54 protein-coding genes and 2 tRNA genes (2 of these 56 only partly in view) are annotated in these 56,017 nt (G+C 69.1%); 25 read left to right on the top strand and 31 right to left on the bottom strand.

The window, feature by feature from the left end:
* Nucleotides 1-346 carry the 5' portion of a glutamine cyclotransferase gene (locus AAIL17_RS08255; RefSeq protein WP_424682348.1) on the bottom strand. 302 nt of this gene lie to the left of the window's left edge, so only the first 346 of its 648 coding nucleotides appear in the window; the start codon lies at nt 344-346; its stop codon lies beyond the left edge, outside the window.
* A gap of 32 nt (nt 347-378) precedes the next feature.
* Complete coding sequence (locus AAIL17_RS08250; protein ID WP_424682347.1) at nt 379-1,596, bottom strand: helix-turn-helix domain-containing protein; 1,218 nt, start codon at nt 1,594-1,596, stop codon at nt 379-381.
* Nucleotides 1,597-1,702: 106 nt separating this feature from the next.
* On the opposite strand from AAIL17_RS08250, the gene AAIL17_RS08245 reads away from it, so the two are divergent.
* Nucleotides 1,703-2,467: a DUF899 domain-containing protein gene (locus AAIL17_RS08245; protein ID WP_424682346.1), complete on the top strand. Its 765-nt coding sequence runs from the start codon at nt 1,703-1,705 to the stop codon at nt 2,465-2,467.
* Nucleotides 2,468-2,470: 3 nt separating this feature from the next.
* Complete coding sequence (locus AAIL17_RS08240) at nt 2,471-3,301, top strand: DUF2182 domain-containing protein (protein ID WP_424682345.1); 831 nt, start codon at nt 2,471-2,473, stop codon at nt 3,299-3,301.
* A gap of 20 nt (nt 3,302-3,321) precedes the next feature.
* Here the strand turns inward: AAIL17_RS08240 and AAIL17_RS08235 are convergent, their stop codons facing one another.
* The 3 genes from AAIL17_RS08235 to AAIL17_RS08225 all read right to left on the bottom strand — a co-directional run bounded on the left by AAIL17_RS08235 (nt 3,322) and on the right by AAIL17_RS08225 (nt 9,228).
* The gene (locus AAIL17_RS08235; RefSeq protein WP_424682344.1) at nt 3,322-4,902 is read right to left on the bottom strand and encodes a tetratricopeptide repeat-containing sulfotransferase family protein; all 1,581 of its coding nucleotides are present in this window, start codon (nt 4,900-4,902) and stop codon (nt 3,322-3,324) included.
* A 110-nt stretch (nt 4,903-5,012) separates the two neighbouring features.
* Nucleotides 5,013-8,132 (bottom strand): TonB-dependent receptor, encoded by a 3,120-nt coding sequence (locus AAIL17_RS08230; RefSeq protein ID WP_424682343.1) that lies wholly within the window; start codon nt 8,130-8,132, stop codon nt 5,013-5,015.
* 625 nt (nt 8,133-8,757) lie between these two features.
* Nucleotides 8,758-9,228 (bottom strand): Lrp/AsnC family transcriptional regulator, encoded by a 471-nt coding sequence (locus tag AAIL17_RS08225; RefSeq protein WP_424682342.1) that lies wholly within the window; start codon nt 9,226-9,228, stop codon nt 8,758-8,760.
* 93 nt (nt 9,229-9,321) lie between these two features.
* Here AAIL17_RS08225 and AAIL17_RS08220 point away from each other — a divergent pair, with 93 nt between their 5' ends.
* The 3 genes from AAIL17_RS08220 to AAIL17_RS08210 all read left to right on the top strand — a co-directional run bounded on the left by AAIL17_RS08220 (nt 9,322) and on the right by AAIL17_RS08210 (nt 12,764).
* Complete coding sequence (locus AAIL17_RS08220) at nt 9,322-10,260, top strand: EamA family transporter (protein WP_424682341.1); 939 nt, start codon at nt 9,322-9,324, stop codon at nt 10,258-10,260.
* Nucleotides 10,227-11,228: an aldo/keto reductase gene (locus tag AAIL17_RS08215; protein ID WP_424682340.1), complete on the top strand. Its 1,002-nt coding sequence runs from the start codon at nt 10,227-10,229 to the stop codon at nt 11,226-11,228. The genes AAIL17_RS08220 and AAIL17_RS08215 overlap by 34 nt, the downstream gene beginning before the upstream one ends.
* Nucleotides 11,229-11,465: 237 nt before the next feature.
* Nucleotides 11,466-12,764 carry a PQQ-dependent sugar dehydrogenase gene (locus AAIL17_RS08210; RefSeq protein WP_424682339.1) on the top strand — a complete coding sequence of 433 codons (1,299 nt, stop codon included), beginning with the start codon at nt 11,466-11,468 and terminating at the stop codon, nt 12,762-12,764.
* A 94-nt stretch (nt 12,765-12,858) separates the two neighbouring features.
* Here the strand turns inward: AAIL17_RS08210 and AAIL17_RS08205 are convergent, their stop codons facing one another.
* The 9 genes from AAIL17_RS08205 to dtd form a co-directional block, all read right to left on the bottom strand.
* Nucleotides 12,859-13,776 (bottom strand): NADP-dependent oxidoreductase, encoded by a 918-nt coding sequence (locus AAIL17_RS08205; protein WP_424682338.1) that lies wholly within the window; start codon nt 13,774-13,776, stop codon nt 12,859-12,861.
* A gap of 74 nt (nt 13,777-13,850) precedes the next feature.
* Entirely contained in the window at nt 13,851-14,339 is a 489-nt protein-coding gene (locus AAIL17_RS08200) for a DUF3788 domain-containing protein (RefSeq protein WP_424682337.1), read from the bottom strand.
* Nucleotides 14,340-14,398: 59 nt separating this feature from the next.
* Entirely contained in the window at nt 14,399-15,091 is a 693-nt protein-coding gene (locus AAIL17_RS08195; RefSeq protein ID WP_424682336.1) for an FMN-dependent NADH-azoreductase, read from the bottom strand.
* Between the two features lie 40 nt (nt 15,092-15,131).
* A complete protein-coding gene (locus AAIL17_RS08190) occupies nt 15,132-15,581 on the bottom strand; it encodes a carboxymuconolactone decarboxylase family protein (RefSeq protein WP_424682335.1) in 450 nt (149 codons plus the stop codon).
* Between the two features lie 138 nt (nt 15,582-15,719).
* On the bottom strand, nt 15,720-16,466 hold the full coding sequence (locus AAIL17_RS08185) for a nitroreductase family protein (RefSeq protein WP_424682334.1): 747 nt from the start codon (nt 16,464-16,466) through the stop codon (nt 15,720-15,722).
* A 179-nt stretch (nt 16,467-16,645) separates the two neighbouring features.
* Nucleotides 16,646-17,602, bottom strand: a complete 957-nt coding sequence (locus tag AAIL17_RS08180; RefSeq protein ID WP_424682333.1) for a cupin domain-containing protein — start codon at nt 17,600-17,602, stop codon at nt 16,646-16,648.
* A 168-nt stretch (nt 17,603-17,770) separates the two neighbouring features.
* Nucleotides 17,771-17,846: transfer RNA gene (locus tag AAIL17_RS08175), tRNA-Ile, on the bottom strand.
* A 148-nt stretch (nt 17,847-17,994) separates the two neighbouring features.
* Nucleotides 17,995-19,860 (bottom strand): RNA polymerase sigma factor RpoD, encoded by a 1,866-nt coding sequence (rpoD, locus tag AAIL17_RS08170; RefSeq protein ID WP_424682332.1) that lies wholly within the window; start codon nt 19,858-19,860, stop codon nt 17,995-17,997.
* A 164-nt stretch (nt 19,861-20,024) separates the two neighbouring features.
* Nucleotides 20,025-20,468, bottom strand: a complete 444-nt coding sequence (gene dtd, locus AAIL17_RS08165) for a D-aminoacyl-tRNA deacylase (RefSeq protein WP_424682331.1) — start codon at nt 20,466-20,468, stop codon at nt 20,025-20,027.
* Nucleotides 20,469-20,585: 117 nt separating this feature from the next.
* Here dtd and AAIL17_RS08160 point away from each other — a divergent pair, with 117 nt between their 5' ends.
* Nucleotides 20,586-21,476: a lipid A biosynthesis acyltransferase gene (locus AAIL17_RS08160; protein ID WP_424682330.1), complete on the top strand. Its 891-nt coding sequence runs from the start codon at nt 20,586-20,588 to the stop codon at nt 21,474-21,476.
* 56 nt (nt 21,477-21,532) lie between these two features.
* Here AAIL17_RS08160 and AAIL17_RS08155 read toward each other — a convergent pair whose 3' ends face one another.
* The 3 genes from AAIL17_RS08155 to AAIL17_RS08145 all read right to left on the bottom strand — a co-directional run bounded on the left by AAIL17_RS08155 (nt 21,533) and on the right by AAIL17_RS08145 (nt 24,682).
* Nucleotides 21,533-21,862, bottom strand: coding sequence for a tetratricopeptide repeat protein (locus AAIL17_RS08155; protein WP_424682329.1), 330 nt, complete (start codon nt 21,860-21,862; stop codon nt 21,533-21,535).
* Complete coding sequence (locus AAIL17_RS08150; protein WP_424682328.1) at nt 21,859-23,565, bottom strand: ArnT family glycosyltransferase; 1,707 nt, start codon at nt 23,563-23,565, stop codon at nt 21,859-21,861. Before AAIL17_RS08150 ends, AAIL17_RS08155 begins: the two co-directional genes overlap by 4 nt.
* Before the next feature lie 73 nt (nt 23,566-23,638).
* On the bottom strand, nt 23,639-24,682 hold the full coding sequence (locus AAIL17_RS08145; protein ID WP_424682327.1) for a CDP-glycerol glycerophosphotransferase family protein: 1,044 nt from the start codon (nt 24,680-24,682) through the stop codon (nt 23,639-23,641).
* A gap of 64 nt (nt 24,683-24,746) precedes the next feature.
* On the opposite strand from AAIL17_RS08145, the gene AAIL17_RS08140 reads away from it, so the two are divergent.
* Entirely contained in the window at nt 24,747-25,514 is a 768-nt protein-coding gene (locus AAIL17_RS08140; protein WP_424682326.1) for a glycosyltransferase family 2 protein, read from the top strand.
* On the opposite strand, the gene AAIL17_RS08135 is transcribed toward AAIL17_RS08140, so the two are convergent.
* The 5 genes from AAIL17_RS08135 to def all read right to left on the bottom strand — a co-directional run bounded on the left by AAIL17_RS08135 (nt 25,477) and on the right by def (nt 31,516).
* On the bottom strand, nt 25,477-26,784 hold the full coding sequence (locus tag AAIL17_RS08135) for an O-antigen ligase family protein (RefSeq protein WP_424682325.1): 1,308 nt from the start codon (nt 26,782-26,784) through the stop codon (nt 25,477-25,479). The genes AAIL17_RS08140 and AAIL17_RS08135 overlap by 38 nt on opposite strands.
* Nucleotides 26,781-28,505 carry an ArnT family glycosyltransferase gene (locus AAIL17_RS08130; RefSeq protein ID WP_424682324.1) on the bottom strand — a complete coding sequence of 575 codons (1,725 nt, stop codon included), beginning with the start codon at nt 28,503-28,505 and terminating at the stop codon, nt 26,781-26,783. Before AAIL17_RS08130 ends, AAIL17_RS08135 begins: the two co-directional genes overlap by 4 nt.
* A 62-nt stretch (nt 28,506-28,567) precedes the next feature.
* A complete protein-coding gene (gene rsmB / locus AAIL17_RS08125) occupies nt 28,568-29,863 on the bottom strand; it encodes a 16S rRNA (cytosine(967)-C(5))-methyltransferase RsmB (protein ID WP_424682323.1) in 1,296 nt (431 codons plus the stop codon).
* Between the two features lie 217 nt (nt 29,864-30,080).
* Nucleotides 30,081-31,010, bottom strand: a complete 930-nt coding sequence (gene fmt / locus AAIL17_RS08120; RefSeq protein ID WP_424682322.1) for a methionyl-tRNA formyltransferase — start codon at nt 31,008-31,010, stop codon at nt 30,081-30,083.
* Entirely contained in the window at nt 31,007-31,516 is a 510-nt protein-coding gene (def, locus tag AAIL17_RS08115; protein WP_424682321.1) for a peptide deformylase, read from the bottom strand. Before def ends, fmt begins: the two co-directional genes overlap by 4 nt.
* 192 nt (nt 31,517-31,708) lie before the next feature.
* Here def and AAIL17_RS08110 point away from each other — a divergent pair, with 192 nt between their 5' ends.
* From AAIL17_RS08110 to AAIL17_RS08080, 7 genes are all read left to right on the top strand, one after another.
* Entirely contained in the window at nt 31,709-32,836 is a 1,128-nt protein-coding gene (locus tag AAIL17_RS08110; RefSeq protein WP_424682320.1) for a LysM peptidoglycan-binding domain-containing protein, read from the top strand.
* A gap of 81 nt (nt 32,837-32,917) precedes the next feature.
* Nucleotides 32,918-34,048, top strand: a complete 1,131-nt coding sequence (dprA, locus tag AAIL17_RS08105) for a DNA-processing protein DprA (protein WP_424682319.1) — start codon at nt 32,918-32,920, stop codon at nt 34,046-34,048.
* A 222-nt stretch (nt 34,049-34,270) separates the two neighbouring features.
* Nucleotides 34,271-36,766, top strand: a complete 2,496-nt coding sequence (locus tag AAIL17_RS08100) for a DNA topoisomerase I (RefSeq protein ID WP_424682318.1) — start codon at nt 34,271-34,273, stop codon at nt 36,764-36,766.
* Nucleotides 36,763-37,335, top strand: a complete 573-nt coding sequence (locus tag AAIL17_RS08095) for an L-threonylcarbamoyladenylate synthase (protein ID WP_424682317.1) — start codon at nt 36,763-36,765, stop codon at nt 37,333-37,335. The genes AAIL17_RS08100 and AAIL17_RS08095 overlap by 4 nt, the downstream gene beginning before the upstream one ends.
* 135 nt (nt 37,336-37,470) lie before the next feature.
* Entirely contained in the window at nt 37,471-38,853 is a 1,383-nt protein-coding gene (locus AAIL17_RS08090) for an AMP-binding protein (protein ID WP_424682316.1), read from the top strand.
* Between the two features lie 151 nt (nt 38,854-39,004).
* Nucleotides 39,005-40,291 (top strand): phosphoribosylamine--glycine ligase, encoded by a 1,287-nt coding sequence (gene purD, locus AAIL17_RS08085; RefSeq protein ID WP_424682315.1) that lies wholly within the window; start codon nt 39,005-39,007, stop codon nt 40,289-40,291.
* A 5-nt stretch (nt 40,292-40,296) separates the two neighbouring features.
* On the top strand, nt 40,297-41,970 hold the full coding sequence (locus AAIL17_RS08080) for a hypothetical protein (RefSeq protein WP_424682314.1): 1,674 nt from the start codon (nt 40,297-40,299) through the stop codon (nt 41,968-41,970).
* Between the two features lie 38 nt (nt 41,971-42,008).
* Here AAIL17_RS08080 and AAIL17_RS08075 read toward each other — a convergent pair whose 3' ends face one another.
* Nucleotides 42,009-42,422, bottom strand: a complete 414-nt coding sequence (locus AAIL17_RS08075; protein ID WP_424682313.1) for a TonB-dependent receptor — start codon at nt 42,420-42,422, stop codon at nt 42,009-42,011.
* Nucleotides 42,423-42,627: 205 nt separating this feature from the next.
* On the opposite strand from AAIL17_RS08075, the gene AAIL17_RS08070 reads away from it, so the two are divergent.
* Nucleotides 42,628-44,502, top strand: a complete 1,875-nt coding sequence (locus AAIL17_RS08070) for an MFS transporter (protein WP_424682312.1) — start codon at nt 42,628-42,630, stop codon at nt 44,500-44,502.
* A gap of 75 nt (nt 44,503-44,577) precedes the next feature.
* Here the strand turns inward: AAIL17_RS08070 and AAIL17_RS08065 are convergent, their stop codons facing one another.
* The 8 genes from AAIL17_RS08065 to AAIL17_RS08030 all read right to left on the bottom strand — a co-directional run bounded on the left by AAIL17_RS08065 (nt 44,578) and on the right by AAIL17_RS08030 (nt 49,627).
* A complete protein-coding gene (locus AAIL17_RS08065; protein WP_424682311.1) occupies nt 44,578-45,447 on the bottom strand; it encodes a beta-lactamase induction protein in 870 nt (289 codons plus the stop codon).
* A 107-nt stretch (nt 45,448-45,554) separates the two neighbouring features.
* Nucleotides 45,555-46,505, bottom strand: a complete 951-nt coding sequence (gene nudC, locus AAIL17_RS08060; protein ID WP_424682310.1) for an NAD(+) diphosphatase — start codon at nt 46,503-46,505, stop codon at nt 45,555-45,557.
* Between the two features lie 7 nt (nt 46,506-46,512).
* On the bottom strand, nt 46,513-46,881 hold the full coding sequence (erpA, locus tag AAIL17_RS08055) for an iron-sulfur cluster insertion protein ErpA (protein WP_424682309.1): 369 nt from the start codon (nt 46,879-46,881) through the stop codon (nt 46,513-46,515).
* Between the two features lie 52 nt (nt 46,882-46,933).
* Nucleotides 46,934-47,365: a bactofilin family protein gene (locus AAIL17_RS08050; RefSeq protein WP_424682308.1), complete on the bottom strand. Its 432-nt coding sequence runs from the start codon at nt 47,363-47,365 to the stop codon at nt 46,934-46,936.
* Between the two features lie 2 nt (nt 47,366-47,367).
* Complete coding sequence (locus tag AAIL17_RS08045; protein ID WP_424682307.1) at nt 47,368-48,108, bottom strand: DUF6776 family protein; 741 nt, start codon at nt 48,106-48,108, stop codon at nt 47,368-47,370.
* A 151-nt stretch (nt 48,109-48,259) separates the two neighbouring features.
* Nucleotides 48,260-48,730, bottom strand: a complete 471-nt coding sequence (gene bfr, locus AAIL17_RS08040; protein ID WP_424682306.1) for a bacterioferritin — start codon at nt 48,728-48,730, stop codon at nt 48,260-48,262.
* A 98-nt stretch (nt 48,731-48,828) separates the two neighbouring features.
* Nucleotides 48,829-49,035, bottom strand: a complete 207-nt coding sequence (locus AAIL17_RS08035; protein ID WP_424682305.1) for a (2Fe-2S)-binding protein — start codon at nt 49,033-49,035, stop codon at nt 48,829-48,831.
* 46 nt (nt 49,036-49,081) lie between these two features.
* Complete coding sequence (locus AAIL17_RS08030; protein ID WP_424682304.1) at nt 49,082-49,627, bottom strand: RNA pyrophosphohydrolase; 546 nt, start codon at nt 49,625-49,627, stop codon at nt 49,082-49,084.
* 154 nt (nt 49,628-49,781) lie between these two features.
* Between AAIL17_RS08030 and AAIL17_RS08025 the strand changes: the two genes are divergently transcribed.
* From AAIL17_RS08025 to atpG, 10 genes are all read left to right on the top strand, one after another.
* Nucleotides 49,782-49,858 (top strand) — tRNA-Met (locus AAIL17_RS08025).
* 83 nt (nt 49,859-49,941) lie between these two features.
* On the top strand, nt 49,942-50,304 hold the full coding sequence (gene queD, locus AAIL17_RS08020) for a 6-carboxytetrahydropterin synthase QueD (RefSeq protein ID WP_424682303.1): 363 nt from the start codon (nt 49,942-49,944) through the stop codon (nt 50,302-50,304).
* Nucleotides 50,305-50,421: 117 nt separating this feature from the next.
* A complete protein-coding gene (locus AAIL17_RS08015; RefSeq protein WP_424682302.1) occupies nt 50,422-50,802 on the top strand; it encodes a phasin family protein in 381 nt (126 codons plus the stop codon).
* A gap of 257 nt (nt 50,803-51,059) precedes the next feature.
* The gene (locus AAIL17_RS08010) at nt 51,060-51,425 is read left to right on the top strand and encodes a hypothetical protein (protein WP_424682301.1); all 366 of its coding nucleotides are present in this window, start codon (nt 51,060-51,062) and stop codon (nt 51,423-51,425) included.
* Nucleotides 51,426-51,428: 3 nt separating this feature from the next.
* Nucleotides 51,429-52,235, top strand: a complete 807-nt coding sequence (gene atpB / locus AAIL17_RS08005) for a F0F1 ATP synthase subunit A (protein WP_424682300.1) — start codon at nt 51,429-51,431, stop codon at nt 52,233-52,235.
* A gap of 54 nt (nt 52,236-52,289) precedes the next feature.
* Nucleotides 52,290-52,568: a F0F1 ATP synthase subunit C gene (gene atpE / locus AAIL17_RS08000; RefSeq protein WP_291196641.1), complete on the top strand. Its 279-nt coding sequence runs from the start codon at nt 52,290-52,292 to the stop codon at nt 52,566-52,568.
* Nucleotides 52,569-52,661: 93 nt separating this feature from the next.
* Nucleotides 52,662-53,132: a F0F1 ATP synthase subunit B gene (locus tag AAIL17_RS07995; protein WP_291196643.1), complete on the top strand. Its 471-nt coding sequence runs from the start codon at nt 52,662-52,664 to the stop codon at nt 53,130-53,132.
* A 2-nt stretch (nt 53,133-53,134) separates the two neighbouring features.
* Nucleotides 53,135-53,668 (top strand): F0F1 ATP synthase subunit delta, encoded by a 534-nt coding sequence (locus AAIL17_RS07990; protein WP_424682299.1) that lies wholly within the window; start codon nt 53,135-53,137, stop codon nt 53,666-53,668.
* Between the two features lie 122 nt (nt 53,669-53,790).
* Nucleotides 53,791-55,341 carry a F0F1 ATP synthase subunit alpha gene (gene atpA, locus AAIL17_RS07985; RefSeq protein ID WP_424682298.1) on the top strand — a complete coding sequence of 517 codons (1,551 nt, stop codon included), beginning with the start codon at nt 53,791-53,793 and terminating at the stop codon, nt 55,339-55,341.
* Between the two features lie 88 nt (nt 55,342-55,429).
* Nucleotides 55,430-56,017, top strand: partial view of a F0F1 ATP synthase subunit gamma gene (gene atpG / locus AAIL17_RS07980; RefSeq protein WP_424682297.1) — the 5' portion only. It continues 330 nt past the right edge of the window; only the first 588 of its 918 coding nucleotides appear in the window; it begins with the start codon at nt 55,430-55,432; its stop codon lies off the right edge, out of view.

The following is a 56,017-nucleotide window of genomic DNA, read 5'->3' as shown; positions in this document are numbered from 1 at the left end:
GCTCGCGGTACTGCCCCACCCACAGCGAGCCCTCGGCCCAGGCCAGCCCGGAATCGCCGCCGTGGCCGGGCGCCGGGATGTCGGCCAGCACGCGGCCGGTCGCGGGGTCGAGCTTGTGGATGCGGTCGCCGGCGATCTGGTAGAGGTGCCGGCCGTCGAACGCCGTACCGGCGTCCGCGGTGGCTTCGATCGCCTGTTGCACCGCGCCGCTGTCCGGGTCGAGCGTATGCAGGCGGTCGCCGGCGGCGAACCAGACGCGCTCGCCGTCCCAGGCCAGGCCGTGCACGGCGTCGACGCCGGGGAAGGGACCGTGCTCGTGGAGAATCTCGGCGGTGGCTCGTTTCATCGGTTCGCTCCGTGGGGTTGTCGCACGCCACCCTAGTCGGACGGCCACGCGGCTGGGAGTAACAAGGTGGTCGTGATTTGCGGCAGCGGGGTCATCCAGCGCCGCGCGCGCCCGCGCCCGACCGGTTGTACCTTGCCGGCCGCCGCCAGCGCGTCGAGTGCGCGCTGCACGTTGCGCTGGCTGGACCCGAGCGCCAGCGCCAGCGCCGAGCTGGACCACGACTCGCCATCGGCGAGCAGCGCCAGCACCGTCGCGTGCTGCTCCTCGGTCGGCCACGCGAGTACCACGACCTCGCCGGCACGCCGCGGCGCCAGTGCGAAGCCGCGCCGCGTCGCATTGACGTCGGCCAGCGGCCGCAGCAGCCGGCGCAGCCGCCCGATCTCGACGCGCAACCGCGCGCGATGCGTCTCGTCGGCGTAGCGCGTGTGGAACGCGCGTTCGATCAGCACGTCGCGCGGCACGTCGCCCGGCCAGGCCTCGCCCAGCGCGCGCGCCAGCGCGAACAGCACCGGCCGGCCGGCGAGCCTTACCAGGCTGCCCGCCTCCGTCACCGCATAGCGGCAGGCGTCGACGACCAGCGTTTCCGACGCCAGCAGTGTTTCCACCTCGTCTGCGCGCAGGAGCCGCTCGCCGTCGCGCGCGATCCGGCGCGCGGCGGGCGCATCGAGCAGGCACGCGGCGCCGTCCACTTCGGCCAGCAGCGCCACGATGCCCGCCCGCTGTGCGGCATCCCGGGCGCGCACGAGCGCCGACGCTGCCGCCTGCGTGTGCAGGCGGCGCAGCGCGATGCCCGCCACCACCAGTTCGTGCGCCGCCCGCAGCGCCGGCGGCAGCGGCGCGGGATCGAGCTGGCCGAGCGCGCGCTCGGCCTCGTCCAGACGGCCGAGCAGCAGCAGCCGGCGCACGTCCAGGTAGCGCGCATGCGCGGCGTTCGCCCGGTCGCCGTGCGCTTCGAGCATCGCGCGTGCCTCGTCCAGCCGTTTGGCGGGCCAGCCGAGTTCGCGCGAGGCGAGCGCGATCTCCGCTTCGGCCACCACGCAGCGCGCGCGGGCCAGGGCCTCGCGCGGGCCGAACGCGTGCGCGGCGCGGCGCAGCAGCGCACGGGCGCGGACGAAGTCGCCCAGTTGCGCCATCGCGGTGCCGCGCAGCGCCAGCGCCGGCGCGTCGTTGCGCAGCGCGACCCGATTCAGCGCGCCCAGCGGATCGCCGGCCGCCAGCGCACGCGCCGCGGCGTTGATCAGCGAGTCCATCGGGGCCAGCCGCTCAATCGCGCCACACTTGTCACTCCCCGCCGTTGCCGGTCCGCGACTAGCGTAGCCCACGGACACTCCACCCGACCTCGCATGGGAGACGGCAATGAACGCACCGAACATCGGCACACGGGAAGACTGGCTGGCAGCGCGCGTGGCGCTGCTGGCGGCGGAAAAGGAACTCACCCGCCGCGGCGACGAACTGGCCCGCCAGCGTCAGGCGCTGCCCTGGGTCAGGATCGACAAGGCCTACCGCTTCGACACCGACGAGGGCGAGGCCAGCCTGGCCGACCTCTTCCAGGGGCGCTCGCAACTGCTCGTCTACCACTTCATGTTCGGCGTCGACTACAGCGCCGGCTGCCCGTCCTGCTCGGCGATCGCCGATGGCTTCAACGGCATCGCCACGCATCTGGCCAACCACGACGTGATGCTGACGGCGGTCTCGCGCGCGCCGCTGGCCAAGCTGCAGGCGTACAAGCGGCGGATGGGCTGGAGTTTCCCCTGGGCCTCCTCCCACGGCAGCGACTTCAACGCCGACTTCAACGTGTGGTTCAGCGAGGAACAGCAGCGCGCCGGCGACATCGAGTACAACTACCGGCGCGGCGGCCACGCCATGGACGAAACCACCGTGCTGCCGGAACCCGTGGTCCGCCAGGCCGCCGCCTGCGGCACCGACGCCGCGACCTACACGCGCGACCGTCCGGGCCTGAGCGCCTTCGTGCGCGAAGACGGCGTCGTCTATCACACCTACTCCGCCTATGCCCGCGGCCTCGACGGCCTGTGGGGCATGTACCAGTGGCTCGACCGCGCGCCGCGGGGGCGCAACGAGGCGGGCGTGTGGTGGCGCCGCCACGACGAGTACGGGCGCTGAGCCATGCGCGCGGCGACCGCAGGCACGGCCGGGCGCTGCGACGGGCATCGCAGCGCGCAGTCCGAACGTCGTACGCGGCGAGTCTTCGTGGGCGCCGGACTGGCGCTGTTCGCCGCCAGCGCGGCGGTGACGGTCCTGCGCTGCACGTCCATGCCGGCGATGGAAGGCATGCCGATGCCCGGCGGCGAAACGATGTCCATGGCATGGATGCGCATGCCCGGACAGAGCTGGCCGGCGGCCGCGGCCTCCTTCCTCGGCATGTGGCTGCCGATGATGGTCGCGATGATGCTGCCGTCGGTGCTTCCGGCGTTGTGGCGCTACCACCAGGCGATGCTGCAGACCGATGCGCCCCATCCGGCCCGGCTGGCCATGCTGGCGGGCCTGGCGTACTTTGCGGTGTGGATGCTGGTCGGCCTGGCCGTGTATCCGCTGGGCGCATCGCTCGCGGCGCTCGGAATGCGATGGCCGCTGCCGCCGCGCACCCTGCCGCTTGCGACCGGCGCCGTCGTGCTGCTCGCCGGCCTGCTGCAGTTCACCGCGTGGAAGGCGCGCCTGCTCGCCTGCTGCCGCGCGGTGCCCGGCCACCCCATGCCCGCGTCCGGCGACGCAGCCGGCGCGTTGCGGCACGGCCTGCGGCTCGGCCTCCATTGCAGCGGCTGCTGCGTGGGCGCCACCGCGGCCCTGCTCGCCATCGGATCGATGGACCTGCGCGCGATGGTCCTGGTGACGGCCGCCATCACGGCCGAGCGTCTGGTTCCCGCCGGCACGGCCGTCATGCGGGCCATCGGTGTGGTGGCCACCGTCGCGGGGATGATCCTGATGATGCGCGCCTGACCCTGCGCACGCGGGACCGCTTACTCCACCGCCACGCCGGCATCGCGCAGGCGCTGGCGCAGGCGATCGAGCTTGTCGCCGTAGCGCGCGCTGCGCGCGGTGTCGCGGCGCAGCGGCTGGCGCACCTGCGCCGCGCTGGGCGTGCTCAACACCGTGCGCGAGGTTTTGTGAAAGTCGAGGCAGGCGGGATCGAACGGCAGCTCGCAGAAATCCAGCAGGCGGCGTATCTGCGTTTCCGGCTCGGCCACCAGCGACTCGTACGGCAGGTCGAGCACGCGGTCGGGATGTTTCGCCAGCCAGAAGCGGGTCAGCCGCAGGAAGTCGATGCAGTAGTCGGCCATCTCGTCGAGATCGCAGGTGAAGCCGCTCTGTTCGGTGAACAACTGCCGGTAGCACGCCAGGCAGGTTTCCACCGGATCGCGCCGCACCACCACCACGCGCGCGGCCGGCAGCATCGCCAGCGCCGCGCCCACCAGATACCAGGTCACTAGGCTCTTGTCGGTGAAGCGCGGTTTGGCACGGCGCCAGCGCGCGGTGCGCGCGAGATACTCCTGGCCCAGGCGCTGCCAATCCTGCGCGGTCGCATCGGGCACCCACAGCGGGAACGCCGAGGCGCGGCGGCGCGTTTCTGCGTCGATCACCTGCGGCAGGTCCTTGATCTCGTTGGCGCCCTCGACCTGCGGATGCGAGGCGAGGATCTGCTCGACCAGCGTCGAGCCGGAGCGTGGAATGCTGACGATGAAGATCGCCTCGCGGCCGACCGACGGATCGGGCGGCGCCGGCGTCGCGTCGGCGAACACGCGCAGGATCGCGTCCACGCGGCGGCGTTCGCCCGCCGCATCCCAGCGCACCCGCTTGCGGCGGGAGGCATTGGCGAGGCGGAACATCTCGAACGCCTGCGCGTAGTCGCCCTGGTCCTCCAGCGCCTTGGCCAGGGTGAAGCCGAGCAGTTCCTGGTCGCGCGGCGGCAATCCCGCGCGCGCCAGTGCACCCTGCAGGCGCGCGACTTCCGCAGCGTCGAAGCGCACCGTGTTGAGATTGGACAGCCCGAACCACCCCTCGGCGTTGCCGGGATCCAGGCGCAGTATCTCGCGGTAGCCCGCCACGGCGGCGTCGACCTGGCCCAGCGTCGCCTGGGCGCGCGCCAGCGACAGCCGCGCCGGGACGTGTGCGGGCTCGAGCGCAATCGCCCGCTGCAACGCCGTCACGGCTTCCTCCGCGTGGTTCTGCCGCCACAGCGCCTCGCCCAGGTTGAACCAGGCCGAGGCGGCGGCCGGCGCCAGCTCGCAGGCGCGGCGCAGGTGCGCCAGGGCCTCGTCGATGCGTCCGCGCTCGTGCAGCGCGATGCCGAGGCCCACACGCAGGTCGGCGTCTTCGGGCCAGGTGGCGAGCACCCGTTCGAAGCAGTCGGCGGCGGTGGCCTGGTCGCCACGGTGCTGCGAGGCGACCCCGAGCATGCGCAGGGCATCGGGATCGTCCGGCGCCAGGGCGAGCACGCTGGTGATGGTCCGTTCGGCGGCGTCGAACTGCCGGCGCTTCCATTCCTCGCGCGCCTTCGCCAGCAGGCGGGCCGCCATCGGCGAGGAGCTTGTCTGGGTCATGTCGTCACGGGCCTGCGGCGTCGGAACCGCAGGCTACACAGGCGACGCGCAGGCCGCAAAAAAAGCGCCGGGCCCATGGCCCGGCGAGGGGGAGTACCCGAGCGTTCCGGTCAGAAATCGTAGGCCACCGCGAGCCTGGTGCTGCGCGGCGAGCGGGTGTCCTGCACCCGGCCGTAGTCGGGGTTGGGGCTGCCGGTCGTGCCGAAGAAGTCGTTGTAGAACACCGGTGTCTGTTCGTTGAGCACGTTGAACACGGCGAGGTTGAAGTCGAGCTTGTGATGCGCCCACGCCGGCCGGTAGTCCAGGTTGACGCCCAGGTCGTGCACCCAGGGCGTCGTGCCGAGCGAGCCGGGCGGCACCGGCTTGCCGGCGCACCAGTAGTAGGTGTGCGAGCCGTGCAGCGCCACCTCGTCCGGCCCGTAGCCGCCACGGCACAGCCGCGGCGTGCCCGAGGTCAGGTACAGGTTGGCGCCGACCGTCCATTCCGGCGTGATCGCATAGGCGCCGAAGATCTTGAACTGGTGCTTGCGGCTGTTGGGCAGAACGCCGCTGGACCATTCCATGCGCTCGGGGAAATCCCACGCGGTGGTGAGCGACTCGTACGAGCCGCCCTGCTGCGAGTACGTGCTCACCGGGCCTTCGGTGTTGCCCCAGGTGCGCGAGAACACGTAGTCGAACTTGGCGAACCACTTCTCGTCCCAGGCATGCTCCAGCGACAGGTCGACCGAGTAGTAGCGGCGGATCGGCCCCTTGGTGAAGCCCTGGTCCTGCATGGTGAAGGTCACCGGCACCAGCGAGCCGTCCGGCGCCTTCATCAGCAGGTGGTTGGTCACGCCCGGATTGACCAGCACCAGGCTCTGCGCCCACTGGTCGCAGGTGTCCGGCGTCATCCAGTCGTAGCCCTGCGCGCGCCCGGCCGTGCATTCGTTCTGGATCGCGTCGTAGTCGTCGATGATGCGGTTCATCCGCTGGTAGGTGCCGGTGGCGCCGAACACCCACGGCGTGCCCATCATCTCAAACTGCTGCTGCATGCCCAGCACGTAGTTGTCGGAGAACTCGGCCTTGATGTTCTGCGAGGCCGACACGCGCGGATCCTTCGCCTGGCCGTACTCGCTGTCGATCGATACGCCGCTCGACGGACTCTGCGGCAGCGGCGTGAAGCCGATCGGCTCGCCGGTCGTCGGATCGATGCCGGTGTAGGTGCCATACACGCCGGCGTTCACCACCGGCGCGGCGATCGACAGCGCCACCTGCGAGGGCAACGCAAGGTAGTAGCGGCCGGCGTTGCCGAACACCTTGAAGCTGGAATCGCCGTGCACGTCCCAACTGAAGCCCAGGCGCGGCGCCCACTGCGGCGTGGTCAGCCGGATGTAGGGTTCGCCCGAAGCGTCGTAGTTGACGAACTGGTCGTTGCGCAGGCCCAGGTTCAACAGCAGGTTCGGCGTGACCTGCCAGTTGTCCTCGACGTACTGGGCGCGCTGGGTCACGCGCACCGAGGCGACGCTGAGATCGACGTGCTGTTGCACGTAGTAGCAGTGCCCGTCGTGGCACTGGGTCGACGGCGCCACGTAGGGCGGCACGTTCGGATCGGTGCCGAACACCGGTACGCCGGGCTCGCTCTCGCCGTAGATCCACTGGTAGCCCGGGCCGGTGTTCTGCGAGCCGTCCTTGATGTCGCGCGAATTGATGTTGTCGATGCCCGCCTGCAGGTCATGGTCGCCCAGCCGGTAGTCCAGGCTGAGGCGGTAGTTAGTCACCGACTCGCTGTGCTCGGGATCGGAAAAGGTCGAATTGCCTTGCGAGTTGCGGATGCCGCCCGGCGGCACGAAGGCCGGATCCTGCAGGGAGGCGCTGGCGATGTGCGGGAGCTCGGGGTCGAAGCCCGGATAGGCCGGCTGCTCGGAGTAGTAGTCGCCATGCATCTTGCCGATCGTCGCGTTGAGCGTCAGGTCGTCGGTGATGTAGTAGGTGTAGTTGGCAACCCACACGTTGAACGAGTTCTTGTTGATCTGCTGCAGGCCTTCGAAGCCGCCGCGCGCGAGGGTGTCGTAGTCGAAGTCGTAGAAGGAACCCGAGGTGCGGTGGGAGTTCTTCAGGCCGGTCAGCGTCAGCACGTTGCTGTCGTTGATGTTCCAGTTGAGCTTGGCGTAGATCTTCGGGTCGTGGACGGTGTAGGAGCTGCTGGTGACGCCCTCGCCGGCGAACTCGTCGGTGGTCTTGTAGCGGGTGTCGTCCTTCTCCGCGCCCAGGAAGAAGAACAGCCGGTCCTTGATCAGCGGGCCGCTGACGTAGGCGTCGTAGATCGTCTCGTTGTAGCTGTTGCCGCGCCGGTACACCGAGATGTCGCCGGGGCGGTTGCCCTCGTCGGTGGACAGCGGGTTGGCGAAGTAATAGTTGACCGGGTCGGCGCGCAGGCTGGCCGGCTGCCACAGCGCACGCGCACCGAAATGCCACTCGTTGGTGCCGCTCTTGCCGATCTGGTTGATCACGCCGCCGATCGAGCGGCCGTACTTGGCGCCGTAGCCGCTGATGAAGGTCTGCTGCTGCTCGATCGCACCGTAGGGCAGCGTGATGCCGCCCTGGTTGTTGAGCGCCTCGGTGACGTTCATGCCGTCGACGTAGTACGCGTTCTCGGCGGTCGAGGCGCCGCCGAACACGTTGATCGGCGTGCCGAGCGGGCCGCCGGTGAGCTCGGGCGAACCCATGTTCACGCCCGGCGCCAGCATGGCGATGTCCTCGGCGGTACGCGCCAGCGGCAACTGCTGCAACTGCCTGGAGGTGATCGTAGTGACCTGGTTGGTGGTGGTCACGTCGATCGGCGGGATGGTGTTGGCGGTGACGTCGACCGAGGAAAGGGTCACCGCGTTGGCCGCACCGGCGGAGGATGCGAAGTCGACCGCCACCGCACCGGCCGCCGCAGGGCTGACCTCGCTGCGGCTCTGCACGACCCTGCCGTCCTGCAACAGCGAGACCGTGTAGGTGCCGACCGGGACGGTGATCGAGTAGCGGCCGGAGGACGTCACCGGGATGGTGCGGTTGAAGCCCGCGCCGTTGTTGATCTGGATCGTTTCGTTGGGCGCCACCGGCACGGTGCCATAGATGGTGCCGTTGATCGCCTGCGCCCAGGCGGTGCCTGCCAGGCCCAGGGCGATCGAGCCGACTGCGAGGGGCAGCGCCTTGCGCCGCAGGATGTGCAGGGGGTGCAGCACGCGCGGGGAACGGCTCTTCATGGGATGTGCACTCCACTTGGTGAAACGCCCGATACAGCGTTTGCGGACGTGGAAGTCAGTCGCTTCGTCCCTGGCGGGCCATGCCCGGACCACTTCCAGCCGATGGATCATGCGGATGCGAAAGGCTCGCGGATCGAACACAGGCATGGCGTGGCGGCACGCGTTTCATCGCAGCACAACGAGCGCCGGCCACGGCGCGGCCGAGCGTAGTCGCGGGCAGGCAGGAGCAGCCAATGAAAAAAAATAGGCATCCCATAACCATCGATTATGGAAGTGTTGCGCGCTTGCCCGGGGTGCTGATGAGCCCGGTGAAGACGACGATGGGCTGACGCCTCGCAACACGTTACCGTGCCTGCATCCGGGCGCGATGGAGCCGCTTGCGGAAGGCGGGCCCGCGGCGCCCTGTTTCGCCGTTCCGGATTGGCACGTTCGCAAAAACTTTCGTCAAGCGGGCACCGCGGCGTTACGAGGAACCCCGTGAAAAGCCGACACCCGCGCGAGCATTTCCACCCGGACGCGTCGTATAGAAGGTGGGCATCGTCCTGCGCGGCAGCCGGGTACGCGACGGCTCGTGTCAGGCCGACTGGGGGCTAGCCCTGCCGCTGCGCCAGCCAACCGGCCTGCTTCAAATCCTGGACGCCGGAAGCGGCGGCGCACGCAGCGGCACCGGCGTGGACTGCACGATCGACGTAGTCGTCTGGCCGTACTGCAGGAACTGGTCGAGGATCAGGTCCAGGTGTTCGAGCGCGTCCAGGTGCACCTTGATGACGAAGCAATCCTCGCCGGTGACGCGGTGGCATTCGGCGACCTGCGGTATCGCGCGGGCGAGGTCGGCGATCTTGGACAACTGACCCGGAGCAGGGCGCACGCGCACGTAGGCGGTGATCGGCCAGCCGAGCGCCGCCGGGTCCAGTTCGAGCCGGCAACCGCGGATCACGCCGGCGTCCTCCAGCCGGTTGAGACGTTCCTTCACCGCCGGCGCCGACATCCCGACGGCCGCGGCCAGGCGCGTCACCGGCTGGCGAGGGTCTTCCAGCAAGGCCGCCAACAGCTCGACGTTGCGCGCATCCGCGAGCAGGTTTGAAATCTTAGGCATCGCGCTCACCTCGCATGGAAAACGGCAAAAATTGCCGGTGCACGCCTTCAGGACGCCATGGATGATGCGCCTGTGCTTTGCAAAAGTGGAGGCATGAAAAGCGCCTCGCACAAGCCCATCGCCAACGCGCTTCCCGCGCCTGCCTGGTTCGTGGTGAGCGCGCTCTTCCACTACCTCGGACCGGCCTTTGCCGTGCTGTTGTTCGCCCGCGTCGCACCGCTGGGCGTGGCCTGGTTGCGGATCGCGACGTCGGCCGTGCTGCTTGCCGCATGGCGTCGGCCATGGCGCCACCTGGCGCGGCAGGACGTGCACACGCGCCGCACGATCGCCGGGCTCGGCCTGGCGATCGGCGGCATGAACGCCTGCTTCTACCTCGCCATCGACCGGTTGCCGCTGGCTACCGTCGGTGCGATCGAGTTCATCGGGCCGATTTCGCTGGCGGCGGCCGGGTTACGCACGCCGCGCAACCGGGTCGCGCTGGCGCTGGCGGCGGCGGGCGTGGCTCTGCTGACGCGCGCCCACCTGGGCGGCTCGCCGCTGGGCCTGCTGTTCGCCTTCGCCAATGCGGCGATGTTCACGCTCTACATCGTGCTCGGGCATCGCCTGGCGGCCGCGACCCATGACGGCAGCGAACCGGTCGACCGGCTTGCTGCCGCGATGCTGGTGGCGCTGCTGCCGGCCGCGCTGCTTGGCCTGCTGCCTGCGCTGCCGGCGATGGCCAGCCCCCTGCTGCTCGCCGCCGGTGCCGGCGTCGGCGTCTGTTCCTCGGTGATTCCGTACGTGTGCGACCAGTTCGCGATGGCGCGCCTGCCGCGGGCGAGCTTCGCCCTGCTGCTGTCGCTGCTGCCGGCGATCGCCTGCCTGGTCGGCGCGCTGGTGCTGCACCAGTTTCCCGGCCCGCGCGAAACGCTCGGCATTGGGTTGGTGGCTGCCGCCGTCGCGCTGCATCGCCCGCGCGCGGCCGGATCCTCTCCACACCACTCGCGCGAGGTGTCCCCATGGAATACGTCCGACTCGGAGCCTCCGGCCTGAAGGTCTCCCGCATCTGCCTCGGCTGCATGAGCTACGAGGTCGCGCCAGGCGAGCGGCCCTGGCACCTGGACGAGGCGCACAGCCGCGGGTTCATCCGCCGTGCGCTGGAGCTCGGCATCAACTACTTCGACACCGCCAACATGTACTCGCAGGGCGCGAGCGAGGAAGTGCTCGGCCGCGCGCTGCGCGACCACGCTCGGCGCGAGGAGGTGGTGATCGCGACCAAGCTGTTCTATCCGATGCATGGAGGCGCCAACGCCCGCGGCCTTTCGCGCAAGGCGGTGATGGCCGAGATCGATGCCAGCCTGCGCCGGCTCGGCACCGACTACGTCGATCTCTACCAGATCCACCGCTGGGATCCGCACACGCCGATCGAGGAAACGCTCGAGGCGCTGCACGACGTGGTCAAGGCCGGCAAGGCGCGCTACCTCGGCGCCTCCACCATGATGGCCTGGCAGTTCGCCAAGGCAATGTTCACCGCCACGCTGCACGGCTGGACGCGCTTCGTGTCGATGCAGCCGCACTACAACCTGCTCTACCGCGAGGAGGAGCGCGAGATGCTCGATCTCTGCCGCGACCAGGGTGTCGGCGTGGTGCCATGGAGCCCGCTCGCCCGTGGCCGCCTCGCACGCGCCTGGGAAGAGGCGCCGAGCACCGTGCGCGGTGGCTCCGATCCCTGGGGCGACGGCCTCTACGCCGCCACGCGCGAAGCCGACCGGCAGGTCATCGACCGCGTCGGCGACGTGGCCACGCGGCTCGGCGCCACCCGCGCGCAGGTCGCGCTCGCCTGGCTGCTGCGGCAACCGGCGGTGACCGCGCCGATCGTGGGCGCCACCCGCATGCACCATCTGGAGGAGGCCGTCGGCGCGCTCGACCTGGCATTGCCCGCAACGGAAGTCCAGGCGCTGGAAGCGCCCTATCGCCCGAAGGCGGTGGCGGGCGTCGCCGTTCCCGGCGTGGATGACTGACCGGACGAGCCGTCGTGGGCGCACGGTACCCGGGTCTGGCTAAAGTGTTCGGGACGAGGCAGCACTTGACCCGCAGGCCATGCAGAATTCGTTGCGATTGCGGCGGGCGTGGCGAAGGCGCGCATATTGGTGCGGTCTTCCAGGCCATCGACGTGACCGGAGTGGAAGGAGCATCACACCGGTTCCGCATCCGGAGCGCCAGGATGCCAAGCTCACCCGACGCGAGGAGGCATGCAAATGATGAAGCTGGCAAGCGGGATCTTTCTTGCGGCCCTGCTGACAGGCGTCGCCCATGCGCAGACCAATGCGGGTGAACAGAAAACCGATCCCGATCTTCCCTTCACCATCACGAAGGTGGCGAGTTTCGACCTGCCCTGGCGTATCGCGTTCCTGCCGGACGGCCGCATGCTGGTGACCGAGAAGGTCGGCCGGGTCGATCTGGTCACCCCGCAGGGTGCCAAGACCGAAATCGGCGGCGTGCCGGCCAGCTATGTCGAGGGCCAGAACGGCATGCTGGGTGTCTTCCTGTCGCCCCATTACGCCGTTGACCATCAGGTGTATCTCACCTATGTCGCGCCGGGCGACTATGGCGGCGGCGTGGAGCTGGGCCGCGGGCGGCTCGCGCTCGATGGCAAGCAACCCCGGCTGGAAGACTTCCGGGTGTTGTGGCGCCAGATGCCCACGGGCAAGGGCGGCCAGCCCGGCGGCCAGATCGCCTTCTCGCCGGACGGCAAGTACCTCTTCCTCACCTTGGGCGACCGCCAGCGCTTCACTCCCGCGCAGGACCCCGACCAGCCCGCAGGCAAGATCCTGCGCCTGACGCTGGACGGCAAACCCGCGCCGGGCAATCCGTGGGCAGGAAAAGTCGGTTCCCACACCATCCCGCTGATCGATCCGCCTGCCGATACCGAAAAAGCCAAGACGGCGCCGGTGGTCAGCACCTATACCTTCCCCGGACCCAACCTGACGCCGGCCGAGACCTGGGCCACCGGCTTCCGCACACCCTATGGCCTCGCCTTCGGTCCCGACGGCCGATTGTGGGAACTCGAACATGGCCCGCGCGGCGGCGACGAACTGAACCTGATCCAGCGTGGCAGGAACTACGGCTGGCCGCTGGTCTCCTACGGCGTCAACTACGACGGCGTGCCGATTCCCGGTCCCGATACGCGTCCCGACCTCGCCAAGCCGGTGATCTATTGGGTGCCGGTGATCGCGCCAGGCAATCTCATGTTCTACAAGGGCAGCCTGTTTCCGCAATGGAAGGGCAGCGCCCTGATCAGCGGCCTGGTCAGCGAGGGAATCATCCGCGTCACGTTCGACGGCAAGGGCGGCGCCACCGCGGTCCAGCGCTGGACCCTCGGCAAGCGCATCCGCGATATCGAGGAGGCGCCGGACGGCTCGCTCTGGATCCTGGAGGACGCCGCACCCGGTGGCCTGTATCACCTCACGCCGTCGACAAAGCCGGCGCCTCGGGCACCTCAGGCTCGGGCGATGCTCCCGCGGCCTGTCGCCCCCCATCTGCGGGAACGTGACTGATCGCGCTGTGCGGATGGTCAACCAAATTCTCGGGTAGGCGCCTTCCCGCTTGCTGCGGTTTGCTGGACGGGTGACGACCCCCGCGTCGCACACCTCATGGGCGAACGCGGATGACCGTCTTTCCCGTGCGCCGCTCGGTCGAACGGAAGGTTGCGATGGCTTCGTCGAGCGAGGACACCTTGCCAATGTTCGTCCGCAGCCTTCCGTCCCGCACCCGCTGGACGATCTCCGACAGTTGGGCTCGATCGGACTCGACGACGAAATCGATGGTGCGGCCGTCGGCGGGGCGAACATCCGTCGGTCCGACGACGGTCACCAGCGTTCCCCCGGCCCGGACGAGCGCGGCGGACCGCTTCTGTATGTCGCCGCCGATGACGTCGAACACCAGGTCGACGCCGCCGACGTCCTCCAGCCGCTCGCTGCCGAGATCGATGAATTCGTGGGCGCCGAAGTCGAGGGCCTTCTGGCGGTCGGCGGCGCGCCCGGTGCCGATGACATACGCGCCGGCTTCCCGCGCAAGCTGCGTCACAATCGCACCGACGGCGCCGGCCGCGCCGTGCGCGAGGACGCTCTGGCCCGCCTGAAGGCGGCCGTGCTGGAACAGGCCCTGCCACGCGGTGAGGCCCGAGATCGGCAGGCTTGCACCCACCGTGAAGTCGACGTCGCCGGGAAGCGGTGCAAGGTTGCGCGCCTCCATGGCGATGTACTCGGCGAGCGTGCCGTCACGATGCCAGTCCGACAGGCCGACGACGCGCTGGCCAATGGAGAGCCCGGTGGTCCCGTAGCCGAGCGCCGCAACCACACCGGCGAGCTCGTGGCCGAGGATCGACGGTGTCCGCTCACGGAAGGCTCGGTCCGCCCAGGTCGAGGGCCACTCCAGTTCGGTGTTGACGAATCCTGCCGCGTGAATCTCGACGACGACATCGTTGATCGCCGCCTGCGGCTCAGGCCGATCCACCAGTTTCATTCCGGCCATCCCAGCCGCCGGATCGGTAACTACGATCGCTTTCATGGGACGTACTCCTCGATAGGGATGGGTTCTGCATGACTTGCGCGAGTGAAGGTCGCTTCGATTTCCCCGACGGGTCATCGGCCCGACGTTCTCCGCAGCGTCCCCGGCATCGGATGGCCGGACGACGGTGGCGGCCGCTTCATCGCCAGAAGCTCCATTGCCTCGTGCAGGTCGTCCGTCGATGCGATGGCCACCGTCAGCCACTTGCCGTCGATATACGCTTTGGCGTCGTCGTAAAGCTTCACCAATCGCGGGCGCCAGGCATAGCGCCGCTGCTCGAACTTCTCCCGCTCTGCGCGACCCAGGACCACGACCGCCGAAAGCCGCCCGTACTCCGGCACCAGGGTGCACAACGCCCTGGTCTTCTTGTAGCGCAGGGACCAGCCGCGGTTCTTGCCGCCGTAGAGCCAGTCCGGTTCGAAAACTCCCGGATAGGATTCGTCGATCCAGTCGCGCAACGCGGCCCAGTGAACGAACGCTCCGGGTCCGATCCATTGGCGGACGGCGCGGTCATCGGGTGGCGCGGATTTGTCGGTGATCCGGCTGCCGATCCGGGGGCGCATGGCGCCCTCGGTGGTTGTTGCTTGCGTGGCTGTGCGTGACATCGTCAAGAACCTCGCGTTCATGCTCCGGCCAAGGCCGGAAGATCGTGATGCCGACCCGCATAGGGCTTGCGCCGCGCCATCCGGTATTCCCCGATGCGACGCTCCCCTACGACCGTCAGGTCGATCGCCGCGAGTGCTTCCTCCCTCGCCGATGCCGCCTGCTCCTGGTCGAGGAAGGCCGTGGCCTGGAGGGGCAGGAACTGCAGCGTCTTCAGTCCGATGGAGTTGAGCGCCAACGACAGGTACGGCGTGAGGAAATCAGGCTGATTGGCCCGCTCGCCGGAAAACACGCCACCGGGAGCGACGCCGATGAACACCGGGCGATCACGCAGCATTCCCACCTTTCCGGCCGGCGTCGACTTCATCGTGCGCCCGACGCGCAGGACCTGATCGATCCACGCCTTGAGATTCGAGGGGATCGTGTGGTTGTGCATGGGCGTACCGATGACGATCACATCGGCCGATTCGATCTCCCGGACAAGCATCTCGGAGACGTCCAGCGATCCCTTCGGCGGGGCCGCCAGCGTGGCCGGCGTCGATAGCGCGACCGCATAGTCGGCGACCGCGTGCGGCAGCGGCTCGGCGCCCAGGTCACGCCGGTGGACGCTGGCGCCGGGGGCAAGCTCCAGAAGCCGTCCGACGATCGCGGCCGAGAGCCCACGGCTATGCGATTCCCGGCGCGGACTGCAGTCGATGTGGAGAATGTGCACGTGGCGATTCCCGTGGCTTCCGGAGGTTGCGGGGACCGGTTCAGATCGAGCCGGCCGGGGCTACTGGAGCAAAGTCCCGCTCAGGATCGAACACGTTGTTGAAGAAGTTCGTCAGCGAGTACATGGCGACCAGCGCGACGATCTCCATCACGTTCGCCTCCGTGTAGCCGGCATCGCGGACGGCTGCCACATCGGCGTCGCCGACCTTGCCGCGCATCTCGATGACCTTGCGCGCGAACTGGACGGCGGCGTCGCGTTTCGGATCGCTTGCGTGGCCTTTTCGGGCGAGGATGATCTCGTCCGTCGGCAGCCTGGCCATGTGTTCGGCGGTGAAACTGTGCACGGTGAGGCAGTAGTCGCAGCCGTTCACTTCGGAAACGGCCAGGCCGATGCTGTCACGTGTTTTCACGTCCAGCGCCTTGCCCAGCGAACCCAGCAGGGCGGCCCATGCGTTGAACGCGATCGGGCTTGCCGCGAAGGTCGCCATCATGTTCGGGGTGAAACCGATGTTCCTCGTGAAGGCCTCGAGGGTCGGTCGCGACGTGGCGGGGACCTGTTCCGGCGACAGGGCAGTAGCTCGTGACATGGTGTACTCCTTGGATAGGGGGTGTGGGGTTGATCGGGGGAATCAGGCGAAATCCAGTACGTCGGCCAACGGCATGCGCGGCTTCTGCGGCCAGTTGCCGGCGCGCTCCGGCCCGACGGTCAGCAGCATCACGGGGATCTCGTCGTCGGCCAGGCCGAACTCGCGATGCACGGCTTCGGCGTCGAAGCCGATCATCGGCGTCGAACCCAGGCCGAGTGAGCGGGCGGTATAGATGATTGCGGCGGCGCCGAAGGTGGCCGTGCGCACCGCCTCGTCGCGCTGCCGCTGGGGCTGGTCGTCATACAGGCCACGGGCGGGCGCTTCCCATTCCGGGACCACGTGCGCCGGCATGATCCCTGCCTCCACCACCGGCGCCAGGCGCGCGGGGACGGTGCTGGCGTCGGCCAGCTGGCCGATAACGACGAAGGTCACGGCGGCGTCGGTGATCGCAGGCTGGTTCCAGGCGATCGGGCGCAGACGGGCCTTGGCCTCGGGGGTGCGCACGGCGATGAACCGCCAGTTCTGAAGGTGGAAGGAGGTCGGCGCGGACGTACCGATCCGCACGAGGTGGCGGATCTGTTCGTCGCTCAGGGTGGCGGCGGAGTCGTAGTACTTGGCGGCGCTGCGGCTCAGGATGGTTTCGATGACGGCGTTCGTCGGCGCCGGATCGGCAGCCGGGTGGGACGGATGCGGCGCGAGCACGTCTGCGTGGTGACCGGCCAATGCGCAAGCGTCTGCGATGGCGCGGCGTGCGGAACCGGTGGCGGCGGCGGTGGCGGTGCAGTTCATCGAGTGGCTCCCTCGTCAGTGATTACGGGAGCTCACTTTATCGTCCGGCGCGAGAACTTCGAGATCGAATCGGCGCAACATCATCCTCAAAAGGATCAATATCGAAGTGCGGCAGGGACGCGACCGCAATCCATGCGCGCGGGCAGCTACGCGGAGCGCGGTCCTGTGTCGCCGAAAATCTACGCGCGATGCTGCGCCTGTCGGCGCCATTCCCCCGGCGTCATGCGCATCCGTTCGGTAAACACGCGGCGGAACGCGGAAACGGATTGGTAGCCGACGGCTTCGGCCACGGCCTCGGTGCTGATGGCAGGCTTCTTTAGTGCGTTCGCAGCCAGGCTCATACGCAGATCGGTCAACAGATCGAGAGCAGAGCAGCCGAGCCTGTCCTGGAAGTGCCGCATGAAGGTGGCGCGCGACATGCCGCACAAGCCCGCCAGGTCGGGCAGTTTCCAGGCTCGCGCCGGATCGGCGAACAGTGCCGCGATCGCCGGAGCCAGTCGCGGATGGCCGGCCAGGGCCAACAAGCCTTCGGGAGCCTGCTCGCCTTCGCTCGACGCGCGCAGCACCAGGGTGAACAGGGCCGAGGAAAGCGCATCGAGAATGGCGCGTCCTCCGGCCCGGTCACCGGCGGACTCCATGCGCATCAGCCGCACCAGACCGGCCAACTGGTCGGAGGCGGAGCCTGCGAGGTCTTCGCCATGTCGGTTCCTGCCCCGCGCCACCAGGTTTGCGGGCATGTAATTGCGGATCAGCCGGTCATGCGGCGGGGTGATGAAAAACCGTCCGCACATCAGGTCCAGTTTTTCGCCCTGGCCGTCGTTTTCGCTCAACACCCAACCGGCGGAGCCCTGGTGTTCATGGGTACGGACGGGTGTCTGCCCACTGCCGTCATGGAGCATGTGCGCCGCGCCATGAGGCAGCAGAACGATGTCACCGGCCACCAGCTCCTGCGTCGTTCGCGTCTGCGGATACTCCAGGATGGCGCGACCGCTGACGATGACGTGGTAGGGGATTTCGTTTGGTGCCGCCTGCTCCCAGGTCACGCGCCACGGTGCGCCATAGGCACAGCGGACCTCCAACTGCCCGGTGACGGTGACGATGCGCAGGAGATGGCTTAGCCAGTCGACTTCGGACATGGGGCGTCGAAAACCGGAAACGTCCGGACACCTTATCGCAGCGGTCGTCGCCGGCCTACCGGTCGCTCTGCGTTGGACGCAGACGAAGCGCGCCTCTGGCCGTAGCCGCGATGGCAGTCGATAGCGGGCCGGGTTCAACGAACGACAGGGGCTGACGACTGATCCGTATGGTGGGCCCACCAGGACTCGAACCTGGAACCAAGGGATTATGAGTCCCCTGCTCTAACCATTGAGCTATAGGCCCGATTGCAGTGCGCCGCCCGTTGCAGGCGGGAGTGCATGGTAGCGGCAGCGTGCGGCGGAGCCAACGCGCGCCGCCATGGGCTGCGGGTGCCGCCAGAAACGACGACGCCCGCGCGAGGCGGGCGTCGGGTGGTGCTCTTGGCTTGCGCTTACTCGAGGTCGAGGAACGAGCGAAGTTGCTCCGAACGGCTCGGGTGGCGCAGCTTGCGCAGCGCCTTGGCCTCGATCTGGCGGATGCGCTCGCGGGTGACGTCGAACTGCTTGCCGACTTCCTCGAGGGTGTGGTCGGTGTTCATGTCGATGCCGAAGCGCATGCGCAGCACCTTCGCCTCCCGCGGGGTGAGGCCGGCGAGCACGTCGCGCACGGTCTCCATCAGGCCCGTCTCGGTCGCCGACTCGATCGGCGAGGAGGCATTGGTGTCCTCGATGAAGTCGCCCAGATGCGAATCTTCGTCGTCGCCGATCGGGGTCTCCATCGAGATGGGTTCCTTGGCGATCTTGAGCACCTTGCGGATCTTGTCCTCGGGCATCTCCATCTCCTTGGCCAGCTCCTCCGGCGTCGGCTCGCGGCCGAACTGCTGGAGCATCTGGCGGGAGATGCGGTTCAACTTGTTGATCGTCTCGATCATGTGCACCGGGATGCGGATGGTGCGCGCCTGGTCGGCGATCGAGCGGGTGATCGCCTGGCGGATCCACCAGGTGGCGTAGGTCGAGAACTTGTAGCCGCGGCGGTATTCGAACTTGTCCACCGCCTTCATCAGGCCGATGTTGCCCTCCTGGATCAGGTCCAAGAACTGCAGGCCGCGGTTGGTGTACTTCTTGGCGATGGAGATCACCAGGCGCAGGTTCGCCTCGACCATCTCCTTCTTGGCGCGGCGGGCCTTGGCCTCGCCGATCGACATGGCGCGGTTGATTTCCTTGATGTCGGTCAGCGGCAGGAACAGCTTCTTCTCGATCGCGGCGAGCTTGTCCTGCTCGGCATCGATCGCCTCGCGGTGCGTCTTGACGTTGGGCGACCACTTCTGGCGCTTGCGCGACAGCTCGGCGGCCCACTCGACGTTGCCTTCGTTGCTCGGGAAGGTCTTGAGGAACTCGGCCTTGGGCATCTTCACCTGCTTGACGAAGATGTCCATCAGCACGCGCTCGTGGTGGCGGATGTCGCCCACCACTTCGCGCAGCTTGCGCACGAAGCTGTCGATCAGCGCGGACGGCAGCTTGAGCTTGAGGAACTCCTCGGCCATCTGGTCGCGCAGCTTGACGATCTTCTTGTCGGTGATGCCGGTCGCCTTCGGGGCGGCTTTCTGGAACTTGGCGTAGTAGTCGCGCAGCAGTTCCATGCGGCGCTTGACCTCTTCCGGGTCGGGACCGCTCGGGCCGGCTTCCTCTTCCTCAGTGTCCTCCTCGTCCTCGTCCTCGTCGCCCTCGTCGTCGGGAACCTCGCCATTGGCGGCGGCCTCCTCGGCTTCGGCACGCGCTTCGTCGGCCAGCTGCTCCAGGTCGGCGAAGCCGGCCAGGATCTCGGACAGGCGGCGCTTGCCGTCCAGGTGCTGGTCGTATTCCTCCAGCAAGAGCTCGATGGTCAGCGGGAAGCTCGCCAGTGCGGTCTGCACCTGGCTGAGGCCTTCCTCGATGCGCTTGGCGATGGCGATCTCGCCCTCGCGGGTGAGCAGCTCGACCGTGCCCATCTCGCGCATGTACATGCGCACCGGGTCGGTGGTGCGGCCCACTTCGGCGTCCACGGCCGAGAGCAGGGCGACCGCTTCCTCGGCGGCGGCCTCGTCGTCGTTGCCGGAGCCGGGGGCATTGTCGGCCAGCGGGTCGGCGTCCGGCGCGGCGTCGTGCACCTCGATGCCGACGCCCTTGAGCACCGCCATGATGTCTTCGATCTGCTCCGGATCGACGATGTCGTCAGGCAGGTGGTCGTTGATCTCGGCGTACGTCAGGTAGCCCTGTTCCAGGCCCTTGGAGATGAGCGCCTTGATTTCGGACTGTTGCTCGGGAGCTTTGTTGTTCATACCTACCGCCGGGATGCAGGAACCGATCAGTATAGCGATATGGCGCTTTTTTGACCAGTTCAAGGGAGAAAAAATTCAACGCGCCCACACGCAAAAATCGCGCCACATGGGCGTTTGCGCGGGTGCGTCGCGTGTCGTGAGTCATCGAATCGCAGGGTTCCCGGTCAGGGCACTTCCAGCCAGAAGGTGACCGGGCCGTCGTTGACGAGCCGAACCTCCATATGGGCACCGAAGCGCCCGATTTCCACCCCGCCCCCGTGCGTGGCGCGGGCCAGCTCCACCAGCCGCTCGAACCAGCGCCGGCCATGCTCGGGTGGGGCGGCCGAGGTGAAGCTCGGGCGCATGCCCGAACGGGTGTCCGCCGCCAGGGTGAACTGGCTGACCAGCAGCAGGCCGCCGCCGGTGTCGGCGAGCGAGCGGTTCATCCGTTCCGCCTCGTCGGCGAACACGCGGTAGCCCAGCAGCCGTTCCAGCATGCGCTTCGTCTGCGCCTCGCCGTCGTCCGGCTGCACCGCCACCAGTGCCAGCAGGCCCGGGCCGATCGCGCCCACGGTGGCGCCATCGACCTCGACGCTGGCAGAGCTGACACGCTGGATCAGGCTGATCATGGAGGGCGGTAACGGAGGCAGGGCGTCCCTGCGAGAATAGAGGATCGTCCTGCGGTAACGGCAGGGCGGTCGTTCCCTTTATCCCTGCGTTCACGGCAGGCAAGCGACGGACCGAAGATGCGCCCCGACATCTACCTGCTCTACCTCCTGCTGCGCCTGTTCGGCCTGCTGCCGCTGCGGCTGCTCCATGCCGTGGGTGCCGGCATGGGCCGGTTGGCGCTGTGGTGGCACGGGGGCACCGCGCGCGACACGGCGGTGAACCTGGCGATCGCGCGGCCGGAACTGGATGGGTCGGCGCACGTGGCGCTGCTGCGCGAGGCGATGGCCGAAGGCGGCAAGTCGATCACCGAGATCATCAAGGTCTGGGGTGCCGGCGCCACGCGCGCGCTGGATCTGGTGCGCGAAGTGCGCGGCGCCGAGCTGCTGGATGCCGCGCGGGCGGCCGGCAAGGGCGTGATCATCGCTGCGCCGCACCTGGGCTGCTGGGAGCTGCTCAACTACTGGCTGTGCAGCCGCATGCCGATGGCCATCCTGTACCGGCCGCCGCGCCTGGCGGCGATCGAGCCGCTGCTGCGCCGGGTCCGCGGCGCACTGGCGCCCGAGCAGGTGCGTGCCGAGGGCGCCGGCGTGCGGACGCTGTACAAGCGGCTGGCCGCCGGCGGCACGATCGGCATCCTGCCCGACCAGAAGCCGCGCGAGGGCGAGGGCGAGCCGGCGCCGTTCTTCGGCCGCGACGCGCTGACCATGGTGCTGCTGCCGCGGCTGGCCGCGCGCACCGGCGCCGCCGTCCTGTTCGCCTTCGCCGAGCGGTTGCCGCGCGGGAAGGGTTTCCGCATTCATCTGCTGCCGGCACCCGAGGGACTGGACGATGCCGATCCGCAACGCGCTTGCGCGGCGCTGAACCGCGGCGTGGAAGCGTGCGTGGCACGGGCGTTCGTGCAGTACCAGTGGCACTACCGGCGCTGGTCCGGGCACGGCCTGCCCAATCCCTACCGTCGGACCCGGTAGGGCGGGCTTCAGCCCGCCGCGACGTGCGTGGAAGAGCCGGTGGGCCGAAGCCCACCCTACGTGTCGGCAGGGGGGGTGAGCCGACGGAGGAAGACCGTCATCTCCTTCTCCGCCTGCTTGTCGCCGCGCTGGCTGGCCGCCGTGATGCCCTGCCGCCAGGCGGCCGCGGCGCCATCGCGGTCGTCCAGCGCCAGGCAGGCCTTGCCGAGCAACTTCCAGGCTGCCGAATAGGCCGGATCGAAATCCAGCGCGCGGCGCAGCTCCTGGGCCGCCTCGGCAGCCGATCCTTCGCCCAGCAACGCGTTGCCCAGCGAGAAACGCAGCAGCGCGCCGTCGCGCGGACCGCCGCATTGCGCGCGCAAGCCGGCGATCAGCGCCGCATTCACGGCAACTGCCGCGAGCGGCCGTCCGGATTGGGGAAGATCCGCGTGGGCTGGGCCGGCTCGGGCGGCCGATGGCCGGCGCGCAGGTCGGCCAACGCGGTGGCCGGCCAGACCACCACCCAGGAGGAGCGGAACGGCTGCGCCAGCAGCGGATAACGCAGTGCGGCGGCGTCCAGGTGGTCCGGGTGGGTCACGATCAGCCCGTCCGGGTGGGCGCGCGCGAAGGCCGCGATCGCCCCCTCGCCGTGCAGTTCGGTGATCGGATGCTGCAGCCGTCCGGCAAAGTGGAACTGGCCCTCGTACACGCCGGTGTAGGCGATCGCGCGGTTCTGCGCATCGGCTGCGCCCAGCAGCCGGGTCGCCGGGGTCAGGTCGTAGCGTGGCCACAGGGTGAGCGTGAACAGCGTGTTGACCGCCAGCGTGCCGAGCAGCCCGGCGAAGGCCAGCCGGCGCATCTCGCCACGCCCGCGCAGCAGCAGCAGCGCGCCCAGCAGCCAGAACACCACCGCGAAGAAGCGGCTGTAGGCGGCGGTGGTGTCGAACCATTCACCGTGCAGGCGCCCGCCCGCCACCAGCCAGGGCAGTACGAACAGGAACACGCCGAAGGCGATGCCGCCGACCGCCAGCGGCCAGGTGCCCAGCCAGCCGTTGTAGGCCAGCTCCGGCCGCCGCTCCCGCAGCAGCGCGATGGCGCCCGCCATGAGCAGCACGGCGCCGGCGAACTCCGGCAACGGGTAGTACAGCTGCTTGCCGCTGATCAGCGAGAAGGTGACGAACACCGGCACCACCCAGCACAGCGCGAAGCGCACGCCGGCATCCAGCGGCCGGCGCAGCAGCGCCAGCGCCACCCACGCGCGCGGCCAGCCGCTGAACGGGAACATCAGCAGCGGCAATGCCAGCACGTACCACCACACCGGGCGGGCATGGTCGAACGCGTTGACCACGCGGCCGGCGGTCTGGGTGAAGAACAATCGTTGCCGGTACGCCTCGCCGCCGCTGAAGCCGGCCGGCAGCGCCCACGCCAGCAGCATGGCAAAGCCGAGCAGGAAGGCGAGCAGGCCGCGGCCGTACCAGCGCGCGCGGTGCTGGTTGGCCCAGTCGTTCCACAGCGGCCCGAGCAGCCACGGGAACACCACGTGCAGCGCCATCACCGGGCCCTTGGTCAGCAGCCCCAGGCCGAGGCAGATGCCGAACAGCCACCAGCGCGGCTCGTCGCGCGCGGGCGTGCGCGTCAGGCACAGCAGCGTCGCCAGCGCCCAGACTGCGAGCAGCACGTCGTACATGACCTGCAGGCCGAACAGGAACGCATAGCCCAGCGCCAGCAGCATCCACGGCGCCGCCCGCGCCACCCACGGCCGGTCCGGGAACAGCCGCCGCGCCAGCGCCGCCAGCAGCACCAGCTGGCTGCCGCCGAAGATCACCTCCAGCACGCGCGGCCACACGTCGCTGACGCCGAACGCGAACCAGCCGGCGTGGATCATCCAGAACAGCAGCGGCGCCTTCTCGCTGTACGGCGCGCCGTTGTTGTACGGCACCAGCCAGTGGCCGTGCGTCCACATCTCCCAGGCCACCGCCAGCGTGCGGGTCGAATACAGCGGCATCGGCCCGTGCGAGAAGATCGCCAGGAGTGCCGCCGCGGTCCACAGCGGCAGCCACGGCCACAGGGCGCGCAGGTGTTCGGTACGGCGGTAGGCGTTGGGCGGCACGGGCGGCTGTCGCTGGAGGAAATGACCCAAGTTTAGCCTGTTCGCCGTGGGGGCCCGCGGCGCAGCGGGCGCGTCAGTCAGGCAACAGGAGGCGGACGTCACGTGATGCCTGCCAGCGCCGCCACAGATTCAGTGGCTTGCGCGCCAGCGGACCGTAGCCGCCGGCCAGCAGCCGGCTAGTGGCGGCGAGTACGCGCTCGCTGGCGCGGCCATCGCGGTACGGGTGGATCGCCGCGGCGTGCTCGGCCAGCGCCTGCATCAAGGTGGGCGGATGGGAGAGCGCGGTATCGATCGCCGAGTCCACCTGCATCGGCTCCTGCACGTCGAGCATGAATGGCTTGGGCCGACGGTTGCGCAGCGTGACCACCGGTTTGAGCTGCACGGCGAACTCGTCGATCACCGAGGAGGTATCGCAGACCAGCACGTCGGCGGCGCGCAGCATGTCCAGCAGGCGGTCGGATTCCAAGAAGCGCGCGAATGGGCCTACGAGCGCGCGGTAGCGGGCGATCAGCTCCGGATCGCACTTGGGATGCAGGGTCAGCAGCCAGTGCCGGTCGCCGCGCGCGGTGAGCACGGCGAGCGTCTCCAGCATGGCGCGCGCGGAACTCAGCGACTCGGTGAAGGTGGCCGCGTACATCGCCACCGGCTTGCCGTCCGCGGGACGCAGCGAGGGTGCATCCGGCGGTGGCGCGAACAGCGGATCGAGCTTCGGCCAGCCGGTTTCGGCGACGGCAAAGTAGCGATGCTCGCGCGCCAGCGCCTCGAACGGTGCGGTGGTCGCCGGTCCCTGCGTGCAGTACAGGTCGAAAAAGCCGCGCAGACGGAAGTGGCCGCGGCCGGGCTCGCGCTTTTCCGCGTTGAAGCCGTGGAACACCTGCACCTTGGCGCCGGGGAACGCCGGCGGCACCCAGTTGGCGGCGCAGAACACCGCCTGCGGCGCCAGCTCACGCACCGCACGCGCGGAGCGCAGGCGCAGCTCATCCTCACGCAGGTAGTCGGTCACCGCCTCGGGCACCACCCAGCCCACGCGCTGGCCCGCGCGCTGCGCCGCCGCGGCCAGCGGACGCAGGATCGGCAACGCATAAAGCTCGGTGGCGAACAGCAGGCACGCATCCATCGTGGGGCATCGCGCAGGGACAAGCTGGCATTATGCCGCCACCATCCTTCCGGTCGGTCTTTAGATGAGCCGCGTTCCGATCTCCGCCTGCATCATCACGTTCAACGAGGCCGACCGCATCGACGATTGCCTGGCCTCGCTCGTCTTCTGCGACGAGATAGTGGTGGTGGATTCCGGTTCCACCGACGACACCTGCGCCCGCGCGCAAGCCCATGGGGCGCGCGTGTTGCAGCGGACATTCGACGGCTTCCGCAGCCAGAAGGCCTTTGCAGTGGAACAGGCGCGCCACGACTGGGTGCTGTGCCTGGATGCGGACGAGCGAGTCGACGCGACCCTGCGGCAGAGCATCGAGGCGGTCCGCGAGCAGGGCTTCGTCGATGCTGCGGGCTACCGATTCGCGCGCCTGTCCGAATATTTCGGCGCCTTCCTGCGCCACGGCAACGCCTATCCGGACCGCGTGCTGCGCCTGTTCGACCGTCGCCACGGCGGCTGGCGCGGCGAGCGGGAGATCCACGAAGCGGTCAGCGTCGATGGCCGGGCGCGCACGCTGGCCGGCAACCTCGAACACCATCCATACCGCTCGCTCTCCGAGCAACTGGCCAAGCAGGAGCGCTATGCACAGATGATGGCCGAGCACCTGCATGCCCGCGGCAAGCGCGCCCGCTTGCGGCACATCCTGCTCAACCCGTGGTGGCGCTTCGTGCGCGGCTACGTGCTGCGCGGCGGCTTCCTGGACGGCTGGCGTGGCCTGCTCTACGCGCTGGTACGCGTGGAATACGTGCGGCGCAAATTCCTCAAGCTCTGGCTGCTGGAGCGCGGCCAGCGTCCCTGAGGCGAATCTGGTAGCCCAACCGCAGCGCCAGCCCGAGCACCAGGAAGAAGAAGAACGACTGCGACATCACGCGATAGAACACGCTCTCGCCCAATGCGCAGAACAGGTACAACATGACGATTGCCAGGCCCGCGGTCGCGGTGCCGGCGATGGTGTCGTCGGGGTGCCACGCCCAGCGCGCGAAATGGCGCAGCGCCAGGCCGAACATCGCCAGCACCGCCAGCAGCAGGGGCAGTCCGCCGGTGGCCAGCGCGCGCAGGTACTCGTTGTGCGGCTGGTTGTAGCGGGCGATCGCGGGATCGCTGCGGCCGGCAGCGATCTCGGCCTTCGCATAGTCGGCGTACCGGTCGACACCGATGCCGGCCAACGGATGCTCGGCAAAGGCCCGCAGCGCAGTACGCCACATCTCCAGCCGCTCGCCGATCGAACCATCCGGATCGCCCTGGTCGAAGCCTGCCACTTCCTGCTGGATGCTGGTGAAGCGGGCCAGCATGGCGCCATGTAATGTCGTGGTGGCGATCGCGCCGCCCAGGCACACCGTGGCACCGAGCGCCAGGCTCCAGCGCCAGCGGCGGGTGCGCCGGGCCTGCACCAGCAGCACCAGCAGGAAGGCCGGCACGAAGGCCAGCAGCGGGCCACGGCTCTGCGTCAACAACGCGCCGTACATGCCGAATGCCATGCCCGCGCCATGCAACCACCAGCGCCAGCTCAGCATCCGCGCATACAGCAGGCGCACCAGCGCCAGCAACGACAGCCCGAGCAGCAGCGTGGCGCACTCGATGGCGCTGGAGCCGCCGCCGTTGAGACCATAGGCGCGTGGAATCCCCATTGCGTAGTGCTGCACCAGGCAGACCGCGCCCAGCGTGATCGCGGTCAGGCTGAAGCCGGACCACACCAGTTCCATGCGCAGGCAACGCCCGAACACGGCCGCCACCACCACGTACAGCAGCACGTGCGCGGCATGGTCGAGCGGGCGCCAGCCCAGTCCATGCCACAACACGTTGATGATATCGAGCACGATCAGCAGCAGTGCCGCCGCCATCACCGGCGCGGCCGTGCGGTAGTCCTGGCGCACCGGCGCGTGCCGCAGCAGGGCGAGGCCGCTGAAAAACAGCAGCGCCACCGGCAAGGCCTTGATGCCCGGCTCGATCGAGAAGGACAACGGCAGCAGGGCAACCAGCGCCGACAGCGTCCAGGTTGGCCAGTTGTGCCAGGTGCGGCGCGCGGTTCCGTCGTGGGACACCGCCACGTCGTGGCTGTGCGCGTTCATTCCGGCACCTTGGCGTCGGCCGCTTCGGCGGACGGATCGGGCACGCAACCCGGGATCACCGCGTCGGCTTTGAACAGCCACCATTCGCGGCGGTTGGCGTGGCCCAGGTCGATGGCGCGGTCACGCTGCACGCATGCGCCCATCGCCGGTTCCTGCACGAACAACCAGCGGTGCGCCCGGTCCTTCGCCTGCCACGCGACGGCATCGGCGTATTGCTCCGTCCAGGGACGGGTGAAGCCGAAGTCCGTTGCAGGATGGTCGAGCATCAGCAGGTTCTGCTCCTTCCACGCCACCAGCCCGATCTGGTCGCCCGGCGCGAGTTGCGCCCGCACCTTGGCCATCAGGCCGGCGGCGGAACTGGAATCGTTGAGCTGCGGCGCGATGCCGACGCTCCAGCCCAGCCACAGCGCGGCCATGCCGCCGCCCACCGCCCACACGGCGCCGCGCAGGCGCAGCGCAGCCACCAGCGCCAGTTGGACCGCGCCGATCACCGCCATCCAGCCGAACAGGGCCTGTGCGCCACCGTCGAAGCCGCGCCGCTGCGCCCATTGCGTCGCCGCCGGCGGATGCGCAATGAGCGCATAGGCACCCGCCACCAGCAGCAGCGTGCCGAACAGGCCGATGAAGGCCAGTCCCGCGGTGCGCAGCCAGCGCGTGCGCACCAGCTCGTCCAGGAACGGCGCGCTCACCAGCGCGACCATCGGCAGCACCGGCAGGATGTAGACGTCGCGCTTGCCGGCCGGGATCGAGAAGAACACCAGCACCAGCACCGCCCAGCCCAGCGGCAGCAGCACGCGCGCATCCTTCGCCTTGAGCGCGCGCCACCAGCGCGGCAGCGTGCCCGGATAGGCGAGCGACAGCGGCAGCCAGCTGAACAGCACGATCGGCAGGTAATAGAACGGCGAGTGGATGTGTCCCCACGACTTGGCGTAGCGGTCGGCGGTCTGGTGGAACAGGATGTCCTGCACGTAGGCGGCGTACGCCGGATTGCCGTCATGCGCGCGCGCCGCCAGCAGCATCGGCACGAGCCACAGCGCGATCGCCGCCAGCACGGCGGGCAGGCCCAGCCACCAGCGCATCGCCTGGCCCTTGCCCATCCGTACCGCGCCATCCCAGCCGCCGCGCAGCGCGAACGCGTACGGCAGCAGCAGCAGCAACGGCAGGAAGCCGACGCCCTTGGTGATCACCCCCAGCCCGGCGCAGAAGCAGCCCAGCCAGTAGGCACGCCAGTTCGGTCCGCGCAGCATGTGCGTGAGCAGGCCCCAGTTGCCGGCGGTGATCAGGAACATCACCAGCGGGTCGATCTGCGCGCGCTTGACCTGGTAGACGAACTGGAACGCCAGCAGCAGGCCAGCCGCGGCGTACAGGCCGACCTGCCGGTTCCACAGCCGCCGGCCCAGGTCGTAGATGAGCGCGAGCGTGCCCAGCGCCGCCAGCAGCGAGGGCAGCAGAAAGGCGATGCGCCAGTTGCGCACCAGCTCGAAGCTCACCGCCTCGGTCCACATCAGCACCGGCGGCTTGTCGGCGTACAGCTCGCTGCCGCGGTGCGGGAACAGCCAATCGCCGCCCTCGACCATCTGCTTGGCGGCGAGGGTGAAGCGCGGTTCGTCCGAGGGCCACGGATCACGCATGCCGATGCCCGCACCGATCACCACCAGGGCGATCAGCATCAGCAGCCAGAAGCGGCGGCGGTCCTGTGGGCTGGCGTGGGGAGGGGACATGAAGCGATCCGTGCAGAGCAGCAATCGTTGTAACCGGGCCGGGCTTACCTGGTGCTGAGCCGCTACTGCCTTTCAAGCACGGCATAGTACATGCCGTCCAGGTCGCCATCGCCGGGCAGGATCTGCCAACCAACGGCGGCCGCCTGGCCTGCCGGCAGGGTGAACGGCAACGCGCGTGCGTCCGCGTTGCCGGCGAGCAGCGATTGCACCGCCGCTTCGTTCTCCGCGCGCAGCAGCGAGCAGGTCGCATAGACCAGCTTCCCGCCGGGTTTCAGCAGCGGCCACAGCGCCGCGAGGATGCGCTGCTGCAGCTCGGCCAGCGGGGGAATGTCGCTCGCGCGGCGATGCAGCCGCACGTCGGGGCGCCGGCGCAACACGCCGGTGGCCGAACAGGGCGCGTCGATCAGGATGCGGTCGTACGGCTGGCCGTCCCACCAGGCTTCCTGCACGCCGGCGTCGCCGGCGCGCAGCTCGGCGTGCAGGCCGAGGCGGTCGAGGTTCTGGCCGATCCGGCGCAGCCGGGCCGGATCCGAATCCAGCGCGGTGAGCGCCAGCTCGGTGCGTTCGACCAGGTGGCAGGCCTTGCCGCCGGGTGCGGCGCAGGCGTCGAGCACGCGCTGGCCCGGGCGGGCGTCGAGCAGGTCGGCGGCGACCTGGGCGGCGCCGTCCTGCACTGCGAACAGGCCTTCGGCGAAGCCGGGCAGACGGGTGACGTCGCTGCTGTGCGGCAGCACGAGGGCGTCGGCAAGCCATGGATGCAGTTCGACTGCTTGGCCGTCCAGGTGCAGGCGCTCGAGCAGCGCTTCGCGCGTGGTGCGGCGGCGGTTGGCGCGCAGCATCAGCGGGGGCTCGTGATTGTCGGCGGCCAGCACCGCCTCGGCGTGGGTCGGCCAGTCGCGGGCGATCGCGTCGGCCAGCCAGGCCGGGTGCGCGTGGCGGGTGGATGGCACGCTGTCGAGGGCCGCCAGCCACTCGACGCGTTCGCGCTGCCAGCGGCGCAGCACGGCATTGACCAGTCCGGCCAGCCGCGGCCGCTTGAGCGCGCGGGTGGCCTCGACGGTGGCGGCCACCGCGGCGTAGTCGCTGAGTTCGAGGATTTCGAGCTGCACCAGGCCGAGCACCAGCAGCGCGTGTACCTGCGGCTCCTTGCGGCGCAATGGTTGCGCCAACAGTCGGTCGAGCGCCGGGTCGAAGCGCAGCCACCAGCGCGCGCCTTCGCTCAACAGGGCCATCAGCAGGGCGCGGTCGCGCGGGTCGGGGAGCTTGCCCGCGTGGCGTTCCATCGCCTCGCGAAGCGAGGTGCCGCGCAGGGCGATGTCGGCCAGTGCGGTGGCGGCGAGGGCGCGGGTGTCGGTCATCGCCATGTGCTGCCCGGGTTGTTAGTGACTCCCGTGAGACCTTGAACTTTGCCACCTCTCCCCTTCGGGGAGAGGGCTGGGGCGAGGGGGCAAGGCTTGCGGAAAACCAGGGACGTAGCGTGGGTCCAGGGCGGCTGCCACTCCAACAGACTTTCGGGCGAGCCCCGGCCCCTCACCCCAACCCTTTCCCCGGCGGGGAGAGGGAGCGGCAGCGCACTCACTTGGCAGCCCCGCGGAGTTCTGGGCGCGCGTTGAGGTAGTCGGCGGCGCTGATGCGCTTGCCGCCGGGGCGTTGCAGCGCAGTCACCCGCAGCGCGCCGTCGCCGCAAGCCAGTTCGATGCCTTCGCGGCTGGCGGCGAGCACGGCGCCTGGCGCCGCGTCGTGGCGCCGATCGATCGCCCGCGCGGCCCAGATCCGCACGCTCTCGCCGGCGATCGTGCCTTCCGCCACCGGCCATGGATCGAACGCGCGCACGGTGCGCTCCAGCTCGATCGCCGGACGGCCGAAGTCCAGCTTCGCCTCGGCCTTGTCCAGCTTGTGCGCGTAGGTCACGCCCTCGGCCGGCTGCGGCGTGGCCGCCAGCACTTCGCCGGCCAGCGTGCGGTGCAGGCCTTCGGCCAGCACCTCGGCGCCCAGCATCGACAAGCGGTCGTGCAGCGTGCCGCCGGTGTCGTCCGGGCCGATCGGCGTGCGCTTTTCCAGCAGCACCGGGCCGGTGTCCAGGCCGGCCTCCATGCGCATCAGGTCGACGCCGCTCTCGGCGTCGCCGGCGAGGATCGCGCGCTGGATCGGCGCCGCACCGCGCCAGCGCGGCAGCAGGCTGGCGTGCACGTTCCAGCAGCCCAGCCGCGGGATGGCCAGCACCTTGCGCGGCAGGATCAGGCCGTAGGCGACCACCACCAGCAGGTCCGGCGCATGGGCGGCCAGCGCGGCCTGCGCCTCGGGCGACTTCAGCGACTCGGGCTGCTCGACCGAGAGACCGGCGGCCAGCGCGGCCTGCTTCACCGGGCTCTCCGCGAGCCTGCGGCCGCGGCCGGCAGGGCGGTCGGGCTGGGTGTAGACGGCCACCACCTGCGCGCCGCTGGCGCGGCAGGCTTCCAGGCAGGGGACGGCGAATTCCGGCGTGCCGGCGAAGACGATCCTCAAGCGCTCGCCGCCTGCTTGCGCTGCTTTTCCATGCGCTTGAGCAGCATGTTGCGCTTGAGCGGCGAGAGGTAATCGACGAACACCTTGCCGGCCAGGTGGTCCAGCTCGTGCTGGATGCACACCGCCAGCGGGCCCTCGGCCTCCATGGTGAATGCCTTGCCTTCCACGTCCTGCGCCTTGACCGTGACCTTCAGCGCGCGGGTGACGTCGGCATAGATGCCGGGGAAGGACAGGCAGCCCTCCTGGTACACCTGGGTGCCTTCCCTGCCCACGATCTCGGCGTTGATCAGCGCCAGCGGCTGGTTGCGCTCCTCGCTCATGTCGGCCACCAGCACGCGCTTGTGCACGTTGACCTGGGTCGCGGCCAGGCCGACGCCGTTGGCTTCGTACATGGTTTCGTACATGTCGGCGACGAACTGCTTCAGTTCGGCGTCGAAGGCGGTCACCGGGGCGGCCTGCGTACGCAGCCGGGGATCGGGGAATTCAAGGATGGTCAGGACGGACATTTCGGTTACCTCGGGCGCCTTCAAGATGCGGGCGAATCGTCGTCAACGAAAGCCCCGGCGCAAACTAGAATGGGCCTTATTGTACGGCGGCAAGCTCCCGTGCGGCAGGCGATTTTGCCAACTGCTCCCGGTTGCGGGCCTTCACCATTCGGTTACACTCGCCCGAGCCTCGGGGGTAGGGGAATCCCGCATATGATCAAGAAGTCCATCGGGCTGCTGGCCGGCATGCTGGTCACCGTGGCCGTGTACGCCGCCGGGGCGCAGTTGCGCGCCGATCATCCCGATACCTACACCGTGCGCCGCGGCGACACGCTGTGGGATATCTCGGCCAAGTTCCTGTCCAAGCCGTGGCTGTGGCCGGAGATCTGGCAGGCCAATCCGCAGGTGCGCAATCCGCACCTGATCTACCCGGGCGACGTGCTCAACCTGTCCTTCATCAACGGCCCGCGGCTCAAGCTGGAGCCGAGCGTGCACCGCGAAGGCGAGGCCGTGCCGGCGATCCCGCTGGACCAGTTGCGCATGTTCCTCAAGGACATGCGCGTGATGGACGAGGACGCGGTCAAGTCCTCGCCCTACGTGGTCGGTTTCGAGGAAGCGCGCCTGCGCGGCACGGTCGGGCAGAACCTGTACGTGCGCGGCCTGCATGCCACGCCGGGCCAGCGTTTTGCGATCGTGCGGCCGACCCACACGTTCCGCAGCTTCGCGCCGGGCGATGCCGACAACACCCAGGAAGAGGTCGTCGGCCACACGCTGGACAGCAACGTCTCGATGGTGCGCACGCCGTGGGAAGAAGACTTCCGCGATGACGGCCACTACGGCAAGGGTCAGAACCTGGGCGTCGAGGTCAGCGTGATCGGCACCGCCGAAACCCTGCGCGAAGGCGACCCGTCCACCCTGTTGCTGCTGGACTCCACCCAGGAGATCCGTACCGGCGACCGCGTGCTGCCGCTGGATGGCCCGGCCTACGACCCCTACTACTACCCGCACGCCCCGCAGTCGATGCCGGCGGACGCCCGCGTGATCGCCTTCGCCGATGCGATGGACGCGGCTGGCCCGCGCCAGGTCGTGGCGCTGTCGATCGGTGCGAAGGACGGCGTCGACAACGGCCAGACCTACGCGATCTTCCAGCCGGGCGAGACCATCCACGACGACGTCGCCAGCAGCAGCTGGAGCCGTGGTTCTGGCGAGAAGGTCACCCTGCCCTCGGAGTTCGTCGGCCATGTGATGGTCTTCCGCACCTTCGACCGGGTCAGCTACGGCCTGGTGATGGATGGCCTGCGCCCGGTGCATCGCGGCGACCGCCTGGCGATGCCCGAATAAAGCCACGTCGCGGTTTTCGCCGACACGACGGCGCGGCCTTGGCCGCGCCGTTTTTCGTTGGGGCGAACCTACACTGGCTTGATGACTGACACGGATGCACTGCGCGCCTGGCTGATCCTGCTGCGGACGCCAGGCCTGGGCTGGGCCACGCTGCGCGAGCGCCTGGCCGCCGGAAAGGGCGACGTCCTCGCCGTGCTGGACGGCCTGCAACGCTCGCCGGAGCGCCTGGGCGAAGACGCCCGCGCCTGGCTCCGGCGCCCTGACGAAACGCGCCTGGCGGAAGACTTCGCCTGGCTCGCCGCCCCCGGGCATCGCCTGCTCTGCTGCACCGACGCGGATTTCCCGCCGCTGCTGGAGCACATCGCACAACCACCGGCCGCCCTGTTCGTCGCCGGCGACACGGGCCTGCTGCTGCATCCGCAGGTGGCCATCGTCGGCGCCCGCGGCGCCACCGCCGGTGGGCTGGCACAGGCACGCCACTTCGCCGGCGCGCTGGTGCAGGCGGGCTTCGTGGTCACCAGCGGCATGGCCGACGGCGTGGACGGTGCGGCGCACGCGGCGGCGCTGCACGCCGGCGGGTCGACCGTCGCGGTGGTCGGCACCGGCCCGGATCGCGTTTATCCACGCAAGCACCAGGCGCTGGCGCAGGCGATCGCCTCGCATGGGGCGCTGGTGAGCGAATTCCCGCCCGGCACCGCGCCGCGGGCGGACCACTTCCCCCGCCGCAACCGTCTCATCGCCGGATTGTCGCTGGGCACGCTGGTGATCGAGGCGGGAGTGAAGTCCGGCTCGCTGATCACCGCACGGCTGGCCGGCGAGCAGGGCCGCGAGGTGTTCGCCCTGCCCGGCTCCGTGCACAATCCGCTGGCGCGTGGGTGCCACCGGCTGATCCGCGAGGGCGTGCGGCTGGTCGAGGAGCCGGCGGAACTGGTCGAGGCGCTGGCGCCGGCCGCGCGTGCACTCGGCGTCGAGCTCGCCGCGCGGCTGGACGATGCGCCGGCGCGGGAGTCGTTGCCAGCTCCACGCCAGGCCGACCCGGAGCACGATCGCCTGCGCCAGGCGCTTGGCCACGATCCGGCCACGCTGGACGAACTGGTGACCCGCACCGGCCTGGCGCCGGCCGCGCTGGCCTCGATGTTGCTGATGCTGGAACTGGAGGGGCGCGTCGAAAGCTTGCCGGGCAACCGCTACCAGCGCCTGGCATCGGCCTGATCGGCCTCGCGCAGGAGCCGGGATGCAGGCTTTGCCTGCGGATTGCGGCGCCGGTCCGCTGCCGGGCGGGCTCCGGCAGCTTGCCGCGCACCGCCGCCAACCCGCGCCAGGTCGCGGTTTCACGCGATCCGGCTTGACAGTCGCTGCGAGCGCATGGCTCAACTAATAAAGAGTGTGCCCGCCAGCCGGCGGCACGGAACGCTTCCGGAAACCCCCCGCCCCATGGCCAAGAACCTCCTCATCGTCGAGTCGCCCGCCAAGGCCAAGACGATCAACAAGTACCTCGGCAAGGACTTCCAGGTCCTGGCCTCCTACGGCCACGTGCGCGACCTCAAGCCGAAGGAGGGCGCGGTCGATCCGGACAACGGCTTCGCCATGAAGTACGAGGTGATCGAGCGCAACGAAAAGCACGTCGACGCGATCGCCAAGGCGGCCAAGGCGGCCGACGACATCTACCTCGCGACCGACTTGGATCGCGAAGGCGAGGCGATCTCCTGGCACATCAGCGAGATCCTCAAGGAGCGCGGCCTGGTCGAAGGCAAGCGCATGCACAGGGTGGTGTTCTCCGAGATCACGCCCAAGGCGATCAAGGCGGCGGTGGCGCAGCCGCGCGGGCTGTCGCACGACATGGTCGACGCGCAGCAGGCGCGACGCGCGCTGGACTACCTGGTCGGCTTCAACCTCTCGCCCGTGCTGTGGCGCAAGGTGCAGCGCGGCCTTTCGGCCGGCCGCGTGCAGAGCCCGGCGCTGCGCATGATCGTCGAGCGCGAGGAGGAGATCGAAGCCTTCGTCGCTCGCGAGTACTGGACCGTCGAGGCGAAGCTCAAGCACGCCGAGGGCGACTTCGGCGCGCGCCTGACCAAGCTCAACGGCAAGAAGTTCGAGCAGTTCGACCTCACCAACGAGCGCGATGCGATGGCCGCACGCGCCGCGCTCACCGAGGCCGCGCACGGCCGCCTGACGGTGAGCGAGGTCGGCTCCAAGGAGCGCAAGCGCCGGCCGGCGCCGCCGTTCACCACCTCCACGCTGCAGCAGGAGGCCGCGCGCAAGCTCGGCTTCGGCACCAGCCGCACGATGAAGATCGCGCAGGGCCTGTACGAGGGCGTCAGCCTTGGGCAGGAGGGCAACGTCGGCCTGATCACCTACATGCGTACCGACTCCACCGCGCTGTCGACCGAGGCGACCGATGAGCTGCGTGCGCTGATCGCCCGCGACTTCGGCCGCAACGCGCTGCCCGACGGCGTGCAGGTCTACCGCACCAAGAGCAAGAACGCGCAGGAGGCGCACGAGGCGATCCGCCCGACCTCGGCCATGCGCACGCCGCGCCAGGTCGCCGCCTTCCTCAACGAAGAACAGCGCAAGCTGTACGAGCTGATCTGGAAGCGCACGGTCGCCTGCCAGATGATCCACGCCACGCTCAACACCGTGTCGGTGGATTTCGAGCTGCCGCACGTCGCCGGCGGCCCGGCCGCATTCCGCGCCACCGGCACCACAGTGGTCGACCCGGGCTTCCTGGCCGTGTACGAGGAAGGCCGCGACCAGAAAACCGCCGAGGACGACGAGGAAGGGCGCCGCCTGCCGCGCCTGGTCAAGGGCGAGCAGGTCGCGCTTTCCGACATCCTGGCCGACCAGCACTTCACCGAGCCGCCGCCGCGCTATTCGGAGGCCAGCCTGGTCAAGGCGCTGGAGGAATACGGCATCGGCCGCCCGTCCACCTACGCCAGCATCATCCAGGTGCTGCAGAACCGCGAGTACGTGTTCCTGGACAGCCGCCGCTTCAAGCCGACCGATGTCGGCCGCGCGGTGGGCAAGTTCCTCACCCAGCACTTCAACCAGTACGTGGACTACGACTTCACCGCGAGGCTGGAAGACGAGCTGGACGCGGTCAGCCGTGGCGAGGAGGCCTGGGTGCCGCTGATGGAGCGTTTCTGGCAGCCGTTCAAGACCCAGGTCGAGGAGAAGACCGAGTCGGTCGACCGCAGCGAGGCCACCGGCGCGCGCGAGCTGGGCATCGACCCGAAGAGCGGCAAGCCGGTGTCGGTGCGGCTTGGCCGGTACGGGCCCTACGCGCAGATCGGCGACAAGGACGCCGACGAGAAACTGCAGTTCGCGTCCCTGCGTCCCGGCCAGAGCATGCACACCATCACGCTCGAGGAGGCGATGGAGCTGTTCAAGCTGCCGCGCAAGCTGGGCGCCAGCGAGACGGGCGAAGAGGTGAGCGTCGGCATCGGCCGCTTCGGCCCGTTCGTCAAGCAGGGCAGCACCTACGCCTCGCTCAAGCCGGAAGACGATCCGTACACGATCGAGCTGCCGCGCGCGCTGCAGATCGTCCGCGAGAAGCTGGAGATGCTCGCCAACCGCGTGATCGCCGACTTCGGCAACGGCGTGCAGGTGCTCAACGGGCGCTACGGGCCCTACATCACCGACGGCGAGAAGAACGCGCGCATCCCCAAGGACACCGAACCGAAGGACCTGACCGAGGCGCAGTGCCTGGAGCTGCTCGCCGCCGCGCCGGCGAAGAAGGGCCGCTTCGCGCGCAAGACCGCCACCAAGCAGGCCGCCGCGAAGAAGGCGCCGGCCGCGAAAAAGGCCGCTGCCAAGAAGGCGCCCGCGAAGAAGACCGCGGCCAAGAAGACGGCCGCCAGGAAAACAGCCAAGAAGACCGCCACCAAGAAGGCGGCCGTGAAAAAGGCGGGCAAGGCCGGCGCCCCGACGTGACCGCACGCTATACCCTCGCCGATGGCGCGGCCGCCGCGGAAATGCTGCACGGTGGCGGCGTGCTGGCCTATCCGACCGAGGCGGTCTACGGCCTCGGTTGCGACCCGCACGACCGAGTCGCCTTCGAGCGCCTATTCGCGCTCAAGCAGCGCCCGCCGACGCAGGGCGTGCTGCTGATCGCGGCAGACTTTGCCCAGGTCGAGCGCTACATCGACCTGGCCCAGGTGCCGGCCGAGGTGCTGGCGCAGGTCCAGGCCAGTTGGCCGGGCCCGAACACCTGGATCTTCCCGCGCACCGCGGCGGTGCCAGCCTGGGTCGCCGGCGGACACGTCGGCATCGCGCTGCGGGTCACCGCCCACGCGCCAGCCGCCGCGCTGTGCCGTGCCTATGGCGGCGCGCTGGTCTCGACCAGCGCCAACCCGCACGGCTCGCCCGCGGCGCGCAGTGCGGCGATGGTGCTGGACTATTTCGGCGAGGCGCTCGACGGCGTGCTCGACGCGCCGCTCGGCGGGCAGGAGCGGCCCACGGTGATCCGCGATGCGCTTTCGGGCGCTATCATCCGCGCCTGAGCGTCCAGGGGACGCTGCCGGCCCGATGGATGGCCTGCGGCGGGACAGCAGCACACGTGCGTTTCACGCCGGCTTGCAACGGCCGGTCGCCATGCTGTGCGCGTCTGGCGCATGGCGGACTGGGAGATAAGCAGCTTGGCCATCGTTTACGACACATTCCAGCGCGAGGCGCCACAGCGCCTGGCGCTGCTGCATGCGGACACGCCCGAACGCGTGCTGGCGTGGCGCGACGGCCGCAGCGTCAGCGCCGCGCAGTTCCTCGCGCACGTGCGCCAGGCTGCCGCCACGCTGCCGGCTGCCTGCGCCGCGGTGAACCTGTGCGAGGACCGTTACGCCTTCCTGGTCGCCTTTTGCGCCATCGTGCTGCGTGGCCAGACCAACCTGCTGCCGTCCTCGCGCGCACCGCAGGCGGTGGACGAGGTGATGGCCGCGCACCCGGGTTGCTATGCGCTGGGCGAGCAGGCGCTCGACCCCGCGCCGGCCGGTTACCACCGCCTGCCCGCCTTGACCGCGCTGCCCGATGTCGAGGAGGCCGAGGGCTGGCCGCAGATCCCGGCCAGCCAGGTGGTGGCCATCGGCTACACCTCCGGTTCGACCGGCACGCCCAGCGCCAACCTGAAGACCTGGCGCAGCTTCCACGCCAGCAACGCCGGCAACCTGGCGATGCTGCATGCGGCGGTCGGCGAGCGTTTCGGCGTGGTCGCCACGGTGCCGCCGCAGCACATGTACGGCATGGAGATGAGCGTGCTGCTGCCGCTGCTGGGCGGGGTCGGCGTGCACGCGGGGCGGCCGTTCTTCCCGGCCGATGTGGCTGCCGCGCTGGCCGAGGTGCCCGAGCCGCGCGTGCTGGTGACCACGCCGGTGCACCTGCGCGCGCTGGTCGAGTCGGGCATCGCGCTGCCGGCGCTGGCGGCGATGGTGTCGGCCACCGCGCCGATGCCGCCGGAGCTGGCACGGGCGGCGGAAGAGCGCTTCGGCGCGCCGCTGCAGGAAGTGTTCGGCTCGACCGAGACCTGCGTGTTCGCCAGCCGCCGCACCACCCGCGAGGATGACTGGTCGCTCTATCCGGACGTCCAGTTGCATCCGCAGCCGGACGGCACCCAGGTCGAAGCGCCGCAACTGGATGTGCCACGGCTGCTCGCCGACATCGTCAGCCTGTCCGCCGACGGCCGGCGTTTCCGCCTGCGCGGGCGCCAGGCCGACATGCTGGAGATCGCCGGCAAGCGCGCTTCGCTGGGCGACCTCACGCGGCGCCTGCTGGCCATTCCCGGCGTGCAGGACGGCGTGGTGTTCCAGCTCGACGACGGCGACGCGCTGGGCGTGCACCGCATCGCCGCGCTGGCGGTGGCGCCGGCGCTGGACGAGCATGCCATTCTCGACGCGCTGCGCCGCGCGATCGATCCGGTGTTCCTGCCCCGGCCGCTGCTCAAGGTCGCCGCACTGCCGCGCAACGAGACCGGCAAACTGCCGCGCGCGGCGCTGCTCGAACTGCTTGCCCGCCACCACGCGCATCCGTAGGCAGCGGCAGATGGGCTTCAGCCCACCGCAACCCACCGCGGGACGCGTGGTGGGCTGAAGTCCACCCTACGAACCGCGTACCGGCGCAGTCCTCGGCACCGCTACAATGCGCGCCTGCGCCGCGGGGCGCACCACACGCTTCGGAGAGCGCATGAAGGTCCTGGTCATCGGCAGCGGCGGGCGCGAGCACGCGCTGGCGTGGAAGCTCAAGCAGTCGCCGCGGGTGAGCGAGGTGATCGTCGCCCCCGGCAATGCGGGCACCGCGCGCGAGCGCGGCGTGCGCAACGTCGACGTGGCCATGAAAGACCTCGACGGCCTGCTCAAGCTGGCCAGGGCCGAGAAGGTCGAACTCACCGTCGTCGGTCCGGAAGTGCCGCTCGTCGCCGGCGTGGTCGACCGCTTCCGCGCCGCCGGCCTGCGCATCTTCGGGCCGCGCGCGGTCGCCGCGCAGCTGGAAGGCTCCAAGGCCTTCGCCAAGGATTTCCTGCTCCGCCACAACATTCCCACCGCGCGCTACGCGGTGTTCAACGAGCTCACCGCCGCGCTCGCCTACGTGCGCCAGCATGGCGCGCCGATCGTGATCAAGGCCGATGGCCTGGCCGCGGGCAAGGGCGTGGTGGTGGCGTTGACCCTGACCGATGCGGAGCAGGCGCTGCACGACATGCTCGGCGGGCACGCCTTCGGCAATGCCTCGGCGCGGGTGGTGATCGAGGAATTCCTCGAGGGCGAGGAAGCCAGCTACATCGTGATGAGCGACGGCAGCCACGCGCTGCCGATGGCCTCCAGCCAGGACCACAAGCGCCGCGACGAGGGCGACCTCGGACCCAACACCGGCGGCATGGGTGCCTACTCGCCGGCGCCGGTGGTCACCGCCGCGGTCGAGCAGCGCATCCTGAAGGAAGTGATCGAGCCGACCCTGCGCGGCATGGCCGCCGAGGGCGCGCCGTTCATCGGATTCCTATACGCGGGATTGATGATCGACCCGTCGGGTGCACCCAAGGTCATCGAATTCAACGTGCGCTTTGGCGATCCGGAAACCCAGCCGATCATGCTGCGCCTGAAATCGGACCTAGTGGAGCTGATCGAGGCCGCGCTCGACGGCGAATTGCGCCACACGCGCGCGCAGTGGGACAGCCGCCCGTCGATCGGCGTGGTGGTGGCCGCCGAGGGCTACCCCGGTCGCGTACGCAACGGCGATCCGATCGGCGGACTGGACAGCGCGTTCGACCCGACCGTGAAGGTGTTCCACGCGGGCACGGCACTGGACGCGCAAGGCCGCGTGGTCACCGCGGGCGGGCGCGTGCTGACCGTCTGCGCGCTGGGCAGCGACCTGGCCGCGGCGCGCGAGCATGCCTATGAGGCGGCTTCGAAGATCCACTTCAACGGCGCGTTCTGCCGGCGCGACATCGCGCACCGGGCGTTGCGGCGCGGGACCTGACGCTGGTGGCCGCGCGTCACGGCCGCGCGCTGGCCGTCGCCAGCCTCGTCCTGTGCCTGGTCTATGCGCTGGTGGCCGTCGGCGGCATGCTGCTGCTGTCGCCACGCGTACCGTATGCCGATCCCTGGCGCTTTTACGCGCACCTGCTGACTACCCCTTGGCCGGTCGACGTGTTGACCGTCGACAACGGCCACCCGGAAATCCTGCCGAACCTGCTGCGCCTGTTCGAACTTCAGGCGCTTGGCGGTGGCCAATGGCTGCAGATTCTCGTCGGCGTGTTGATGCTGGCCGGCTGCTGCTTGCTGTGGGCGCTCGCCTGGCGCGGGTCCGACCCGTCGTCTGGGCTGAAGCTCCCGCGCACGGGCTGGCTACTCTGCGGTGCGCTTATGCTGCTTTGGTTCGGCAATGGCCGCACGCTGGCGCATGCCAACGAATCGGTGCACGCCTACCTGGTGATCGGCTGTCTGTTTGGTGGCGTACTGCTCGCCGCCCGACCCGGTCGTGCACGGTTGGCGCTGGCGCTGCTGCTAGGGCTGCTCGGGACGCTTTCCTTCGGGACCGGCGCGGCGATCTTCGGTGCGTTGTTCATCGTGCTGTGCCTGCGCCGCGCGCGCTGGCAGGCGCTGCTGGCCTGGCTCGTGGCCACGACGGTGGCGCTGGCCTGCTATTTCACGTTGCCGCGCACGGGCGGCGGCGCGGCCGCACTGGCCGTGGAGCCGGGCTGGCAGGCCAGCGTCCTGTTGCGCTGGCTGGCGGCGCCCTACCTGTATGCGATGGGCCCGTTCGCCGATGCCTCATTGCAGGACAAGCTGCCCACGTTGGCGCGAGTGGCATCGGCACCGTTCGCGCGGCTGTCGCTGCAATGGTTCGGCGACGCGCGACAAGCCGTGTGGCCGGAACTGGGCCTGGGCCTGGCGGGCGCGATGGCGCTGCTCGCCTTGAGCGTGCGCGCCTGGCGCCAGCCGTGCGCCTGGCCGCGGCAGGAACGGCTGGCGCTGGCGGCAAGCTGGTTCGCCGTGGGCTGCGGCCTGCTGGTGGCGATCGCGCGCGCCGACTATTTCCGGCAGTACCCGGCGCAGCTCTACTCGGGCCGTTATCTGGTGTGGTCGTCGCTGTTCTGGGGCGGCTTGCTGGCCACGGCCACGCTGCGGCTGGCGGCGCGCGGCCGCTCCCGCATGGCGATCGGCCTGCCGTTGCTGGCGGGTCTGTTCCTGTTGCCGAGCACGTGCTGGATGCTGTTGCCGGCGCGGCACGCGCAAGTCGTCGCCGATCGCGACGCATTGGGCGTGACCACCGGCGTCCTCGACCGCTCCACCGAACATGGCGAGAACGTGCTGGACGAGATGGTAGCCGCACGGCCGGTGTTGATGCAGCACCGCACGGCGGTGTTCGCATCGCGCCAGGCCAGCCTGCTCGGCACGCTGGCGCCGGCGCAGGCCAAGCCGCTGCCAGTGCGCGGCATGCACCTGACCGCGGTCGACAATGCGTTCCCATGGCCGGGGACCGAGGTGCGCTTCAGCTATGCGGTGGATCGGCCAGGGCCGCGCCTGTTGCTGGTGGACCGGGCGGGCCGGGTGGTCGGCATGGCCGCCCCGGCGGGCAACACGGGAGTCTGGCTCGGCTCGGCCCGCGGCACGGTCGAGTCCCTGTCCGGCCTGCGGGTGATGGCACCCTGGTAGGGTCCGCCGCCGCGGCATCGCCGGGCGGCGGATCGCTGTCAGGCCGCCGCGCGGTCCGGCGCGCCGGGCTCGGCACTGCGCGCGGATCCCGGGCGTAGCACCATGTACAGCATCAGCAGCATGCCCAGCAGCACGCCCACCGAGCCGACGCCCAGCAGCGGTGCGAGTGTCTCCTCGCTGGCCTTGCCGCCGTAGAGCAGGAACAGGCCGAGCAGCATCAGGATCGCCGCGACCTGGTGCAACGCGAACTGGGTGACCGCCAGGCCCCGGCGCGGCGCCTCCAGCCACAGGCGGTGGATGATCCCGTACACCAGCGACAGCACGAAACCGACCAGCAGCACATGGGCGTGCGTCACCAGCTCCCCATGGTTGTGCGAGGCGGCCATGTAGATGCCCAGCGCCATGCCGATGGCGGCATAGCACAACGCCCAGACCAGATATCTCCGGCTCATGTCCACGCTGTTCCCTCCCGAAACGCAGGCGCCTGGTTGGCGGGCGCCACGAGCGCCGTGGAAGGCTTGCGCTGCATGGCACCGCGGCGCGTCCGCCCCCGGCGGCCCCTTCCCCGCGGCGAAGGTATGCCGATCGGGGCGTGCCCGCAACGTCGGGTGGGCGCTTTCACGCTAGGCTAGCGCCAGCTTCGGGACCCGGATCCGCATGAGCCAATTCGACCTGCTCGGCCAGCGCCGCTTCGCGCCCTTCTTCTGGACCCAGGCGCTGGGTGCATTCAACGACAACGCCTTCCGCAACGCGCTGGTGATGCTGGTGGCGTTCCAGATGGGGCTGGACGACAGGAGCGTGTCGCTCTACACCAACCTCGCACCGGCACTGTTCATCCTGCCGTTCTTCCTGTTCTCGGCCACCGCCGGCCAGTTGGCGGAGAAATACGAGAAGACGCGCATCATCCGCGCGGTGAAGCTGTTCGAGATCGGCGCGATGGTGCTGGCGGCGATCGGCTTCCACACGCACGACACCACGCTGCTGCTGGTGGTGCTGTTCCTGATGGGGCTGCACTCGACCACCTTCGGGCCGATCAAGTACGCGATCCTGCCGCAGGCGCTCAAGCCGGCCGAGCTGGTCGGCGGCAACGGGCTGGTCGAGATGGGCACGCAACTGGCGATGCTGGTCGGCATGATCGCCGGCAACTCGCTCATGCTGGTGGCCGGCATCGGACCGTGGCTGGCCTCGGCGGCGACCATCGCGGTGGCGGTGGCCGGTTACCTCGCCAGCCGGCGCATCCCGCCGGCGCCGGCGACGGCGCCGGAGCTCAGGTTCAACTGGAAACCGCTGAACGAGACCGCGCGCGTGCTCGGCATCGTGCGGCGCGATCGCGCGGTGTTCAACGCGGTGCTGGGCATTTCCTGGTTCTGGTTCTTCGGCACGGTGCTGATCGCGCAGTTGCCCAACTACACGCGCGAGACGCTCGGCGGCGACGGTTCGGTCAACACGCTGGTGCTCACGTTGTTCTCGATCGGCACCGGCGCGGGCGCGCTGCTGTGCGAGCGCATGTCGGGCCGGCGCGTGGAGATCGGCCTGGTGCCGCTGGGCGCGTTCGGATTGACGCTGTTCGGCGTGGACCTGTACTTCGCGCGACATGGCGTGGCGCTGGCGCAGGGGCTGGACTGGCTGGCGTTCCTGCGTGGCGCAGGCAGCTGGCGCGTGGCGCTGGACCTCACCCTGATCGGCGTGTTCGCCGGCTTCTATGTGGTGCCGCTGTTCGCCTTCGTGCAGGCGCGCGCGCCGCGCGAGCAGCTCTCGCGGGTGATCGCCGGCAACAACATCGTCAATGCGCTGCTGATCGTGCTGGCGGCAGGCTTCGGCCTGGGCTTGGGCGCGCTGGGCTTCGACGCGGTGGAGACCTTCCTCGCCGCGGCGCTGCTCAATGTGTTGGTGGCGGCGTACATCTTCACGCTGGTGCCCGAGTTCCCGATGCGCTTCATCACATGGGTACTGGTGAACACGCTCTATCGCGTGCGCGTGGAGGGCATGCGCCACGTGCCGGAGGAAGGCCCGGCGCTCTTGGTGTGCAACCACGTCAGCTTCATGGACCCGTTGCTGCTGATGGCGAACCTGCGGCGGCCCACGCGCTTCGTCATGTACTACCGGATCTTCAACATCCCGGTATTGCGTTTCGTGTTCCGTACCGCGAAGGCGATCCCGATCGCCGGCCAGAAGGAAGATCCGGCCGTGCTAGGGGCCGCCTGCGAGGCGATCGACCAGGCGCTCGCCGCCGGCGAGCTGGTGTGCATCTTCCCCGAGGGCGGACTGACCCGCGACGGCGAGATCGCGCCGTTCCGGCCGGGCGTGCTGCGCATCCTGGAGCGGCGCCAGGTGCCGGTGGTGCCGATGGCCCTGCGCGGCCTGTGGGGCAGCGTGTGGAGCCGGCGCGACACGCGGCTGGGCCGTGCGCGGCTGCCGCGGCGGTTCCGTGCGCGGGTGGAACTGGTGGTCGATGCGCCGGTGCCGCCGGAACGGCTGCGGCTGGATGCGCTGGAAACGCGCGTGCGCGAGTTGCGCGGCACGCTGGCGTAGGGCTTTCGTAGGCGGGCTTCAGCCCACCGCAGGACTGCCTGGTGGGCTGAAGCCCACCCTACGAGGAACCTGGCGTCAGGTGAGCCAGCCGCCCAGCACGATCAGCGCGATGACGCTCAGCCAGGCCAGCAACGCGCGCAGGAACGCGCTGCGCATGCGCGCCAGTTCGAGCAGCGGATCGGTATGTTCTTCGGCATAGCCGTCGCCCGCCTCGATTTCCACCGTGATGTCCGCGCAGGCGGCCGCGGCGAGGAAATCCGGGCCGTCGGTGTACCAGCTGGTCGGGGCGGCGTGCCGGCGCCAGCGATGCCAGGCGGCCATCACCGCATCCCAATGGCCGACCAGGGCCAGCGTGAAGACCAGCAACTGTGCCGGGAGCCAGTCCAGCGCGTTGGCGACGCGGCGCGCGTGGATGCGGCTGGCGGCGTCGAGCGCCAGCGTGTCGTCGCGGCCCAGCGTCTGCGCCAGCCGGTAAAGCAGGGCGCCAGCGGGACCGAGCAGGAAGAACCACAGCAGCACGCCGAAGCGCCGCCGCAGGGCAGCCATCGCCACCGCCTCGCCCAGCGCGTGCGCACTCCAGGCTACCTCGCCGCCCGGCTCGGCCAGGCGTTGCGCGGCCTTCTGGCGGGCGACCGGATCGGGCGCGTGCAGGATCGCCTCCAGGTCCGCTTCGAAGGCGTGCGGGCCCAGCCCGTAGAGCAGCACCAGCACGGCGAACGCCAGTTGCAGGAAGCCGCCGAGCGGCAGGCGGCCCAGCAGATCGGCCAGCAGCAGGCACAGCACCGTCGGCACGATCAGGGTCAGCAGCACGCGGCTGCGGCCGTCGGTGTCGTCCAGTTGCCGCACCCAGCCGCGGAACACGCCGTCGCCGCGCCATTGCGCAAGCTGCGGCAGCAAGTGCAGCAGGCCGAGGGCGATGAGGGCGGCGAGCAGGCTTAAGGCCATCGGGGAGCTCCTGGAAGTGCCCGGCCATTGTAGGGCAAGCACTCCATGCGGCCCGTCGGCGCCGCTTGCCCGTGCGGATGCCGCGTCGGGGGGCCTTGCGGCGTCCCTCAGGTGACGAGCGTGTCCAGTTCGAGCTCGGCGCGTTCGCGCAGCCAGTGCGCCAGCAACTGGTAGGACACCGACAGCCGCGTCGGCGTGGCGAAACTGCCGTCCGCCAGGCCGGCCGTGATCTGCCCGGGGGTGAACCAGCGCGCGTCCTCCAGTTCGCCATCACGCAGGTCGATCGCCGGATCCAGCGCATGGGCGATGAAGCCGACCATCAGCGAAGCCGGCAGCGGCCAGGGCTGCGAGGAGTGGTAATGCACCTCGCCCACGCGCACGCCGGCTTCCTCGGCCACCTCGCGGCGCACCGCGTCTTCCAGCGACTCGCCCGGCTCGACGAAGCCGGCCAGCGCCGACCAGCGGCCCTTGGGCCAGCTCGCCTGGCGCCCGAGCAGGCAGGCCCCCTCATGTTCGACGATGGTAATGATGGCCGCGTCGGTACGCGGAAAGTGCAGGCGCCCGCAGGCGTCATCGGTGCATTGCATGCGGTGCCCGGCCGCAACGCGCCTGAGCGGCGCACCGCAGCCGCTGCAGAAACGCGTTTCGCGCTGCCAGTGCGCCAGGCCCTTGGCGTAGGCGAACAGGCCCGCTTCGTCGGCAGCCAGGCGCAGGCCCGCTTCGCGCAAGCCGATGCGGCGCGCGGCCAGGCGTTCTTCCAGCGCATCGAACGGATGGGCGTCGTCGAGGGCGAGCAGAAAGTGCGGACAGCCTCCCGCGATGCCGAGCAGGCTGGCCGGCACGTCGGCGAACCATGCGCTCCGCTCGGCCCCGCTGAGCCAGCGCAGGCCTTCGGTCTCCTGCAGCAGATAGCTTTCGCCGGCGGCGTCCAGCAGCAGGTAGCGCGCCTCGCGGCAGCCGGCCTGCTCGGCCAGCCAGGCCTCCTCGTCGCGGCGCTCCGACATGCGGTCGAGCACCAGGCTCAGGCCGGCGAAGATGTTGGTGACGGCAGCGGCCATCGGTGGCTCAGGTGGAGAAGGAGGAGCCGCAGCCGCAGGTGGTCTTGGCGTTGGGGTTGCGGATCACGAACTGCGCGCCGGACAGGCTTTCGGCGTAGTCGATCTCCGCGCCGGTGAGGTACTGCAGCGAGAGCGGATCGACCAGCAGCGTGACGCCTTCGCGGGCCAGCGCGAAGTCGTCCTCAGCCTGGGCCTCGTCGAAGGTGAATCCGTACTGGAAGCCCGAACAACCGCCGCCGGAGATGTACACGCGCAGCTTCAGCGCCGGGTTGCCCTCCTCGACGATCAGTTCGTGCACCTTGCGCGCGGCGGCCTCGGTGAAGACCAGCGGGGCGCCGGCCTGGCGGTAATCGGGGATCGGGACGACGGTTTCCATGCGGCGGATGTGCGGTTGCGGAGGCGCGATCTCAAGGATAGCGCCTGGCGGCTCAGGCCGGCACGGCCTCATCGAGATCGGCATCCGGCTGGCCCGGCGCGGGCAGCTCGCGCGCCACCGGCTCCACGCGGTGACTCATGCGCCCGTTCACCTGCGCGCCGGCGGCCATCTCCAGCGTGCGGTAGTGCACGTCGCCGGTGATGCGCGCCAGCGGTGCCAGTTCCAGCCGCTCGCCGGCGTAGATGTCGCCCTGCACGGTGCCGTTGATGATTGCGTGCGGCACATGGATGTCGCCCTGTACCTGGCCCTGCTCGCTCAGGGTGAACACGGCGTCCTCGCCTTCGGCCAGCACGGCGCCTTCGATGCGGCCGTCCAGGTGCAGTGCGCCGCTGAAGCGCAGGTCGCCGCGGATCACCGTGCCGCGGGCGATCAGGCTGGTGTCTTGGCTGCCGCTCGAGCGGTCGGTGCGTCGACGGTTGAGCATGGTCAGTTTCCCCCTTCGATCGTGGTGAGGTTGCCCGACAGCGCATCGTTCCACGCCACGGCGCGGTCGACGGCGTCGTCGCCCTCGGGTCGGACGTGGATGCGCAGCCGGGTCGGCTTGAAGTCGGCCGGTAACATGAATGTGGCGTGCAACTGCTGGAAATAGCGGAAGCGGAACGGCAGGCCGTCCTTCTGCGCGGCGTCGCCCAACTGGGACCAGTCCAGCGCCACCACCTTGTCGCCGCGCACGCCCTCCACGCTGATCGTGACGGCGCCGCTGACGTCGCTGCCGCGCTTGGCGTTCTGGGTCAGGCTGAGCGCGAGGTTCCAGGCGTGCGAGCCGTTCACCGGACGCAGTTGCACTTCCTGCACCTTGAGTCCCTCGCGCTGGGCATTGCCGCCGACCAGGCGTGAATAGAAGCCCAGGTCCGCGCGCAGGCCGTTGATTTCCTCGTCGCGCTCGGTGAGCGTGCCGCGCAGCGACTTGGTCGCGATGTCGGTGACCTGCTGCGCGCGCTTGAGATTGGCGATCTGCTGCTTGAGCTGCTCGTTCTGCGCGGCCAGCTGTTTCGCTTCGCGGTGGTCGATCGCCGCCGGCGTGGTGCGCCAGGCCAGCACGCCGACGATCGCGCCGGTCAGCAGCAGGCTGGCCAGCCAGGCCACGCCCAGCCACAACCGGCGGCGGCGCAGGCTGGCCTCGTCGTGCGGGCGCACGACGAAGCGCGGGGGCGGGCGTGAAGCCATGTGGAAATCCGGAACTGCTGGGGTGACCGATATAGCCGCAGCGTGACGAGAGCGTCAAGGAACGACCGCACGCTTTGCGCTACGGGACGCGGCAGGGTGGGCTTGAGTCTCCATGGCGGTGGCCTGTAGAGGGACGCCACCCTGCACCGGGTCAGCTGCCCATCTTGCTCTGCAGGTAGCGCTCGGCGCCGATGTCCTTGACTAGGTTCTGCTGGGTTTCGAGCCAGTCGATGTGCTCTTCCTCGTCGTGCAGGATGCCCTTGAACAGGTCGCGGCTCACGTAATCGGCAATGCCTTCGCTGTGCGCGATCGCCGCGCGCAGGTCGATTGCGGCGGCCAGTTCCAGGTCCAGGTCGCCCTGGATGCACTCGAGCACGTTTTCACCGATGCGCAGCTTGCCCAGGTGCTGCAGGTTGGGAAGTCCGTCCAGGAACAGGATGCGCTCGATCAGGCGATCGGCGTGCTTCATCTCCTCGATCGACTCCTTGTATTCGTGCTCGGCCAGTTCGCCGTAGCCCCAGTCCTTGAACATGCGGTAATGCAGGAAGTACTGGTTGATCGCGGTCAGCTCGTTGTAGAGCACCTTGTTGAGGTACTCGATGACCTTGGCGTCGCCTTTCATGGGGAAGTCTCCGGTGCAGGGTCGACCAGGGACTATACGGGCTCGCGCCCGGCGCGGGAGAAACGCGAATGGTTGCGGTTTGGGTTCGCCCCGAAGCGCTACGCGGTGACCAGCGGCAGCGGGAACGCCACCTGGGTCAATGCGGCCTCGAGCGTGGCACGCGCTTCCGGCTCGCAGCAGCCGCAGCAGTCCGAGCAGCCGGTGCGCGCCTGCAATTCGGCAAAGGTGCGCACGCCATCGGCGACGGCACGGCGGATGTCGCCGTCGGTCACGGCGTTGCAGAGGCAGATATACATGCCGCGCATTCCAGCGCGAATGCGAATGATTGTCAACTAGGTTCCGCGACGTGGCTCAGGCGACCGCGCGGTTGCCTGGCCGGTCGCCTTCCGCGGCACGTGGCAGGGCCTCGAGCTTCACGCTCAGCAGGTCTTCCACCAGTGGCGCGAAATGGCGCAGCGCGCGCTCGTACACCTGGCGCTTGAAGTTGACCACGTGCACCGCCGGATACCAGAAGTCGACCCAGCGCCAGATGTCGAACTCCGGCTTGTCGCAGGCGTCCAGCTTGAGCGCATCCTCGCCACCGACCAGCCGCAGCAGGAACCACACCTGCTTCTGCCCGATGCAGGTGGGGCGCTGGTGGTGGCGCACGTAGCGGTTGGGCAGCCGGTAGCGCAGCCAGCCGCGGGTGCTGCCGATGACCTCGACGTGCTCGGGTGCGAGACCGGTTTCCTCGGCCAGCTCGCGGTACATCGCCTCCAGCGGCGTCTCGTCGCTGCGCATGCCGCCCTGCGGGAACTGCCAGCCGTCGTGGCTGACGCGGCGGGCCCAGAACAGCCGGCCATCGCCGTTGAGCAGCACGATGCCAACGTTCGGGCGATAACCATCCGCGTCGATCATGTCGCCTCCTGGGCCCGCGTGGCGCGTATGCCGCGGCCTGGGCTCGGATTCAACCATAGCGCGCGCGGCGGCGGAAAGCGAAGAGGCTTGAACCGGCCCGGCCCGCCAATTACACTGCCGGGCTCCGTTGGCGCGACGCGCCGACGCGTCCCATGGCTATGTAGCTCAGCCGGTTAGAGCACAGCACTCATAATGCTGGGGTCGGTGGTTCGAGTCCACCCATAGCCACCACGCGCCCTCGGCGCCGTGCCTTTCGCTCCTTAAATTGTCTTCGTCGTCCGGGCTCGGGTCGCGGGCGACCGTACAATGCCGTCATGCACATCCATAAAGTCTTCCAGATCGAGGCGGCGCATCGGCTGCCCAACGTGCCGGCCGGCCACAAGTGCGCGCGCCTGCACGGACACTCGTTTCGGATCGAGATCCACGTCGAGGGCGAGCCCGATCCGGCGCTCGGCTGGGTGATGGACTTTGCCGACATCAAAAGCGCCTTCGCGCCGTTGTTCGAGCAACTGGACCATCACTATCTCAATGAGATCGACGGGCTCGAGAATCCGACGAGCGAAATGCTGGCGCGCTGGATCTTCCGACGGCTGGAAGCCCGATTGTCCGGGCTGGACCGGGTCGTGGTGCACGAGACCTGCACGTCGGCGGCCAGCTGCAGCCGGGCGAGCTTCTGACGCGCTGCAAAATAGGCTGGTGCATTTCTTTGCGTGAAGCTGTTCCAGCGATGTTGCATTGCACAAAATAACCTGCTAGGCTTGTTCCACTCCCAAGACTCCCGAGAGGGACAAGCCATGACCCAGTTCGATTCCTCCGTGTTTGCCTACGCCCGCCAGTTCGCCGACAACGCCTTCAAGGCCCAGGCGCTGGTCCTCAAGGGCCTGGAGCAGGCGGCCAGCCTGCAGTTGGGCGCGCTGGAGCAGCAGTCCCGCTCGGCCGCCGAGTTCCTGTCCGCCGCCGGCGAGGCGCGTGACGCCGAAGCGCTGCGCGGCCTGTGGGACAAGAGTGTGGCGCTTGGCCGTACGCAGGCCGAACAGACCGTCGTGCTGACCCAGGGCCTGGTCGCCGTGGGCAAGCAGACCGCCGAGTCGCTCGGCGCGCTGGTGCAGCCGCTGCAGGCCGCCAACGACCCGGTCACCGCGACCGCCGCGGGCGGCCGCAAGGCTGCCAAGTAAGGACTTCTGCCCGCGTCCCCATCCCCTCCCCGCCGGGACGCGCTCCCTGGGCCGGACTTGCCGTCCGGCCCTTTTTTGTGGGCGTTGCTGCAGGAACTTGCGGCGTCACGGGAAGTGAACGCTAGCGCCCGCACGACAAGATGTCGCAGCCCTCGCGGCTTGTCGGTCCAAACGGCCGGCTGATATACTTTTGCGGATTGGATCGTGGCCCGTAGCTGCAAGGGTGACGCCTGGTGCGAAGCCGCGCGGGAACACACGTGCTCAACAGTCTTGCCTCCGGTCGTCGCCTGGCCCTGCGCATCGTGATGTGGCAGGTCGCGGTGGCTGCGCTGGTCGGCCTCGTCTTCCTGATGCAGGGGCGCCGCGAAGCCTTGGCGGCTCTTGCAGGCGCCCTCGTGGTGGCGCTGGGCAACGCGCTGCTTGGCGCGCGGGCCTTCGCCGGGATGCACGGGGCAGGCATGGCGCTGGGCCGGCTGCTGATGGGCATGATCCTCAAGTGGATCGCGGTCATCGGAGGGATGGGCGTGATCCTGATCAAACTGAAGCTGCCGCCGCTGGCCGCCATTACGGGGCTGGCGGCTGCTTACGCGGTTCATCTGCTGGCGTTTCGATTCAAGGGTTGACACATGGCAAGCGAGCCGCAGGGCGGTCTTACCGAATACATCTCCCACCACCTCAAGCACCTGACTCCGCATACGAGTCCGGAAGGCTTCTGGGCGGTGCACATCGATTCGGTCACCGTGTCGCTGGTGCTCGGCGTATTGTTCTGCCTTTGGTTCTGGATGAAGGCTCGCAAGGCGACGGCTGGCGTGCCGGGCAAGGGCCAGGCCTTCGTCGAGATCGTGCTGGAGTTCGTCGACGGCCAGGTCAAGGACGTGTTCCACGGCGATCGCCGTGTACTGGGTCCGTTGGCGCTGACCGTGTTCGTCTGGGTGTTCCTGATGAACGCGATGGACCTGCTGCCGGTGGACCTGCTGCCCTGGATCACCGAGAAGTTCGGCATCGGCCATTTCCGCGCCGTGCCCACGGCCGACATCAACATGACGTTCGCGATGTCGCTGACGGTGTTGATCCTGATCATCTTCTACAGCTTCAAGGCCAAGGGCTTCAGCGGCTACATGCATGAGATGTTCACCGCACCGTTCGGCAAGCACCCGCTGCTGTGGATTCCCAATTTTGCGCTGAACCTGGTCGAGCTGCTCTCCAAGCCGGTGAGCCTGGCGATGCGACTGTTCGGCAACATGTACGCCGGCGAGCTCGTGTTCATGCTGATCGCGGGGTTGTTCACCGCCGGCAGCTGGGCGCTGTATGGCATGGGCATCATCGGCTACACCGTGTGGGGCATCTTCCACATCCTGATCATTTCGATCCAGGCCTTCATCTTCATGGTGCTGACCGTCGTGTATATCTCGATGGCTCACGACCACCACTGACCTGCAGTTCTTTTTCATCGAACAACACAAGCTTTTCTTTCTGAGGAGATCGTCGTGGAAGCTATCGTTCAAATCGCGCAAATCCAGGGTTTCACCGCCATCGCGCTGGGCCTGATCATCGGCCTGGGCGCCCTCGGCGCCTGTATCGGTATCGGCGTCATGGGTTCGAAGTTCCTGGAAGCCGCTGCCCGCCAGCCGGAGCTGGTGCCGCTGCTGCAGGGCCGCATGTTCCTGCTCGCCGGCCTGATCGACGCGGCGTTCCTGATCGGCGTGGCGCTGGCGATGTACTTCGCGGTGGCCAACCCGCTGCTGTCGGCCCTGACGGCGAAGTAAGCACGAGGCGGCGCCTGCGCGCCGCTCCCCTACGGGCGCCCGCGACAGCGGCGCCCGTATCCGTACCACCCCGCATTTACAGGTAACGCAGCGATGGATTTCAACGCGACCTTGATCGGCGAAATGATCGCCTTCGCGATCCTGATCTGGTTCACGGTCCAGTTCATCTGGCCGCACATCAACAAGGCCATCGAGGAGCGCCAGCTCAAGATCGCCGAAGGCCTCGATGCCGCCGAGCGCGCCCGCGCCGAGCTGCGCGATGCCGACAGCAAGGTGGCCGCCGAGATCAAGGTGGCGCGCCAGCAGGCGGCCGAGATCATCGATCGCGCCCAGCAGCAGGCCAACCAGATCCTTGACAAGGCCCGCGCCGACGCCATCGGCGAGATCAACCGCCTGAAGGCCAGCGCGCAGGACGACATCGCCTCGATGGCCCAGCGTGCCCGCGAAGAGCTGCGCGAGAAGGTCGGCGCGCTCGCCGTGCAGGGCGCCGCCAAGATCGTGCAGCGCGAGATCGACCCGGCCGCGCACAAGGCCTTGCTCGACCAGCTCGCCACGGAAATCTGACCATGGCCCAGGCAATCACCCTCGCCCGTCCGTACGCGCGCGCCGCTTTCGAGCTGGCGCACGAGGCCGGCACACTCGGCGAATGGTCGCAGGCGTTCGGCTTCGCCGCCGCGGTGGCGAAGGATCCGCGCGTTTCCGCGCTGGTCGGCGATCCGCGCGTGCAGCCGGCGCAGCTGGTGGCGTTGCACCTGCCGCAGGGCATGGGTGCGGATACCGCGTTCGCGCAGTTCCTGCAGACGCTGGCCGAACAGCGCCGCCTGGCGCTGTTGCCGGAAGTGGCCGAGCTGTACGAGGAGCACAAGCGCGAGGCAGGTTCGCAGCTGAAGGTAAAGGTGACCAGCGCGATGGCGCTGGATGCCACCCAGGCCGAGCAGCTGAAGGCGTCGCTCAAGCGCCGCTTCAAGCGCGAGATCGAGCTAGAGGCCAAGGTCGACCCGGCGCTTCTCGGCGGCGTGGTGATCGATACCGGCAGCGAGGTGATCGACGGCTCCGCGCGCGGCCGCCTGCAGCGCCTCGCCAGCGCACTGGCAAGTTGATTCAAGCGCGGCTTGCGGGCCGCGAGGCAGCGCTGGAAACCGGCGCTGAGTAAACATCGAAGAGCACACCGGCCATGGGGTCGGACTCTTGAAAAAGCATTCCCAAATTCAGGAAAGCGACCATGTCCAGCACCACTCTGAACCCGTCCGAGATCAGCGAACTGATCAAGAGCCGCATCGAGCAGTTCAAGCTCGGTGCCGAGGCGCGAAACGAAGGCACCATCATCAGCGTGTCCGACGGCATCGTGCGCATCCACGGCCTGGCCGACGTGATGCAGGGCGAAATGATCGAGCTGCCGGGCAACGCCTTCGCGCTCGCGCTGAACCTCGAGCGCGACTCGGTCGGCGCCGTGGTGCTGGGTGAGTTCCAGCACCTGAAGGAAGGCGACACCGCCAAGACCACCGGCCGCATCCTCGAAGTGCCGGTCGGTCCGGAGCTGCTTGGCCGCGTCGTCGACGCGCTGGGCAACCCGATCGACGGCAAGGGCCCGATCGCCGCGAAGAAGACCTCGCCGATCGAGAAGGTCGCGCCGGGCGTGGTGTGGCGCAAGTCGGTCGACCAGCCGGTGCAGACCGGCTACAAGGCGATCGACTCGATGATCCCGATCGGCCGCGGCCAGCGCGAGTTGATCATCGGCGACCGCCAGACCGGCAAGACTGCCGTTGCGATCGACGCGATCATCAACCAGAAGAACTCGGGCATCTACAGCATCTACGTCGCGATCGGCCAGAAGCGCTCGTCGATCGCCAACGTGGTGCGCAAGCTGGAAGAAAACGGCGCACTGGCCAACACCATCGTGGTCGTCGCTTCGGCCTCCGAGTCGGCCGCGCTGCAGTACATCGCGCCGTATTCCGGTTGTGCCATGGGCGAGTACTTCCGCGACCGCGGTGAAGACGCGCTGATCGTGTACGACGACCTGTCCAAGCAGGCCGTGGCGTACCGCCAGATCTCGCTGCTGCTCAAGCGCCCGCCGGGTCGCGAAGCCTACCCGGGCGACGTGTTCTACCTGCACTCGCGCCTGCTCGAGCGCGCCGCGCGCGTGAACGAGGCCTACGTCGAGAAGGAAACCAACGGTGAGGTCAAGGGCAAGACCGGCTCGCTCACCGCGTTGCCGATCATCGAGACCCAGGCGGGCGACGTGTCGGCGTTCGTGCCGACCAACGTGATCTCCATCACCGACGGCCAGATCTTCCTGGAGACCGACCTGTTCAACGCCGGCATCCGTCCGGCCGTGAACGCCGGTATCTCGGTGTCGCGCGTGGGCGGTGCTGCCCAGACCAAGATCGTCAAGAAGCTCTCCGGCGGCGTGAAGCTGTCGCTGGCGCAGTTCCGCGAGCTGGCGGCGTTCGCGCAGTTTGCCTCGGACCTGGACCCGGCCACCCGCGCCCAGCTCGACCGTGGCCAGCGCGTGACCGAGTTGATGAAGCAGAAGCAGTACGCACCGCTGTCGATCGCCGAGCTCGCGCTGTCGGTGTACGCCGCCGAGAAGGGCTACCTGGACGACCTGCCGGTCGGCAAGGTGCTGGACTTCGAGCGTGGCCTGCACGCGTTCTTCCATCAGAACCACGAGGAACTGATGAAGAAGATCGTCGCCACCGGCGACTGGAACGGCGAGATCGAGGGCGTCTTCAAGAGCGGCCTGGACGAGTACAAGAAGACCGGTTCCTGGTGAACCCCGCCGGTGGGCCTTGAGGCCCGCCGCGCACGTTGACGGCGGACATTGAGTCCGCCCCACGCAGGTCGAACCCAAGAGCAGACAGATGGCAAGCGGACGCGAAATCAAAACCAAGATCAAGAGCACGCAGAACATGCGCAAGGTGACGCGTGCGCTCGAGATGGTCTCGGCCTCGAAGATCCGCAAGGCGCAGGACCTGATGAAGGCCTCGCGTCCGTATGCGCGGATGATGCGCCGGGTGATCGCCCACGTGGCCCAGGCCAACACGGACTTCAAGCATCCGTTCCTGGTCGAGCGCGAGAACGTGACGCGCGTGGCCTTCATCGTGATCTCCACCGACCGCGGCCTCTGCGGCGGCCTGAACTCCAACCTTTTCCGCCGCGTGCTGCCGGCCGTGCGCGAGTGGCAGGACAAGGGTGTGCAGGTCGACGTTGTCGCCATCGGCCAGAAGGCGATCCAGTTCTTCCGCCGCATCAAGGGCGTCAACCTGGTCGGCAGCGTCAGCCACCTGGGCGAGCGGCCCAAGCTCGAGCAGCTGGTCGGCGTGATCAAGGTCGTGCTGGACGCCTATGCGGCCAACGGCCTGGACCGCGTGTTCCTGGCCTACAACGACTTCGTCAACACCATGACGCAGAAGCCGATGGTCGACGCGCTGCTGCCGCTGCCGCTGGTG

Origin of the sequence: Frateuria sp. YIM B11624 (assembly GCF_049727805.1) — a bacterium.
Taxonomy (GTDB): Bacteria; Pseudomonadota; Gammaproteobacteria; order Xanthomonadales; family Rhodanobacteraceae; genus Frateuria_A.
This window is presented reverse-complemented; position numbering and strand designations above follow the sequence as displayed.

Coding starts and splice junctions, on each gene's coding strand:
- AAIL17_RS08250 (WP_424682347.1), bottom strand. CDS start 1,596: ATGGACTCGCTGATCAACGCCGCGGCGCGTGCGCTGGCGGCCGGCGAT.
- AAIL17_RS08245 (WP_424682346.1), top strand. CDS start 1,703: ATGAACGCACCGAACATCGGCACACGGGAAGACTGGCTGGCAGCGCGC.
- AAIL17_RS08240 (WP_424682345.1), top strand. CDS start 2,471: ATGCGCGCGGCGACCGCAGGCACGGCCGGGCGCTGCGACGGGCATCGC.
- AAIL17_RS08235 (WP_424682344.1), bottom strand. CDS start 4,902: ATGACCCAGACAAGCTCCTCGCCGATGGCGGCCCGCCTGCTGGCGAAG.
- AAIL17_RS08230 (WP_424682343.1), bottom strand. CDS start 8,132: ATGAAGAGCCGTTCCCCGCGCGTGCTGCACCCCCTGCACATCCTGCGG.
- AAIL17_RS08225 (WP_424682342.1), bottom strand. CDS start 9,228: ATGCCTAAGATTTCAAACCTGCTCGCGGATGCGCGCAACGTCGAGCTG.
- AAIL17_RS08220 (WP_424682341.1), top strand. CDS start 9,322: ATGAAAAGCGCCTCGCACAAGCCCATCGCCAACGCGCTTCCCGCGCCT.
- AAIL17_RS08215 (WP_424682340.1), top strand. CDS start 10,227: ATGGAATACGTCCGACTCGGAGCCTCCGGCCTGAAGGTCTCCCGCATC.
- AAIL17_RS08210 (WP_424682339.1), top strand. CDS start 11,466: ATGATGAAGCTGGCAAGCGGGATCTTTCTTGCGGCCCTGCTGACAGGC.
- AAIL17_RS08205 (WP_424682338.1), bottom strand. CDS start 13,776: ATGAAAGCGATCGTAGTTACCGATCCGGCGGCTGGGATGGCCGGAATG.
- AAIL17_RS08200 (WP_424682337.1), bottom strand. CDS start 14,339: ATGCGCCCCCGGATCGGCAGCCGGATCACCGACAAATCCGCGCCACCC.
- AAIL17_RS08190 (WP_424682335.1), bottom strand. CDS start 15,581: ATGATGGCGACCTTCGCGGCAAGCCCGATCGCGTTCAACGCATGGGCC.
- AAIL17_RS08185 (WP_424682334.1), bottom strand. CDS start 16,466: ATGAACTGCACCGCCACCGCCGCCGCCACCGGTTCCGCACGCCGCGCC.
- AAIL17_RS08180 (WP_424682333.1), bottom strand. CDS start 17,602: ATGTCCGAAGTCGACTGGCTAAGCCATCTCCTGCGCATCGTCACCGTC.
- rpoD (WP_424682332.1), bottom strand. CDS start 19,860: ATGAACAACAAAGCTCCCGAGCAACAGTCCGAAATCAAGGCGCTCATC.
- dtd (WP_424682331.1), bottom strand. CDS start 20,468: ATGATCAGCCTGATCCAGCGTGTCAGCTCTGCCAGCGTCGAGGTCGAT.
- AAIL17_RS08160 (WP_424682330.1), top strand. CDS start 20,586: ATGCGCCCCGACATCTACCTGCTCTACCTCCTGCTGCGCCTGTTCGGC.
- AAIL17_RS08145 (WP_424682327.1), bottom strand. CDS start 24,682: ATGGATGCGTGCCTGCTGTTCGCCACCGAGCTTTATGCGTTGCCGATC.
- AAIL17_RS08140 (WP_424682326.1), top strand. CDS start 24,747: ATGAGCCGCGTTCCGATCTCCGCCTGCATCATCACGTTCAACGAGGCC.
- AAIL17_RS08135 (WP_424682325.1), bottom strand. CDS start 26,784: ATGAACGCGCACAGCCACGACGTGGCGGTGTCCCACGACGGAACCGCG.
- AAIL17_RS08130 (WP_424682324.1), bottom strand. CDS start 28,505: ATGTCCCCTCCCCACGCCAGCCCACAGGACCGCCGCCGCTTCTGGCTG.
- rsmB (WP_424682323.1), bottom strand. CDS start 29,863: ATGACCGACACCCGCGCCCTCGCCGCCACCGCACTGGCCGACATCGCC.
- def (WP_424682321.1), bottom strand. CDS start 31,516: ATGTCCGTCCTGACCATCCTTGAATTCCCCGATCCCCGGCTGCGTACG.
- AAIL17_RS08110 (WP_424682320.1), top strand. CDS start 31,709: ATGATCAAGAAGTCCATCGGGCTGCTGGCCGGCATGCTGGTCACCGTG.
- dprA (WP_424682319.1), top strand. CDS start 32,918: ATGACTGACACGGATGCACTGCGCGCCTGGCTGATCCTGCTGCGGACG.
- AAIL17_RS08100 (WP_424682318.1), top strand. CDS start 34,271: ATGGCCAAGAACCTCCTCATCGTCGAGTCGCCCGCCAAGGCCAAGACG.
- purD (WP_424682315.1), top strand. CDS start 39,005: ATGAAGGTCCTGGTCATCGGCAGCGGCGGGCGCGAGCACGCGCTGGCG.
- AAIL17_RS08075 (WP_424682313.1), bottom strand. CDS start 42,422: ATGAGCCGGAGATATCTGGTCTGGGCGTTGTGCTATGCCGCCATCGGC.
- AAIL17_RS08070 (WP_424682312.1), top strand. CDS start 42,628: ATGAGCCAATTCGACCTGCTCGGCCAGCGCCGCTTCGCGCCCTTCTTC.
- AAIL17_RS08065 (WP_424682311.1), bottom strand. CDS start 45,447: ATGGCCTTAAGCCTGCTCGCCGCCCTCATCGCCCTCGGCCTGCTGCAC.
- nudC (WP_424682310.1), bottom strand. CDS start 46,505: ATGGCCGCTGCCGTCACCAACATCTTCGCCGGCCTGAGCCTGGTGCTC.
- erpA (WP_424682309.1), bottom strand. CDS start 46,881: ATGGAAACCGTCGTCCCGATCCCCGATTACCGCCAGGCCGGCGCCCCG.
- AAIL17_RS08050 (WP_424682308.1), bottom strand. CDS start 47,365: ATGCTCAACCGTCGACGCACCGACCGCTCGAGCGGCAGCCAAGACACC.
- AAIL17_RS08045 (WP_424682307.1), bottom strand. CDS start 48,108: ATGGCTTCACGCCCGCCCCCGCGCTTCGTCGTGCGCCCGCACGACGAG.
- bfr (WP_424682306.1), bottom strand. CDS start 48,730: ATGAAAGGCGACGCCAAGGTCATCGAGTACCTCAACAAGGTGCTCTAC.
- AAIL17_RS08035 (WP_424682305.1), bottom strand. CDS start 49,035: ATGCGCGGCATGTATATCTGCCTCTGCAACGCCGTGACCGACGGCGAC.
- AAIL17_RS08030 (WP_424682304.1), bottom strand. CDS start 49,627: ATGATCGACGCGGATGGTTATCGCCCGAACGTTGGCATCGTGCTGCTC.
- queD (WP_424682303.1), top strand. CDS start 49,942: ATGCACATCCATAAAGTCTTCCAGATCGAGGCGGCGCATCGGCTGCCC.
- AAIL17_RS08015 (WP_424682302.1), top strand. CDS start 50,422: ATGACCCAGTTCGATTCCTCCGTGTTTGCCTACGCCCGCCAGTTCGCC.
- atpB (WP_424682300.1), top strand. CDS start 51,429: ATGGCAAGCGAGCCGCAGGGCGGTCTTACCGAATACATCTCCCACCAC.
- AAIL17_RS07995 (WP_291196643.1), top strand. CDS start 52,662: ATGGATTTCAACGCGACCTTGATCGGCGAAATGATCGCCTTCGCGATC.
- AAIL17_RS07990 (WP_424682299.1), top strand. CDS start 53,135: ATGGCCCAGGCAATCACCCTCGCCCGTCCGTACGCGCGCGCCGCTTTC.
- atpA (WP_424682298.1), top strand. CDS start 53,791: ATGTCCAGCACCACTCTGAACCCGTCCGAGATCAGCGAACTGATCAAG.